Annotated in this window: 66 protein-coding genes, 2 tRNA genes and 1 pseudogene (1 of these 69 only partly in view); 32 read left to right on the top strand and 37 right to left on the bottom strand. The window is 46.7% G+C overall.

The annotated features are described in order from the left end of the window. Window positions 1-67: the 3' end of an SAM-dependent methyltransferase gene (locus H0Z19_RS03465; RefSeq protein ID WP_290723865.1), read on the top strand. 524 nt of this gene lie to the left of the window's left edge; only the last 67 of its 591 coding nucleotides appear in the window; the start codon falls outside the window, past its left edge; it ends in the stop codon at window positions 65-67. Here H0Z19_RS03465 and H0Z19_RS03460 read toward each other — a convergent pair. From H0Z19_RS03460 to tatA, 5 genes are read right to left on the bottom strand one after another with little or no spacing between them, the layout of a single operon-like run. Next, window positions 50-886, bottom strand: coding sequence for a thiamine pyrophosphate-dependent enzyme (locus tag H0Z19_RS03460; RefSeq protein WP_290723913.1), 837 nt, complete (start codon window positions 884-886; stop codon window positions 50-52). The two genes, H0Z19_RS03465 and H0Z19_RS03460, sit on opposite strands and share 18 nt — an antisense overlap. Beyond that, window positions 883-1,995: a pyruvate ferredoxin oxidoreductase gene (locus H0Z19_RS03455; RefSeq protein WP_290723862.1), complete on the bottom strand. Its 1,113-nt coding sequence runs from the start codon at window positions 1,993-1,995 to the stop codon at window positions 883-885. Before H0Z19_RS03455 ends, H0Z19_RS03460 begins: the two co-directional genes overlap by 4 nt. Beyond that, window positions 1,944-2,192, bottom strand: coding sequence for a 4Fe-4S dicluster domain-containing protein (locus tag H0Z19_RS03450; protein WP_290723859.1), 249 nt, complete (start codon window positions 2,190-2,192; stop codon window positions 1,944-1,946). The genes H0Z19_RS03455 and H0Z19_RS03450 overlap by 52 nt, the downstream gene beginning before the upstream one ends. Beyond that, complete coding sequence (locus tag H0Z19_RS03445) at window positions 2,183-2,707, bottom strand: 2-oxoacid:acceptor oxidoreductase family protein (protein WP_290723856.1); 525 nt, start codon at window positions 2,705-2,707, stop codon at window positions 2,183-2,185. The genes H0Z19_RS03450 and H0Z19_RS03445 overlap by 10 nt, the downstream gene beginning before the upstream one ends. 32 nt (window positions 2,708-2,739) lie before the next feature. Continuing rightward, window positions 2,740-3,078, bottom strand: coding sequence for a twin-arginine translocase TatA/TatE family subunit (gene tatA, locus H0Z19_RS03440; protein ID WP_290723853.1), 339 nt, complete (start codon window positions 3,076-3,078; stop codon window positions 2,740-2,742). A 125-nt stretch (window positions 3,079-3,203) separates the two neighbouring features. Here tatA and H0Z19_RS03435 point away from each other — a divergent pair, with 125 nt between their 5' ends. Beyond that, window positions 3,204-4,358: an acyl-CoA dehydrogenase family protein gene (locus H0Z19_RS03435; protein ID WP_290723850.1), complete on the top strand. Its 1,155-nt coding sequence runs from the start codon at window positions 3,204-3,206 to the stop codon at window positions 4,356-4,358. A gap of 31 nt (window positions 4,359-4,389) precedes the next feature. Continuing rightward, window positions 4,390-5,424: a DUF373 family protein gene (locus H0Z19_RS03430; RefSeq protein ID WP_290723847.1), complete on the top strand. Its 1,035-nt coding sequence runs from the start codon at window positions 4,390-4,392 to the stop codon at window positions 5,422-5,424. Here H0Z19_RS03430 and H0Z19_RS03425 read toward each other — a convergent pair. Genes H0Z19_RS03425 through argC form a run of 13 tightly spaced genes read right to left on the bottom strand, consistent with a single transcriptional unit; the run spans window position 5,383 to window position 12,369 of the window. Beyond that, window positions 5,383-5,970: a hypothetical protein gene (locus tag H0Z19_RS03425; protein ID WP_290723843.1), complete on the bottom strand. Its 588-nt coding sequence runs from the start codon at window positions 5,968-5,970 to the stop codon at window positions 5,383-5,385. The two genes, H0Z19_RS03430 and H0Z19_RS03425, sit on opposite strands and share 42 nt — an antisense overlap. Beyond that, window positions 5,970-6,929: a replication factor C small subunit gene (locus H0Z19_RS03420; RefSeq protein ID WP_290723840.1), complete on the bottom strand. Its 960-nt coding sequence runs from the start codon at window positions 6,927-6,929 to the stop codon at window positions 5,970-5,972. The genes H0Z19_RS03425 and H0Z19_RS03420 overlap by 1 nt, the downstream gene beginning before the upstream one ends. 13 nt (window positions 6,930-6,942) lie before the next feature. Continuing rightward, window positions 6,943-7,563, bottom strand: coding sequence for a 2-phospho-L-lactate guanylyltransferase (gene cofC, locus H0Z19_RS03415; RefSeq protein WP_290723837.1), 621 nt, complete (start codon window positions 7,561-7,563; stop codon window positions 6,943-6,945). Next, window positions 7,560-8,615 (bottom strand): signal recognition particle-docking protein FtsY, encoded by a 1,056-nt coding sequence (ftsY, locus tag H0Z19_RS03410; RefSeq protein ID WP_290723834.1) that lies wholly within the window; start codon window positions 8,613-8,615, stop codon window positions 7,560-7,562. Before ftsY ends, cofC begins: the two co-directional genes overlap by 4 nt. Before the next feature lie 6 nt (window positions 8,616-8,621). Beyond that, on the bottom strand, window positions 8,622-9,032 hold the full coding sequence (gene pfdA, locus H0Z19_RS03405) for a prefoldin subunit alpha (protein ID WP_290723831.1): 411 nt from the start codon (window positions 9,030-9,032) through the stop codon (window positions 8,622-8,624). Next, entirely contained in the window at window positions 9,029-9,202 is a 174-nt protein-coding gene (gene rpl18a / locus H0Z19_RS03400; RefSeq protein ID WP_290723829.1) for a 50S ribosomal protein L18Ae, read from the bottom strand. The genes pfdA and rpl18a overlap by 4 nt, the downstream gene beginning before the upstream one ends. A 9-nt stretch (window positions 9,203-9,211) precedes the next feature. Beyond that, complete coding sequence (locus H0Z19_RS03395) at window positions 9,212-9,859, bottom strand: translation initiation factor IF-6 (protein ID WP_290723827.1); 648 nt, start codon at window positions 9,857-9,859, stop codon at window positions 9,212-9,214. After that, a complete protein-coding gene (locus H0Z19_RS03390; RefSeq protein WP_290723826.1) occupies window positions 9,860-10,126 on the bottom strand; it encodes a 50S ribosomal protein L31e in 267 nt (88 codons plus the stop codon). It lies immediately after the preceding gene. 10 nt (window positions 10,127-10,136) lie between these two features. Next, window positions 10,137-10,289, bottom strand: a complete 153-nt coding sequence (locus H0Z19_RS03385; RefSeq protein WP_290723824.1) for a 50S ribosomal protein L39e — start codon at window positions 10,287-10,289, stop codon at window positions 10,137-10,139. Window positions 10,290-10,293: 4 nt separating this feature from the next. Further along, window positions 10,294-10,620 (bottom strand): DNA-binding protein, encoded by a 327-nt coding sequence (locus tag H0Z19_RS03380; protein WP_290723822.1) that lies wholly within the window; start codon window positions 10,618-10,620, stop codon window positions 10,294-10,296. A gap of 11 nt (window positions 10,621-10,631) precedes the next feature. Beyond that, window positions 10,632-11,075, bottom strand: a complete 444-nt coding sequence (locus H0Z19_RS03375) for a 30S ribosomal protein S19e (RefSeq protein ID WP_290723820.1) — start codon at window positions 11,073-11,075, stop codon at window positions 10,632-10,634. 4 nt (window positions 11,076-11,079) lie between these two features. After that, entirely contained in the window at window positions 11,080-11,310 is a 231-nt protein-coding gene (locus tag H0Z19_RS03370; protein ID WP_290723818.1) for a YhbY family RNA-binding protein, read from the bottom strand. A gap of 60 nt (window positions 11,311-11,370) precedes the next feature. Next, window positions 11,371-12,369, bottom strand: a complete 999-nt coding sequence (gene argC / locus H0Z19_RS03365; RefSeq protein WP_290723815.1) for an N-acetyl-gamma-glutamyl-phosphate reductase — start codon at window positions 12,367-12,369, stop codon at window positions 11,371-11,373. 39 nt (window positions 12,370-12,408) lie between these two features. Between argC and H0Z19_RS03360 the strand changes: the two genes are divergently transcribed. From H0Z19_RS03360 to H0Z19_RS03350, 3 genes are all read left to right on the top strand, one after another. Continuing rightward, window positions 12,409-12,705, top strand: a complete 297-nt coding sequence (locus tag H0Z19_RS03360; RefSeq protein WP_290723813.1) for a DUF167 family protein — start codon at window positions 12,409-12,411, stop codon at window positions 12,703-12,705. A gap of 230 nt (window positions 12,706-12,935) precedes the next feature. Further along, complete coding sequence (locus H0Z19_RS03355; RefSeq protein ID WP_290723811.1) at window positions 12,936-13,910, top strand: hypothetical protein; 975 nt, start codon at window positions 12,936-12,938, stop codon at window positions 13,908-13,910. Further along, on the top strand, window positions 13,907-14,098 hold the full coding sequence (locus H0Z19_RS03350; protein ID WP_290723809.1) for a hypothetical protein: 192 nt from the start codon (window positions 13,907-13,909) through the stop codon (window positions 14,096-14,098). Before H0Z19_RS03355 ends, H0Z19_RS03350 begins: the two co-directional genes overlap by 4 nt. A gap of 222 nt (window positions 14,099-14,320) precedes the next feature. On the opposite strand, the gene H0Z19_RS03345 is transcribed toward H0Z19_RS03350, so the two are convergent. Further along, window positions 14,321-14,393, bottom strand: a tRNA-Pro gene (locus H0Z19_RS03345). A 128-nt stretch (window positions 14,394-14,521) separates the two neighbouring features. Here H0Z19_RS03345 and H0Z19_RS03340 point away from each other — a divergent pair. Further along, window positions 14,522-14,869 (top strand): TusE/DsrC/DsvC family sulfur relay protein, encoded by a 348-nt coding sequence (locus H0Z19_RS03340; RefSeq protein ID WP_290723806.1) that lies wholly within the window; start codon window positions 14,522-14,524, stop codon window positions 14,867-14,869. Between the two features lie 2 nt (window positions 14,870-14,871). Here H0Z19_RS03340 and H0Z19_RS03335 read toward each other — a convergent pair whose 3' ends face one another. After that, window positions 14,872-16,227 (bottom strand): cobyrinate a,c-diamide synthase, encoded by a 1,356-nt coding sequence (locus H0Z19_RS03335; RefSeq protein WP_290723804.1) that lies wholly within the window; start codon window positions 16,225-16,227, stop codon window positions 14,872-14,874. Between the two features lie 74 nt (window positions 16,228-16,301). On the opposite strand from H0Z19_RS03335, the gene H0Z19_RS03330 reads away from it, so the two are divergent. Then, window positions 16,302-16,568 (top strand): hypothetical protein, encoded by a 267-nt coding sequence (locus H0Z19_RS03330; protein WP_290723802.1) that lies wholly within the window; start codon window positions 16,302-16,304, stop codon window positions 16,566-16,568. Here the strand turns inward: H0Z19_RS03330 and H0Z19_RS03325 are convergent. Beyond that, window positions 16,556-17,566, bottom strand: a complete 1,011-nt coding sequence (locus H0Z19_RS03325) for a UPF0104 family protein (RefSeq protein WP_290723799.1) — start codon at window positions 17,564-17,566, stop codon at window positions 16,556-16,558. The two genes, H0Z19_RS03330 and H0Z19_RS03325, sit on opposite strands and share 13 nt — an antisense overlap. 102 nt (window positions 17,567-17,668) lie before the next feature. Here H0Z19_RS03325 and H0Z19_RS03320 point away from each other — a divergent pair, with 102 nt between their 5' ends. Together H0Z19_RS03320 and H0Z19_RS03315 are read left to right on the top strand one after the other, a co-directional pair. Next, window positions 17,669-18,739, top strand: coding sequence for a glycosyltransferase family 4 protein (locus H0Z19_RS03320; RefSeq protein WP_290723798.1), 1,071 nt, complete (start codon window positions 17,669-17,671; stop codon window positions 18,737-18,739). A 54-nt stretch (window positions 18,740-18,793) separates the two neighbouring features. Then, window positions 18,794-19,726 carry a cell division protein gene (locus tag H0Z19_RS03315; protein ID WP_290723796.1) on the top strand — a complete coding sequence of 311 codons (933 nt, stop codon included), beginning with the start codon at window positions 18,794-18,796 and terminating at the stop codon, window positions 19,724-19,726. On the opposite strand, the gene truA is transcribed toward H0Z19_RS03315, so the two are convergent. From truA to H0Z19_RS03295, 4 genes are read right to left on the bottom strand one after another with little or no spacing between them, the layout of a single operon-like run. Further along, on the bottom strand, window positions 19,704-20,498 hold the full coding sequence (gene truA, locus H0Z19_RS03310; protein WP_290723795.1) for a tRNA pseudouridine(38-40) synthase TruA: 795 nt from the start codon (window positions 20,496-20,498) through the stop codon (window positions 19,704-19,706). The genes H0Z19_RS03315 and truA overlap by 23 nt on opposite strands. Next, window positions 20,498-20,809, bottom strand: a complete 312-nt coding sequence (locus H0Z19_RS03305) for a hypothetical protein (protein ID WP_290723793.1) — start codon at window positions 20,807-20,809, stop codon at window positions 20,498-20,500. The genes truA and H0Z19_RS03305 overlap by 1 nt, the downstream gene beginning before the upstream one ends. Window positions 20,810-20,830: 21 nt before the next feature. Then, the gene (locus H0Z19_RS03300) at window positions 20,831-21,850 is read right to left on the bottom strand and encodes a type II glyceraldehyde-3-phosphate dehydrogenase (protein WP_290723791.1); all 1,020 of its coding nucleotides are present in this window, start codon (window positions 21,848-21,850) and stop codon (window positions 20,831-20,833) included. Continuing rightward, on the bottom strand, window positions 21,847-22,032 hold the full coding sequence (locus H0Z19_RS03295) for a CooT family nickel-binding protein (RefSeq protein ID WP_290723789.1): 186 nt from the start codon (window positions 22,030-22,032) through the stop codon (window positions 21,847-21,849). Before H0Z19_RS03295 ends, H0Z19_RS03300 begins: the two co-directional genes overlap by 4 nt. Window positions 22,033-22,104: 72 nt before the next feature. Here H0Z19_RS03295 and H0Z19_RS03290 point away from each other — a divergent pair, with 72 nt between their 5' ends. Together H0Z19_RS03290 and H0Z19_RS03285 are read left to right on the top strand one after the other, a co-directional pair. Then, window positions 22,105-23,739 (top strand): hypothetical protein, encoded by a 1,635-nt coding sequence (locus H0Z19_RS03290; RefSeq protein ID WP_290723787.1) that lies wholly within the window; start codon window positions 22,105-22,107, stop codon window positions 23,737-23,739. Beyond that, complete coding sequence (locus H0Z19_RS03285; RefSeq protein WP_290723785.1) at window positions 23,732-24,736, top strand: ABC transporter permease; 1,005 nt, start codon at window positions 23,732-23,734, stop codon at window positions 24,734-24,736. The genes H0Z19_RS03290 and H0Z19_RS03285 overlap by 8 nt, the downstream gene beginning before the upstream one ends. Here H0Z19_RS03285 and H0Z19_RS03280 read toward each other — a convergent pair. Next, window positions 24,733-26,028, bottom strand: a pseudogene (locus tag H0Z19_RS03280) (hydroxymethylglutaryl-CoA reductase, degradative); the annotation flags it as partial. The gene H0Z19_RS03285 and the pseudogene H0Z19_RS03280 sit on opposite strands and share 4 nt — an antisense overlap. Before the next feature lie 47 nt (window positions 26,029-26,075). Here H0Z19_RS03280 and H0Z19_RS03275 point away from each other — a divergent pair. Then, the gene (locus H0Z19_RS03275) at window positions 26,076-27,284 is read left to right on the top strand and encodes an NAD(P)/FAD-dependent oxidoreductase (RefSeq protein WP_290723783.1); all 1,209 of its coding nucleotides are present in this window, start codon (window positions 26,076-26,078) and stop codon (window positions 27,282-27,284) included. Here H0Z19_RS03275 and H0Z19_RS03270 read toward each other — a convergent pair. Further along, entirely contained in the window at window positions 27,265-28,371 is a 1,107-nt protein-coding gene (locus H0Z19_RS03270) for a hypothetical protein (RefSeq protein WP_290723782.1), read from the bottom strand. The genes H0Z19_RS03275 and H0Z19_RS03270 overlap by 20 nt on opposite strands. A gap of 114 nt (window positions 28,372-28,485) precedes the next feature. Between H0Z19_RS03270 and H0Z19_RS03265 the strand changes: the two genes are divergently transcribed. Genes H0Z19_RS03265 through larB form a run of 6 tightly spaced genes read left to right on the top strand, consistent with a single transcriptional unit; the run spans window position 28,486 to window position 35,216 of the window. After that, window positions 28,486-28,764: a helix-turn-helix domain-containing protein gene (locus H0Z19_RS03265; RefSeq protein WP_290723780.1), complete on the top strand. Its 279-nt coding sequence runs from the start codon at window positions 28,486-28,488 to the stop codon at window positions 28,762-28,764. A gap of 4 nt (window positions 28,765-28,768) precedes the next feature. Further along, window positions 28,769-29,233, top strand: coding sequence for a 5-(carboxyamino)imidazole ribonucleotide mutase (purE, locus tag H0Z19_RS03260; protein WP_290723779.1), 465 nt, complete (start codon window positions 28,769-28,771; stop codon window positions 29,231-29,233). 4 nt (window positions 29,234-29,237) lie between these two features. Beyond that, on the top strand, window positions 29,238-30,230 hold the full coding sequence (gene purC, locus H0Z19_RS03255) for a phosphoribosylaminoimidazolesuccinocarboxamide synthase (protein WP_290723778.1): 993 nt from the start codon (window positions 29,238-29,240) through the stop codon (window positions 30,228-30,230). Beyond that, on the top strand, window positions 30,227-31,303 hold the full coding sequence (gene carA / locus H0Z19_RS03250; RefSeq protein WP_290723776.1) for a glutamine-hydrolyzing carbamoyl-phosphate synthase small subunit: 1,077 nt from the start codon (window positions 30,227-30,229) through the stop codon (window positions 31,301-31,303). Before purC ends, carA begins: the two co-directional genes overlap by 4 nt. Before the next feature lie 6 nt (window positions 31,304-31,309). Further along, complete coding sequence (gene carB / locus H0Z19_RS03245; RefSeq protein ID WP_290723775.1) at window positions 31,310-34,540, top strand: carbamoyl-phosphate synthase large subunit; 3,231 nt, start codon at window positions 31,310-31,312, stop codon at window positions 34,538-34,540. Continuing rightward, the gene (gene larB, locus H0Z19_RS03240; RefSeq protein WP_290723774.1) at window positions 34,527-35,216 is read left to right on the top strand and encodes a nickel pincer cofactor biosynthesis protein LarB; all 690 of its coding nucleotides are present in this window, start codon (window positions 34,527-34,529) and stop codon (window positions 35,214-35,216) included. The genes carB and larB overlap by 14 nt, the downstream gene beginning before the upstream one ends. On the opposite strand, the gene H0Z19_RS03235 is transcribed toward larB, so the two are convergent. Further along, window positions 35,181-35,474 carry a hypothetical protein gene (locus H0Z19_RS03235; protein ID WP_290723772.1) on the bottom strand — a complete coding sequence of 98 codons (294 nt, stop codon included), beginning with the start codon at window positions 35,472-35,474 and terminating at the stop codon, window positions 35,181-35,183. The two genes, larB and H0Z19_RS03235, sit on opposite strands and share 36 nt — an antisense overlap. A gap of 61 nt (window positions 35,475-35,535) precedes the next feature. Here H0Z19_RS03235 and H0Z19_RS03230 point away from each other — a divergent pair, with 61 nt between their 5' ends. Beyond that, a complete protein-coding gene (locus tag H0Z19_RS03230; protein WP_290723770.1) occupies window positions 35,536-36,177 on the top strand; it encodes a gamma-glutamyl-gamma-aminobutyrate hydrolase family protein in 642 nt (213 codons plus the stop codon). On the opposite strand, the gene H0Z19_RS03225 is transcribed toward H0Z19_RS03230, so the two are convergent. From H0Z19_RS03225 to H0Z19_RS03205, 5 genes are all read right to left on the bottom strand, one after another. Further along, on the bottom strand, window positions 36,167-37,390 hold the full coding sequence (locus tag H0Z19_RS03225; RefSeq protein WP_290723768.1) for a TIGR00300 family protein: 1,224 nt from the start codon (window positions 37,388-37,390) through the stop codon (window positions 36,167-36,169). The two genes, H0Z19_RS03230 and H0Z19_RS03225, sit on opposite strands and share 11 nt — an antisense overlap. After that, on the bottom strand, window positions 37,387-38,157 hold the full coding sequence (locus H0Z19_RS03220) for a sugar phosphate isomerase/epimerase (protein WP_290723766.1): 771 nt from the start codon (window positions 38,155-38,157) through the stop codon (window positions 37,387-37,389). Before H0Z19_RS03220 ends, H0Z19_RS03225 begins: the two co-directional genes overlap by 4 nt. Beyond that, window positions 38,154-39,026, bottom strand: a complete 873-nt coding sequence (gene argB, locus H0Z19_RS03215) for an acetylglutamate kinase (RefSeq protein WP_290723764.1) — start codon at window positions 39,024-39,026, stop codon at window positions 38,154-38,156. Before argB ends, H0Z19_RS03220 begins: the two co-directional genes overlap by 4 nt. 96 nt (window positions 39,027-39,122) lie before the next feature. Next, window positions 39,123-39,197: transfer RNA gene (locus H0Z19_RS03210), tRNA-Arg, on the bottom strand. A gap of 29 nt (window positions 39,198-39,226) precedes the next feature. Beyond that, window positions 39,227-39,733, bottom strand: coding sequence for a type 1 glutamine amidotransferase domain-containing protein (locus tag H0Z19_RS03205; protein ID WP_290723762.1), 507 nt, complete (start codon window positions 39,731-39,733; stop codon window positions 39,227-39,229). 46 nt (window positions 39,734-39,779) lie between these two features. Between H0Z19_RS03205 and H0Z19_RS03200 the strand changes: the two genes are divergently transcribed. From H0Z19_RS03200 to trxA, 3 genes are all read left to right on the top strand, one after another. Further along, complete coding sequence (locus H0Z19_RS03200) at window positions 39,780-40,352, top strand: hypothetical protein (protein WP_290723760.1); 573 nt, start codon at window positions 39,780-39,782, stop codon at window positions 40,350-40,352. Window positions 40,353-40,373: 21 nt separating this feature from the next. After that, window positions 40,374-40,676, top strand: a complete 303-nt coding sequence (locus H0Z19_RS03195; protein ID WP_290723758.1) for a hypothetical protein — start codon at window positions 40,374-40,376, stop codon at window positions 40,674-40,676. A gap of 61 nt (window positions 40,677-40,737) precedes the next feature. Beyond that, window positions 40,738-41,142, top strand: coding sequence for a thioredoxin (trxA, locus tag H0Z19_RS03190; RefSeq protein WP_290723756.1), 405 nt, complete (start codon window positions 40,738-40,740; stop codon window positions 41,140-41,142). Here trxA and H0Z19_RS03185 read toward each other — a convergent pair whose 3' ends face one another. The 3 genes from H0Z19_RS03185 to H0Z19_RS03175 are packed head-to-tail and all read right to left on the bottom strand — an operon-like array spanning window position 41,143 to window position 44,832. Further along, window positions 41,143-42,201, bottom strand: coding sequence for an AAA family ATPase (locus H0Z19_RS03185; RefSeq protein WP_290723755.1), 1,059 nt, complete (start codon window positions 42,199-42,201; stop codon window positions 41,143-41,145). It abuts the gene before it with no gap. Between the two features lie 42 nt (window positions 42,202-42,243). Beyond that, a complete protein-coding gene (locus H0Z19_RS03180; RefSeq protein ID WP_290723752.1) occupies window positions 42,244-43,065 on the bottom strand; it encodes a histone deacetylase in 822 nt (273 codons plus the stop codon). 9 nt (window positions 43,066-43,074) lie between these two features. Further along, the gene (locus H0Z19_RS03175) at window positions 43,075-44,832 is read right to left on the bottom strand and encodes an AMP-binding protein (protein WP_290723751.1); all 1,758 of its coding nucleotides are present in this window, start codon (window positions 44,830-44,832) and stop codon (window positions 43,075-43,077) included. A gap of 108 nt (window positions 44,833-44,940) precedes the next feature. On the opposite strand from H0Z19_RS03175, the gene H0Z19_RS03170 reads away from it, so the two are divergent. The 9 genes from H0Z19_RS03170 (at window position 44,941) to pyrE (ending at window position 52,513) form a co-directional block, all read left to right on the top strand. Beyond that, window positions 44,941-46,629 (top strand): methylmalonyl-CoA mutase family protein, encoded by a 1,689-nt coding sequence (locus tag H0Z19_RS03170; RefSeq protein WP_365892279.1) that lies wholly within the window; start codon window positions 44,941-44,943, stop codon window positions 46,627-46,629. Window positions 46,630-46,638: 9 nt separating this feature from the next. Next, window positions 46,639-47,055 carry a cobalamin B12-binding domain-containing protein gene (locus H0Z19_RS03165; RefSeq protein ID WP_290723747.1) on the top strand — a complete coding sequence of 139 codons (417 nt, stop codon included), beginning with the start codon at window positions 46,639-46,641 and terminating at the stop codon, window positions 47,053-47,055. After that, window positions 47,052-48,092: a methylmalonyl Co-A mutase-associated GTPase MeaB gene (meaB, locus tag H0Z19_RS03160; RefSeq protein WP_290723745.1), complete on the top strand. Its 1,041-nt coding sequence runs from the start codon at window positions 47,052-47,054 to the stop codon at window positions 48,090-48,092. The genes H0Z19_RS03165 and meaB overlap by 4 nt, the downstream gene beginning before the upstream one ends. Next, entirely contained in the window at window positions 48,076-48,564 is a 489-nt protein-coding gene (locus H0Z19_RS03155; RefSeq protein WP_290723743.1) for an ATP:cob(I)alamin adenosyltransferase, read from the top strand. The genes meaB and H0Z19_RS03155 overlap by 17 nt, the downstream gene beginning before the upstream one ends. Before the next feature lie 15 nt (window positions 48,565-48,579). Further along, a complete protein-coding gene (locus H0Z19_RS03150; protein ID WP_290723740.1) occupies window positions 48,580-49,776 on the top strand; it encodes a beta-ketoacyl synthase N-terminal-like domain-containing protein in 1,197 nt (398 codons plus the stop codon). Window positions 49,777-49,780: 4 nt separating this feature from the next. Beyond that, window positions 49,781-50,197 carry a Zn-ribbon domain-containing OB-fold protein gene (locus tag H0Z19_RS03145; protein WP_290723736.1) on the top strand — a complete coding sequence of 139 codons (417 nt, stop codon included), beginning with the start codon at window positions 49,781-49,783 and terminating at the stop codon, window positions 50,195-50,197. Then, window positions 50,194-51,342 carry an acyl-CoA dehydrogenase family protein gene (locus H0Z19_RS03140; protein WP_290723734.1) on the top strand — a complete coding sequence of 383 codons (1,149 nt, stop codon included), beginning with the start codon at window positions 50,194-50,196 and terminating at the stop codon, window positions 51,340-51,342. The genes H0Z19_RS03145 and H0Z19_RS03140 overlap by 4 nt, the downstream gene beginning before the upstream one ends. 101 nt (window positions 51,343-51,443) lie before the next feature. Next, window positions 51,444-51,983, top strand: coding sequence for a CDP-2,3-bis-(O-geranylgeranyl)-sn-glycerol synthase (locus tag H0Z19_RS03135; RefSeq protein WP_290723732.1), 540 nt, complete (start codon window positions 51,444-51,446; stop codon window positions 51,981-51,983). Then, window positions 51,983-52,513: an orotate phosphoribosyltransferase gene (pyrE, locus tag H0Z19_RS03130; protein ID WP_290723911.1), complete on the top strand. Its 531-nt coding sequence runs from the start codon at window positions 51,983-51,985 to the stop codon at window positions 52,511-52,513. The genes H0Z19_RS03135 and pyrE overlap by 1 nt, the downstream gene beginning before the upstream one ends. Here pyrE and H0Z19_RS03125 read toward each other — a convergent pair. Further along, window positions 52,472-53,410 carry a hypothetical protein gene (locus H0Z19_RS03125; protein WP_290723730.1) on the bottom strand — a complete coding sequence of 313 codons (939 nt, stop codon included), beginning with the start codon at window positions 53,408-53,410 and terminating at the stop codon, window positions 52,472-52,474. The two genes, pyrE and H0Z19_RS03125, sit on opposite strands and share 42 nt — an antisense overlap. Window positions 53,411-53,526 lie beyond the last annotated feature (116 nt).

Genomic DNA, 53,526 nt, shown 5'->3' with positions numbered 1-53,526 from the left:
AAAGAGGAGTGCTGAAGTTTATTTCATTGGAAAAAGGTTCAGGAAAAATTTAGGAAAATTTGAGTAGCAAATCCCACTCCTTGTCTATCTTCCTCTCGATTTCCTGTATGTCTTCTTCGCTGAGATGTGCGAATCTTCCCTGGTTGAGGTAATCCTTCAGCGGGATTCTCTTTGACTTGTCAGCGTACTTCTCGCTCGGTGGTGAAATTCTAAGCTTTCCGTCGTATTCCCAGAGTATCCATGCCCCGCTCATCACTGCTTTTCTGGCAACTTCAATCGTTTTCTCGCTCGGAAATCTCCATCCCGGAGGACATGGGGTGTGGACGTGGATAAACCTGAAACCGTCTTTTTTACCTGCTGTCCTGAACTTCCTCCTCAAATCGCGAATGTATCCAACTGAAGCCGTTGCCACGTAATCTACCTTGTGTGCCAGCATCACGAGCGCGAGATTCCTCTTTTCTTCAGTCTTCCCTCTTGGTGAGGTTGTTGTCTTTGCTTTCCAGAAGGTGCTTAGACTCGCCTGGGTGCCGGTGTTCATGTAAGCTTCGTTGTCAACAACAACCGTCAGAATGTCATCTCTCCTCGTTGCCGATGCGCTGAGAGTCGCAAAGCCAATATCTGCAGCACCATCACCCATCCACGCCACGACTGTGGTATCAACACCAAGCTTTCTGTAAGCCTCACTCAGTCCGCATGCAACTGAGTGGGTTGAGGCGAAAGGGACGTGCACAACTGGACATTTCATCGCAGACTTCGGATGAAGTCCTGCGATCACTGTAGAGCAGCCTGCAGGAATTACTAGGACTGGATTCTCAATTTCATCAAGGCATCTCATCGCCATCGCTATCGGGCATCCCTGACAGCTTGTGTTTCCCGGCAGAATCATATCAACCACTCCACATCTGAAAGCTTACCATCAACAAACCTTTTCAGGCATGAGTAAAGCTCGTCAACCGTCGGATATTTTCCTCCAATCCCCGCAACAACATTTTTGTTCTCTACTCCACATGCAGCCACCTCTACCGACAGGACTCCCCTCAAATCCGTATTTGCTCTATCTACAACCAGAACCTGAGATGGGAGTTCCTTAACAGCTTTCCTGGGGAAGGGTCTGATGAACCTGAGCCTCATAACACCTATCTTAACACCCTCTTTTCTCAGCATGTCAACCGCATCTTTCACATCTCCGCTCAATCCACCTGTCACAACAACAGCGTACTCCGCATCTTCAAGCCTGTATCTCTCAACCAGACCACCATATTTCTCCTCTATCGAACTCGCTGACTCTTCCAGATCTTTGGCGAGATCGTAACGCGCCAACATTCTTGCATCGCCAAATGCTACCGCGTTCAAAGCAACCTCCATCTCCGGCAGTATTCTGTAAGCCTGTTTTCTCAGCGGGATATCAACCTGCCTTACGTTAACGACCTCAGCGGTATGACTCATTGTGAAGCCGTCTATGGCAACGGCAACGGGGATATTGACTTCTTCGCTCAGCAGAAATGCGTTCAGGGTCATGTCAAATGCTTCCTGAGCGTTCTCAGCAACGCTGATTATCCATCCCAGATCGCGCAGGGTAATTAGATCAAGGTGATCACCGTGGATGTTCCATGGCGCACCTATTGAACGCGCTGCCAAGGCCATCACTATTGGCAATCTTGATCCAGCAGCCCACCAGCACATCTCGTACATGTACGCAAGACCGTGGCTTGAAGTTGCGGTAAAAACTCTCGCTCCTGCTGTTGCCGCACCGATAACAACACCCATTGCAGAGTGCTCCGACTCAACCCTCACAAATCTTGAATCAAGCTCCCCATTCTCAACCATCTCCGAAAGCTTCTCGACGATGGGTGATTGGGGGGTTATTGGATAAGCTGCTATGACGTCAGGTTTCGCCAGCTTCACAGCTTCTGCTACAGCTTCATTGCTTGTCAGAAGCTTTCTCATTCCTCTTGTACCATCACAATCGCTTTCTGCATGCATACTTCCCGACAAACTCCACACCCCTTGCAAAACCTGTAATCAATTCTGGCAACACCTTTTACCTCAATCACTCCCTCCGGGCAGTAATAAAAGCACTCCTTACACCCCGAACACTTTTTTAAATCAACAACAGGTCTGAAGTTTCGCCAGCTTCCTGTTTCGCCCGCAGATCCAGCAGTTGCTTTGGAGAATAAAGGGTCTAAACGCATTTAACCACCTTGTAAGCCTCCTCTGCAGCTTTCATACTCTTTTCAGCCTTATCACCGAGTTCCATCTTTATTGCCTCCATAAGACATCTGTAATCGATATCCAAAATCTTCGCTGCAGCGCCTCCCATTGCAGGGCCGAGTATTGGCCAGCCCGCACTTACGAGGCCATGCCTCACAGCAATCTCTGTAGCGTCAACCTGGCAAACCTTGGTCTGTCCAATCTGGTTAAATGGTTTTGAATTGCAGTTAACCACAACGGTTTCAGGATCCCCATCATAACCAAGCCTCTGGTCAAAAAGAATCACAACATCTGGGTCTGTAACAGCACATTTTCTCCTAATCTCATTATCTGAAATTCTTAAAAATGCCCTCACCTCAGCCCCTCTCCTCTCAGGGCCAAACTGTGGCATGGACTGGCTGAAATAACCCTGAAGCATTGCTGCAGCAGCTAAAATCCTGGCTGTTGTCACTCCTCCCTGGCCTCCCCTGCAGTATATTGAAATCTCCAAAAACATACTGCATTCAGAACGGTAACAGATATAAAAATTTACGGTTCTGCCTTTTCCCTCTTGGGAAGAGCTTTGTTTATTTCCTCGAGCAATTCGTCGTCACTTTTTCCTTCCGGATCTATTCCCAAGTCTCTCGCTATTTTTTCAAGCCTTGCCCTTTTCTCATCTCTGGTATATTTCCCCTCTCTTAACTCCCTTTCGAACTGCCTTAGCTCCATTTCTGCCTCTCTCTGGGCTTTCTTGAACTCACCCATGCTCCTCCCAAGACTTCTTGCAACTTCTGGCAGCTTGCTTGCTCCAAATAGCAGAAATATTACCAGCAGTATCAGCAACCATTCCTGCCCACCCGGCAATATCTGCATGTACACCAGATTCATCACTCCACCTAACCTTAAGAAAATATAAGATTTTGGTGTTTTGGACTTCGTAGGCAACAGCAAATATAAAGTGAAAATAAAGTTGAAAAGGCAAAATATTAAATGTTTTTTGTTGGAGAAGCGTTATGGACTTCGAGCTTACTCAAGACCAAAAGGATATTAAAAACGCTGCCAGAGAGTTCGCCGTAAACGAGTTCACAAAGGAGAGGGCTGAGGAGTACGACAGAAATGAAGAGTTCCCCTTTGATTTATGGAAAAAGGCGTGTGAGCTTGGTTTCATCGGCGTGCATTTTCCTGAGGAGTACGGCGGAGCGGGAATGGGTGTGCTTGAGAACATACTCATCGTCGAGGAGTTTTGTAGAGCTGACAGCACAATTGGAAGTGCCTTACTCCTTTCAGACTTCTCCTCTGAAGTGGTGATGAGGTTCGGCAGCGAGGAGCAGAAAAAAGAGGTTCTGCCAAAGGTGGCTGGCGGTGAGGCAATCACTGCAGGCTGCTACACAGAGCCCGAAGCTGGCAGCGATTTGACGGCGATAAAAACGAAAGCCGAGAAGGATGGAGATGAGTGGGTCATCAATGGATCAAAGACATTCATCACAAATGGAACAATCGCAGACTACTACGTAGTCCTTGCTGTCACCAACCCCGATGCACAGCCACGCTACAGGGGGTTCTCCACTTTCCTCGTGAAGAAAGGCACTCCTGGACTGAAGACAACCAAGATCGGGGGTAAGCTCGGCATAAGGGCCTCTCCAACTGCCGAAGTCGTTTTCAAAGATGTGAGGGTTGACGAGTCTGCAGTTATTGGAGAGCTTAACAGAGGCTTTTATCAGGTTCTGGAGTTCTTTGACGAGAGCAGAATTGAGATCGCTGCTCAGGCTTTGGGAATTGCTCAGGGTGCTTTTGATAGGCTTGTTAACTATGTAAAGCAGAGGAAGCAGTTCGGACAGCCGATAGGAGCTTTTCAGGCTTTACAGCACAGAATTGCTGACCTAAAAACACAGCTTGAAGCGGCAAGATTGCTGATATACAAGGCAGCTTGGAACTACGATCAGGGCAGGATTGATCCCGGGCTGACTTCGATGGCCAAATATTACGCAGGAAAGCTTGCTGTCAAAATATGTGATGAAGCTGTGCAGATGCACGGAGGTTACGGCTACATAGCTGAGTATGAGGTGGAGAGATTCTTCAGAGATGCAAAGATTACCGAAATTTACGAGGGGACGAAGGAGGTTCAGCTCAACACCATAGCGAGGGACATTCTCGGCAAGTTCAGATAGTTTTTTATATATTTCCTCCCACATTTTTTTAATGGCAAAAAAGCTTGTGCTTGTGATTGACAGGGATGATGACTTAGGGCAGAAGGCAGGTATTTCATCACCTGTTATCGGAAGAGATAACGTCGTTTCCGCTGCGGTAAGGCTCGGTACAGCAGATCCAGAAGATTCAGACGTCAATGCAATGTTCGCAGCGATAAAAATCTACGATGACCTTAAAGAGAAGGGAGAAGACGTTGAAGTTGTCGTAATTTGTGGGGACAAGAGCGTTGGTGTTGTTTCTGACTCAAAAATTGCGGAGCAGCTTGACAGGGCGGTCTTGAACTTAAGACCATCAAGTGCAATACTCGTTACTGACGGATCAGAGGATGAGTTCGTTCTTCCGATTATCTCCTCAAGAGTTAAGATAGACTCGGTTCAAAGAGTCGTTGTGAGGCAAAGCAGAACGATTGAAAGCACCTATTTTCTTATAAGAAGAATGCTGAACGACCCGAAGATCGCAAGAATCACTCTTGCTCCTCTTGGAATGATATTCCTCGTTTATTCAATCTTTCTCGTTATGCAGCATCCCGAATGGGGGCTTGGTGGAATAATATTTTTCCTCGGTGTTTATTTCATGGTAAAAGCGTACGGCTGGGAGCAGAACATAGCAAACCTTCTGGATGCCGTTCGCGTATCGCTGGTGGAGGGAAGACTCTCGTTTATCTTCTACGTAACCTCAGCCATATTGCTCATAATCAGCATTGTGAATGGATTCAACGCTTCTGTTAACGTTCCAGAAGCAACGGAAGCAATTTCAAGCTTCGTTTTCTACAGTACCTGGTGGTTCGTGCTTTCCGGAATATTCGCAATGCTGGCAAGAGCCGCTGATGCTTACGCAGAAAACAGAAGAGTTTCAAAGTACTTCACAATAATCTTTCTGCTGATAGCCTTTGGTCTGATTGTCTGGGCCTCGGCTGCTTACGTACTCAACCCTGAATCCCCGAACGCCCTTCAGAGCCTCGCAGGATCAATTGTGGGGGCAATACTAATCGCCGCAATAGGTGTTTTCACGCTGAAGAGACTCTAAAACAGCATACAGCCTCCTCAATTTTTCCTTTCCCTTGAAGAGTTTCTCGTTCGCACATTTAACAGCATACTCAAGGTACTCATCGTCGATGAGCATTTTGTAGCCTTCAGCAATAGGAAGTTCGACTCTCTCAAGAGAGGCTATTTCAACCACATAATGGTTTAAGGATATAATACCGCTTCTCCTGAAACCGGCCTGGTTTGCAATGTTCATCAAAATTTTTGCAGCGTCAATATCCCTGCATGCAACATGAATGATGGGTGGATACTGGATAAGCCAAGCGGTGTTTCTGCACCTCATTGCTGCCATCTTGATATCTTTTGCCTCTGCACCTCCATGCCACTTGCCCAAAAACTCTGAGTTAACCTTATCCCCCGGCTTTTTAAGATCGACAACTGCTATCCTTCCACTGCAGCTTGAAAGGGTGACAAAGCAGTCAAATTTGTTGATGAGGTCAAGCAAATAGACTATATCTTCATCGACTTTCCCCTTAGCTTTTGCTTCAAGATAGCCTCTATACCTCTTCTCTCTGAAACGCTCCCACATCACTTCTTGGCAAGAGTGGAAAGGTATGCCAGATAAGCATCAAGCTGAATTCTCTCATTCGCACCCTCAGTCAGCCTGAAGTCAATCTCTCCAAGCTTGTCGATTAGCTGAACTTTCAAACTGTCCTCCACTGGCATCGAGATAATTTCCCTGAATAGCTGTGATACTATATCCTCCCCGCTCATCCCGTATTCCACCATCAACCTGTCCAGTATTTCTCTCGCCTCCATGAAGTTGCCCTTTAACGCGGTTTGAATCAACTCTGACATCTCCTCAGGTCTTGCTGTTGCGGTTATCTGGTAAATTGTTTCAGCATCCACGACCTCTCCAAGTGCAGCAGCACCCTGAAGGGCATTGATGGCTTTTCTGAAGTCTCCTCCAGAAATGTATATCAAAGCCTCAAGACCGTCTTCTGTTATCTTCACACCCTCTTTTTCGCATATTTCCATCAGTCTCCTCTTCATTGCCTCCTTGGGTACGGGCCTAAACTTGAAAACGGCACACCTGCTCTGAATGGGCTCGATTATCCTGCTCACGTAGTTGCAGCTCAGTATGAACCTGCATGACTTCGAGTACATCTCCATCGTTCTCCTCAAAGCAGCCTGAGCATCAGCAGTGAGGGCATCAGCCTCATCGAGAAAGATTATCTTGAAGGGAGCATCCCCAATAGGAGCAGTTCTCGCGAAATCCTTGATCTTGTGCCTGACAACATCAATTCCCCTCTCATCACTCGCATTCATCTCGATAAAGTTGTCCCTCCAGTTCTCTCCGAACAAATCCCTCGCAAGAGCTATTGCCGTTGCTGTCTTCCCTGTTCCGGGTGGGCCTGAAAAGAGGAGATGAGGTATGTTCTTCCTTTCAACGTATCCCTTAAGCCTCTGAATTACCTCGTCCTGTCCCACAACCTCGTCAAGAGTGCGGGGGCGGTATTTTTCAACCCAGATTTCGAAGTTCTCCATCAAAGTTTTTTAATTATGGTTGCATAAAAACTCTACGTTCAAGTCTGGGTGTTTTCTCAAAACTCACAGAGAAACCGATATCCTTCAAAAACTTTTGAGACCTCTTCCCCTCCCCGTGCATCATGAGCTCAAGAAGGTCGTTCTCGTCATCGATGTCGACAGATGAGAAGAAGGAATCGAAAATTTCCGCTTTCATTCCCGATTTCAGAGCTATTTCGAGGTGTTTGAAGAAACTTCCGTAGTGATAAGAAACTCTGAACCCTCTTTTTCTCACGAGAAGCATGTTGGTTCCCCCTTTCCTTCCGGGAGCAATGACCACATCACCTTCCGTTTCAAAGAACCCCCTCAAAACCTCTTCATTGAGGAGAGGAAGATCTGACATTATCACCGCCACTGGAACCTGATCAATTAGCTTGTTAATAGCTGTGTTCAAATCAGAGGTGTCAACAACAACCTCAACACCTTCCAGTTCGACTTCTGCAGGGCACAAAACTAAAACATCCCCGAAGGGTTTTGCAGCATCAATAACATCGAGGAGCATTAACCTTGCAAGCTCCCTCCTCTCCTCCTCGCTGAGAAGTGAGGAAAGCCTCGATTTGGGATTGTTTGCCTTAAAAGGGATGATAATCTTCATGAAAAGATTCTTTCAATCAACCATTTCGAGTCAAACTTCACGAGGTCGTCGTACTCCTGTCCAACTCCAAAGAACAACACCGGTTTCTTAGTAACATAGCTGATGGAAATCGCAGAACCTCCCTTGGGGTCAGCGTCGAGCTTCGTCAAAATGCTTCCGTCGATCCCCACAGTTTCTGCGAACATTCTCGCCCTCTCCACCGCATCGTTTCCGGCAATGCTCTCGTCCACGAATATTATCAGGTCTGGCTTTGTCACCCTCTTTATCTTTTCAAGCTGGTCGAGAAGGTTCTTTTTGGTGTGCATTCTTCCAGCGGTGTCTGCAAGCACGACATCAATTCCCTTGCTCTCCGCATGCTTTATCGCATCGTAAATAACCGCTGCCGGGTCAGAACCATGCTTGTGCTTTATCAGCTTAACTCCAAGCTTTTTCGCGTGTTCTTCAAGCTGCTCTATAGCTCCCGCTCTGAAAGTATCTCCAGCAGCCAGCACTACTGAATAGCCCTGCTTCATCAGCCTGTTTGCCACCTTGGCGATAGTGGTTGTCTTTCCCGTGCCGTTAACGCCAACAAAGGCAATCACTAAAGGCTTCTTCTCCATCAGTTTCTCCTTTACAAATTCATCAAAATCGAACCTGTTTTCGTCAAGAATTTCAAGTATTATTGACTTGAGCTCTTCCATAATAATGTCAGAAAGTTTTTCAGTCAGCTTCTTCCTTCTTCCAACCAACCTGCTCTTTAGAGCTTCAGATATTGCATCAACAACCTCAAAAGCAACATCGCTCTCAAGGAGGATTATTTCCAGTTCTTCAAGGATGTCTTCTATCTTCTTTTCGTCGATGACAACTTCTCGGCTTACAACAAGAGCCGCAACCTTGTCTTTCAGCCCAACTTTCCGCTTTTCAGTTTTTGTTTCCTCCTTCGTTTGTACCTTCTCTGGGTGCTCTCTTTCAACCTCAGCCTTTTCTATTTCTATTTCCTCAATTTCCTTCTTCTCCTTTTCCTCTATCTTCTTTCTTAAACCACTTAATTTCTCCTTGAGAGCCTTGAACATTCTGATTCACTCCTGCTGTTTTGCCGCAATCTCCTGCTGGATTTTTTGAACCTGGGCTAAAATTTGCTGGAGCATCGAAGTCATTTTCTCCTGATTTTCCTCAATTCTTTTTATCCTCTTTTTGATAAATTCGATTGCCTCTCCTACTTCTCTCTCCACAACAACTCCGCTGCCGATGTCGACGAGCATTTTCTTGCTGTTCTTCACGTCAACGTAGGCAAAAACTCCCCCTCCAAGGTTCATCAGCGCCTCAACATCATTTTCTATGGATTCAAAAAACTCCAGTGTTTCAAGCGTTTTTCTGTACTCGTTTTCCAGAATTTCCATCTCCACAATTCTTCTCTGAAGTGCTTCCGCCTCCTCCTGAAGTATTTGCAGAGTTGCAATTTTCTCCTGAATTTCCTTCTCAGAACTCATGCCTGCTTCACTTCCTCAATTTTTATAAGATTTCTTTTAACTTTGTGGTTGCTTCCCACCAAAGAGTATACCTTTTCAACAGCATACTTCTCGTTGTTCGCTTCCACGACTTTCGTGAACCTCTGCCAGCCTTCCTGTGTTTTGAACGATCCTCTAACCTCAAACCTCATACCATCACCTCACGGAAAAAGGGCTTCCTCAACTATTCCCAGCTCAAATCCTGTGGTGTCTCTTCCCACCACATATCCTTTTGAGTTCGCAACAACTCCGGAACCTACCATGTCGGTTCCAAAATTAACGGTTCCGGTCAGAACCTCCACTCCCGCGACTTCTTCAAGCTTCTTCGCTTCCCACTCATTGATGTTGGGATTTGCCAGTCCCCCTTTATTTGTTATAACAGCGGCCATGCCGACTGTTTTTATACCGCCAACAGTCCCCTTGACGAGCTCTATGTCCATAAAATCAGCTACTTTTTCCAAAATGCTGCTGTCCATTTCGGGATTTGCAATTCCACCCCTGTCGTTTACAAGCAGGTTGTTTCCGAAGCACGTCATGGGAGTTTCGACAACCAATACGTCGAGTCTTCTTTCAAGTTCTTTAAGCTCGTTTGAAAGAATACGGTCGCTCACCACAGCCCCTCTGCTGTTCAAAGCCATCATCGCGCCGACAAGCTCTGAACCGGCTATTTTTGTTACAATAACCTCCACCTCAAGTTTGTTCTCAATTGCCTCAATGAGTGGTTTGTGGTTTACCCCAACCACCGCGTAGTCTTCGGAAACCTTTGCGTAGAGTCCAATCAGAGGATTGCCGTTAACAGCAACTTTCATTCACGCTAACTCGACTTCCACTATTCCATCGTCGAACTTCACAGCCCTCACTCTTATCTTTGTCGGTGGTTTTTCAGCCCCTCTTTCCCAGATTTTCTCGTTCACAGCAGTGTCGATTTTCACGTTCTCAGGTTCAACCTTCATGTGCCTGCTGAGAAACTTCCTGACATACTTTGCAGCCTTCTTTGCCCTAAGCCATCTCGGATACCTTTTCATCTTGTGCCTGAGCCTTATCGAGTAAACCCTCTCTAAGACGACCTTTGCCATCGCCTTCACCTCACACCTTTAACTTGCTCCTTCTCCAGTGTCTCCTCTTCGGGCTTCCGAACACACTCCTCTTTGTCTTCACGGTAATCCAGACAGGAGCCCTTCTGTTCTGCTTACAGGCTTTCGCCAGTCTCTTTTTAACACCAACCGTCTTTTTCCCCATAATATCACTTCCTTATGATTCTGGTTTCTCTCTTCTTGGGCTGAGCTCTTTTCAAAATCTCAACGAGCATTTTGTCGGTTATCCTGCTCTGAATCCTACCTGACTGTGCCAGATAGATAAGCTGGTTCTCAACCGCTTCAGCAATTTCGGGATGAGCCAATTTTAAACGTGAAAGCCTTTCCTTTGCCTCAGGTTCAAGAATTGCCCTCAGAATGGCCTTTTTCTGAGCTTCAACCTGTCTCCTCATCTCCTCCTTCTGCAACTCCTCAAGCTCCTTCTGCTTCTGCAACTCCATCAGCTTCCTTCGCCTGATCTCCTCAAGATCATCCATAAAAACCACCCTCAGTACTTTTCGAGGGCAGGAATCTCGGAAACAAGTTCAGATTTGAGTTCTGTTGCAACTTTGTCGAGGAAAGACCTCCCCATCGGAGTTACAACTCTGCCCTCCCTTGTCCTCTTCACGAAGCCGAGCTGTTCGAGCTGATGGAGCGCATTTCTCACTATCGCTCCGCTTCCCTTTCTGAACTTCGCTGGCTTCGACCCTCTCCTCTTTCTCCCGCCGTAGAACGTTCTCAACCTCTCGATACCAACAGGGCCGTCAATGTAAACTCTTCTGAATATCGAGGCGAGCCTTATATACCACCAGTCATCCTGCTCTGGGCTCCTCTCTTTGTGAACGCCTGTCTTCACGTACTTCGCCCAGTCAGGAGGAGCAACCATACCCTTCAGCTTCTCGGCAACCCTCTGAATTAGTAAATCCGCCGGAACATCATACACTGTCGCCATATCTTCACCTCTCGAAGGTTAGCACGAACCCTCTGAAATCAACGAGCCTGCCCTTAACTCTTGAGGCTATCTCCCGGGCAAGCTCCTTTTTATCCTTGCCAGATGACTCTCTGAAATTGCGGAGCATTCTAACCTTAACTGCCCCGCGCTTCTCAAGCAGGAAATTTATCTCGTTTATTAAGCTTTCCGTCACACCGTTTTTTCCAACATTTATAGTTACCACGTCCTTCACCATGCTCCTACCACCGATACCTGCCCTACCGAACTCTTATGATCGGGCTGTCTAAAAAATTTTTCATGGGAAGAGTGGTGGAGTTCTAAGTCCGAGAGTTTCGTCAAAGCCCATCATAAGGTTCATGTTCTGAACCGCCTGTCCCGATGCCCCTTTCACGAGGTTGTCTATGGCTGAAACAACCACAACTCTGTTTTCTCCGGGATGGATGGAGATGTCACAGAAGTTGCTTCCCCTAACCTCACTTAGAGAGACACTCTCCTGAATTCTGACAAAGAAGCAGTCCTTGTAGAAGTCCTCGTAAATCTGGTAAAGCTCATCCTTCGTAAGCTCTCCCCGTAAGAAGATGTGTGCATTTGTCAGGATCCCTCTCGAACCCGGGAAAACCTGAGGAGTGAAGGAGATTTTAATGTCCTGCTGGAACTTGCCAAGCTCCTGAACCATCTCGTAGTAGTGGCGATGCTCTGTGATCTTGTATGGCACTATCGACTCGTGCAAATTGGGGTAGTGTGTGAATGGAGACGGAGATTCTCCCGCTCCCGTAATACCGCTCTTGCTGTCGAAAACCACCCTTTCAATCAGCTCAAGACTTGCAAGCGGTGCTGCGGCGAGAATCGTGCTTGTAGGGTAACAGCCCGGATTGGCGACAAGGTTTGCCTTTTTTATTTCATCTCTGTGAAGCTCGGTCAGACCGTAAACAGCATCAACGTAACCTTCATGCTTTTTGCCGTAAACTCTCTCGTAGGTTTCCCTGTCCAGCCTGTAGTCGGCAGAGATGTCAACAACTTTCATCCCGCTGTTTAGAAGCTCTGGGACATACTTCATCGCCTGTCCATGAGGAACTGCTGTGAAAACGACATCGCAATCCATGAAGTTACTTAAGTCAGGGCTGCAGAACTCCAGGTCGTAAAATCCCTTCAAAAAACGGTGAATCTTCCAGATTTTCTGACCCTCGTATCTTCTTGATGATGCTGCGATTACCTCAGCTTCAGGGTGGTTAGCGAGGATTCTGAGCAGTTCTGAGCCAGTGTATCCGCTTGCCCCTATAATTCCGACCTTCATGAGGAAAGAGTTAAGAGGCAAAATAAAGAGTTTACTGAGATGTCAAAAATAGAGGATGCAATAAAAGAAGTTAAGGATGGCGTTCTCATATCACTGCACGTATCACCCGGCTCGAAGGATGTTTCTTTCGGCTACGATGAATGGAGGAAGGCAATTGAGGTCAAATTAAAGAGCCCTGCAAAGGAGGGTAAGGCTAACAGGGAGCTACTGAACATATTCAAGGAGATTTTCGGAGAAGCTGAAATAGTGAGCGGTGAGAAATCGAGGAGCAAAGTTTTGAAGGTTAAGGGGGATAAAGATAGCGTTGTTGAGAGGTTAAGGGAGTTAATCGGATGATATTTTTGGCGGAGTACAGATAATGCAGTATCAGAGGAGCAGAAACCCAACAGACCTAAAGTGCCAAACAATTAGCGATTTCCAACATAGACGGAAACGGATTGTTTACTCAAGAGAAAGCTCTTATAGTACATGTTCCGAACATTGGTTGATGTTAAAACCACTGGTAAAATGGGCAGGAGGAAAGAGGCAGCTTCTATCGGAACTTTTAAGTAAGTTTGGGGGTTGAAATGGGAAACGATAAAACACCAAACTACTTTTTAATTTCAGTATCAACACGCGAAAATCTTGAATTGTGTATAAAGTACGCATTAGCAGGATTCACAAACAGTATAAATGGACTCTGGACGTTTTTAGACATTGAAGAAGGAGATTTTGTATCTTTTCTCTACGGTGCGAGGGTCAGAAATCTCTACAGAGTTGTCAAAAAGGTGGCTTATAAAAATGCTGACAAAATTCCTCCGTGGCCACCAATAACATTCAAAACATCAGGCAAAACTTATCATTTTCCCTTTAGGTTTATTCTAAAACAAGAACGTAGTTTAAATGAACCAATGGTTAGGCCTGAATTTTCTTATGTAGCTGAGAATTTGCTTTTAAGAGGTGGATACAGAAAAACGCATTTTCAGGCAGACACTGTTACCTTCTATAACGTTTCCGGAATGGGCGAGCCGTATTACAGTAATAATGAAAGTCTGGATATTGATGCAGAAACGTTTGAACCAAAAATTGTATTTAAGAAAGAAAAACAAAAAATTCCGGAAAAATTCTATTTTAGGGAACTGATACTTCAATCGTTAGTTCGCAAAAAGCTTTCAAATACAGTGTTTGAGGAAATTCTTGAGCATTTCAAAGTAAATTATAACTCCTCAGATTTTGAAATACTAGGAGAAAAGGCGCTTCCTGAAGGTTATGTGGATATCTTCATAAAATTAAAACACCCAGTAGGATCTAACAAATACTTGCTTGTTGAGGTAAAAACGGGGAAAACACAGCGAAAAGACATAGACCAACTTCGTGATTACATGAGAGAATTGGGGAATGAAGTTGTTGGTGGAGTTTTAATAGCAAAGGAATTTCCAAAGAAAGTGCGTCAAGAGTCTCAAGTGTTGCATGTTAAGTACTCCTTTGATAATTTAGATGTAGAGAGTGAATACACCTACGAAAATCTCCTGAAATTGCTTCATTTGGAGGTGATGGTATGAAAAAGAGGCTTTTCATGTTTTTAACACCTGATGGGGTGACATACTCCTCATGTGGGAATATTTACCCGGATGTTGATAATTTCCAAGTTCTTGGATTGGCAGAAGGTTCCACAGAAGAGGAAGCTTTTGAAGAATTTTTAAATACCAATAAATGTGTGTTTAACACGAATTTTAAGAACGTCATCTGAATAGAGGTAAAATCCAGAATTCACGAAGGAAAAATGTTTTTGCTGGATGATTAAAATTATATCGCATAGATAAAAACATAAACTTTAGCCGTTTATGTGCCTCTCGAGGTGGGATTTAATATGATTGAAATACGAAGAGTGATAAATTCTATTTTCAAAATCAAGCCAAAGTTCCTGGAGTTCTTATCTTACGTCCAGCACCCTCTAGCGGCAGATTTAGAGTGGGGCCGCCGAGATTTGAACTCGGGTCACCGGCGCCCCAGGCCGAGAGGCTACCAGGCTACCCCACGGCCCCAGCAGTGATAAATTGGAGGATGGTTTTTAAAGGCTTTTGCTATTTCTAAAATTCTGAACCCTCATTGGGGCAATTCCGTAAATTATATATGCGTAGATGAAAAGGCACTCTAAGACGGAGGTGACTTCATGCCAGAGTTAGAGGTTAAAGGAAAGAAGCTCAGACTTGACGAGGACGGTTTTCTGCAGGATTGGGAAGAGTGGGATGAGGAGGTTGCAGAGGCTCTTGCGAAGGACACTCGCTTCAGCCCGCAGCCAATAGAACTGACGGAGGAGCACTGGAAGATTATAAAGTATCTGAGAGACTACTTTATCAAATACGGTGTTGCTCCACCTGTTAGAATGCTTGTGAAACACTGCAAGAAAGAGGTAAAGCCAGACTGCAACCTTCAGTACATCTACAAGCTCTTCCCGCAGGGACCTGCAAAGGATGCTTGTAGAATTGCCGGACTTCCAAAGCCAACTGGCTGTGTCTAATCTTATTTTTTCTTCGCTTTTTTGACAAATCTTCTTGCAATACTTCTGTCAGAGAGGAAGTGAACGTGAATGTAGCATCCAATCGTATTTTCCTTCATTATGCCATCTCTGCCGCCATCAATTCCAAACCCCCTCTCAACCCTAAATGCAAAATCAGCTTTTCCGGTAAGCGTGGGCTTGGAGTAGTGGAACTCGTGCCCCACTATCTTCTGGTTTCTCCTGGCAATTATGCAAGGCTTCGATGCCCTGTAAATTGAATATCCCTGCGCCTGAAACTTTTCATACATCTTTGTTTTGAGCGGAAGAAAGCCCACCATCTCAAACTCCCCTTCGGAGGTTTCAAGAGACTCTCCGAGGTACATTAGTCCACCACATTCAGCATAAACTGGTTTGCCGGACTGGCAGAATTCGTAAATTTCTCCCCTGAGCTTTTTGTTTTTCTCAAGCTCATTTGCATAAACCTCTGGAAAACCACCACCGATGTAGAGCGCATCCACATCAGGGAGCTTTTTATCCTCCAGAGAGTTCAAAAAGACGAGCTCCGCATATTTCGACAGCTCATCGAGGTTGTCCTGGTAGTAGAACGAAAAGACCTGATCTCTGAACACACCAATCCTCACATGCTTCTTTTTCTCCGGTTCGCTTTCATCCAATACAGCATCAAGCGGAGGCGCTTTTTCGGCTATTTCAAGAATTGCATCAACGTCGACATGCTTCTCCACAATCTCGGCAATGCTGTCAAGCAGCTCGTCCATATCTTCTCTTTCGTAGGCAGTTACAAGGCCGAGATGGCGATACGGCATTTTCACCTTTTTTCTCGGCACCACCCCGAGAACTCTGATGCCAGCAAGTTTCTCTACAGCTTTCTTAACTTTCCCTGCATGCCTCTCGCTACCAACTCTGTTCAAAATCGCCCCCTCAAGCCTTACATCTGGGTCAAAGAGCTTGTAGCCAAGCATTATTGCAGCAGCAGTCCTGTTGAGCCTCTCCACGTTGGCAACGAGCACAACTGGAGCCTTTAAAATCTTACTAACCTCGGCCACGCTTCCCTTCTCATTTATCGCATCCGATGAGTCGTAAAGGCCTGTCTTCCCCTCAATTATTGCTATATCCGCCCCCTTAAAGTTTCTGACGAAGGTTTCAAGGATTGCTTGTCTGCTCAGCATAAAGCTGTCGAGATTCCGCGAATACCTTCCAGTCGCAAGGTGGTGAAAGCCTGGGTCGATGAAATCTGGCCCTACCTTGTACGGCTGAACCTTGTAACCTCTGCTAACGAGCAGTCTCATCAGGCCAATGGAAATCATCGTTTTTCCAACCTTGCTGCTCGTCCCTGCTATTACAACTCTCGGAATGTCCATTAGCGAAAGTTTCACTACTGTAATTTAGGCTTTTACAGAAAACCTTAAATTAAGCTTTGAGGTTAAGCATTAGCATGGATGAATTTGAGTATGCGATATTTGAGGATGAAGAGGAAGAGATTGAGGGTGAGGATGACGTAAAACTTGCTGAAATTTACAAGCTGGCATCCAAGCTCCTCAAGCTGCTGGATGAAATCAAAAGCTTTGAACTGAAGGAGTCTGCTTCACTAATGCTAATAAAAGAAATTGTTGGTGAGGATAAGGTTCTTGTTGGTCTGGCAACGAAAATGCTTCAGGACATGAGCTACGGTTTTGAGGATGATGAGAGTTACGTGAGCTGATTCTTCACAAATTTTGATTTTATCAGGCTGTAGTTGACGAATATTGCCCCGAAAAAGATGTTTGTGTGGTAGGTTATTAATCTCCACAGCCCTACGAGAACTCCGAGTATGTTTGTAGGGACGAAGTTTGAGTAGAGGTAGGCCATGCTCACCTCTGCAATTCCGCTGCTTCCGGGAGTGAGCGGGACAAGAGAGACAATCACTATTATTAGCTGTGCTGCGTAAGAGTATAGGAAATAGGCATCGTAACCGAGGGCAACGAGGATTATTGAAGGAATTGTAAAGCTTGCACTCCACATGACGAGTGTGACGATGTAGAGCATGAGTATACCGGAAAGGGAGTCGGAAAGCATTTTTATCGTTGCTTCTCTAAAACTCCTGAGCTCTCTTGAGAATGCTGAAGAGTATTTCTCAGCTTTTTTTTCGTTGAATTTCCGGACAGCTTTGTATAGAAGCTCTGCAAATTTGTCGATGCTGGACTCGTTTCTGAATATCCTGTAAAGAACGTACAGAAAAACGATGAGGAGTGAAATGAAAATTATGGCTATTTTGAATCCAAAACTTGTCGAAAAACCTGTGGCAATCAGAAAGACGGGCAGGGCTGTTGAAAAGTACATTGAGTCGAGGATTCTCTCAGCAAGGACGATGAAGGCAGATGTACCAACTTCTACACCTCTGTCTGACAGCATCTTAACTCTGACAGGCTCTCCACCAGCGGAGGAGGGTGTTATAGAGGCTGTAAACATGCTGGCCATGGTTATCTCAAGAGAGTGGGGGAAAGAAATGCGATAGCCCAGATAATTGGACAGGAGTTTCATGCGGAACGCCCACAGAAGCCAGAAAGACACCTGCATAAGGAAGGCTGCAAACAGCAAGAGCCAGTTAGCCCTCTTAATGACACTCCAGGTTAACTCAGACTCGGTGTACTTGAATATTATTGCTGTTACAATGATGCTTACAAGAATCCCCATCACTGCTGCCCTTAGCGTCGAACTCAATTTTCCCCCCGGTGCTCCATACAATTAACGTATATAAACCATTTTCGTATTTCTTTCCTTTGATGGTTAAATTTATTTGTATCCAACCTCACCGAATCGCACATGAGGGTAGTGCTTTTAACCTCGTACTTTCCACCCCACGTCGGAGGAGTTGAGGTTCATGTTGAAAGACTTGCCCACCACCTTCACAAAAGGGGTTTTGAAGTTGTTGTCGTGACATCCAGCGCATCCGGCAGTGCTGAATTTCCATTTGAGGTTAAATACATCCCCAGCATTCCTATTCCTTACTCCCCAATTACACCTTTCCTTGGAAGGTTTTTGGAAAACTTAGATGGTGATGTATTCCACTCGCACACACCACCGCCCTTCTTCTCCTGTTCCCTCAAAAGATCACCTCACGTCATAACCTATCACTGCGACATTGAGATCCCTGAGAGGTACGGGAAGGTTCCGATACCCAGAGCTATTTCAAGGTTGATAATTAAGAAGAGCGATGATATGCTCTCAGAAGCTCTTGACAGGGCTGATGCGATTATCGCAACAACAAAAAGCTACGCCGAAACTTCAAGACTTTTGAAAGGGAGAAACTACCATGTAATTCCCAATGGCATAGAGCTGAGCGAGTTTGAGGGAGTCGAAGCGGAAAAAGAGCCTATGGTGCTATTTCTCGGCAGGCTTGCCGCAACCAAGGGAGTTGACGTTTTGCTTAGGGCCATGAAGCACGTTGATGTCGAGGCAAGGTGTGTGATTATAGGTGATGGAGAGGAGAGAAACTCGCTTGAGAGACTCGCAAGGAAGCTTAATGTCAACGCCGAGTTTACAGGGTTCCTTCCAAGAAGAAAGGTTATTGAGTATCTTGCAAGAGCATCTCTCCTCGCTCTTCCCTCTTTATCGAGGCTGGAGGCTTTTGGAATAGTTCTTCTCGAGGCTATGGCGTGCGGAACCCCCGTTGCCGCCTCCGACATTCCCGGGGTTAGGGATGTTGCAAGAGAGGCTGGCTTCGTTTTTCCACCTGGGGACTACATAAGGCTGAGTGAAATAATAAACGAGCTTCTAAGCGATGAAGGTGAGGTAAGGTTGATTGGAGAAAAGGGAAAAAGGGTTGTAAGAGAAAAGTACAGCTGGGAGGTTGTGGCGAACTCGCTCGTGGAGTTGTATGAGAGTCTTGTTTGACCTTTAAGTTGGCTTTAAAGAAAATATTTTAAACGCCATTTCGATTTTAATTAAATGAGATTACTAACAATAGGATCAGGGCTGCGAGGTGCCAAGATTGCGGAAATTATGCACAAAAAAGGTGTGAAAGTCAATCGAGTTCCTCTGTTTAAATGTTTTGCAGTTTTGAACAATGAAGAGCACTTGAGAAATGTTTCGTTGGGAGACGACAGGAAGTACTACGTCCATGGTCTGAAAGGAGACGTCAGCGGTTTTGTAAACCAGATTACGTCTCTCTACGAAATATTTGAAGGAAGCCTCGTCTTAACTTCTTTGGAAGATGACTTTGGCTACATAACGTCTCTTGAACTCTGTAAAAAGCTCAGAAAGGTTACTGAAGATGTTGTAATCTCACTTGCGTTAGTTCCACAGCTTGACACTTCAAGCATTGGAGAGATAAAGAAACGAATTCGAAGTTTAAGAGAAGTGTCGGATGTTCTTATCCTTTTTGAGGGCGAGGTTGGTGTAGAGAGAAAGATTCTGGAAGTTATGAACCTCGTTGCTCTTGCCGGTGAAATTGACCTTAAAAAGAGGGTGGCTGGAGAAGTTGTTGTTGACACATCTGATGTGTTCAATGCCTTAAAGTCTGACGGATTTGCCATCGCTGGTATAGCGGAAAGGAAAATACCATTTAACATAAAGAACATCCTTTTCAGAAGGAACAGTGAACTGAAGGCGATAAGAACGAAAAGAATGCTTGAGCTGACGGAGGAGGCATTGCAGAATGTAAGCATAAACGGAGACATTGAGGATGCCAAGTCGGCTTTGCTCCTTTTCGCCGGTAAGCCGGATGAGCTCACGATGGAGGGCCTGTTCTCCTCCATAGCGATGGTAGAGAACATAAATAGAGATATTGTTGTAAGGTACGGCGACTATCCAATTCCCGGTTCAAGAAAGGTTTCCGCTGTTCTGATATTCTCAGGAATCAGGAAATTCCGCTTTGCCTGAAAAGTGAGAAAAGCTTGAAAATCGTTCCGTGATGTGCTATCCTGCTTTCTATTCTTGACTGAAGTGTTTTCAAAGCGTAGTCGTCAACTTCAAACTCCAAATCATCGTACTTAACGTCCTTCAGAATCAATCCATATGAGGGAGCGGGCTCAACCCTCTCCTTGTGCTTTTCCGGGTTCAAAAGCTCTCTAAACCATTCTATGCTTCTGTGCTGCTTGCCGATTTCCATTATCGCTGTCACTATGCATCTGACCATGTTCCATGTGAAGGCATTTCCCTCTATCTCAAAAATTATGAACTCTCTGTCCGCCCTTATGTCCGCCCTTATGATCTCCCTTACGCAGCTTTCCCCTTCTCCAAACTTCTTCGTAAAATTGGAGAAGTCGTGAACGCCGATAAGCTCCTTAACTGCCTTCCTCATCGCTGAGATGTCGTAGTCGGAGCCATACATAACATAGGTGTAAACTCTGCTCTTTGCCTTTCTGGGGTCAAAGTCCTCTGGAACTTTTGCCCATGCCCATGCAGTGATATCTTCTGGAAGCTCGGCGTTTAGCATTCTTGGAAAGATTGTTTCGTCGGAATAAAAGGAGATTACCTGCCCATAGGCATGAACGCCGGCATCAGTCCTTCCAGCACTCCTCAGCCTTGGATTTTCAACTCCAAGCCTTCTGAGTGCGTTGATTATCTCCCCCTCTACTGTCCTCTGGTCGGGCTGAAACTGGCTTCCGTGGAAGTTCTCGCCGAAGTATGCTATCTTGAACGCAAACTTCATTACAGTTCTCTCCCGATGAGGGATGAGACGAACTCGTTAAGGGCGCTCATTCTCCTCAGCAGGATTTCCTTCACCTGCTTCTGCCCCTGATAGAGGCCTACAGCCGTTCCAACGATGAAAAGAAACTCAAGCTCGTCGAGCTGATACTTCTCCCTCAAATCCAGCAAGTCCTTGACTTTGCTTTCTGGCAGACCGTCCACTGTAAGCTCCTCCTCATCAGCTTTCTCAAGAAACTTCTCGTCTGCCCCCCATCTCGTTTTCAGCTCTTCAAAAGCATCCCAGAGTATGGACTTTCTGGTCTGTATATCCATGGCAAAAATGAGTTAAAATTTTTAAAAAACTTTCTGAATTCCGAGGGTTTCGTTCGTCTTCCTAATGCTCTCGTCCCTCTCTGCAAGCTCAAGCATAGCTCTTATGGCGTCGATGTTCTCAGGAACGACGATTGCCTCCTGGTGGATTGCTTGGGTGACGAAGAGATCGTTTCCGTCAACGCCAATCGATTCCTTCCATACTACGTTCTCATATAGGTCGTATCTGAGTCTCAGCTCTCTGGCAAACTCTATGACCTTTGCGGTTGAGGTAAAGCCATCCTCTGCAGAAACAAGCATTATCCTCGGCTCCTGATCAAGAACGCTGATGACGTTTTCAGGTTTAACCGCTTCCTTCATCTCTACATTGAGTGCGTGGACGTGCATGAGCGTTGTGGGGAGTTTGAAGGCGGTTGTTACAATATCAACGTCCGGCAGAACGGTTTTGACGTCAGGCCCGTGGTGTGATGGAATGGAGACAGGATCGGGCATAATTCCGTTGACGAGTCCTTTCTTGTCCTCTTTCGGGTCAACAACTCTCCTGAGCATCGTTGCCCTCACTCTACCGATCTTGAAGTTCGTTTTAAGCATGTATATGAGCCTTGTTAAACCTGTGGTGTTGCAGCTCACCACTCTGACATAGTTTTTCCCCTTGGCCTCGTCATAGTTGGCGAGGGCATTGAATGAAACTTCAGCAACGTCCTTCTTTTCCCCACCCTGAAATATCGCCTTTATACCAGCTTTTTCGTAATATTTGGCCTTATTCTCAGCTCCAACCTTGTTAGGGCTGCAGTCAACCACAATGTCAGCTTTTGGTAGCAAATCTTCGATTGTGCCCTGAATTTCAATTCCCGCCTTCTCGAACAGTTCGACGTTTTCAGGCTTGGCAACGTAAAGTGGGTATCTCTTGGCAGCAAGTTTCGCCTCGAAGTCGGGGCGAGTTTTTGTGACTCCTACAACCTCCATGTCATCCTGAAGGCTTACGGCATCAGCCACTCTCTTTCCGATGGTTCCATAACCATTTATCGCCACCTTTACCTTCATAACTCTCCCTCCAGTATTATTTTGTGCCCAATCAAATCCATCTCCGCAACCCTACCCTTAATTTCCTTGTACTCACCAAGAATGTCCCACATTTTTACTTTTTCTCCTTCCACAACAATTCTCACTACATCCTCCATAAGTGGTTCATCTTTGCCTGCTAAGTAAACCTTTGATTCACACATAGCTGAATGTTGGTGCGAAGCTTTATCTAATTTCCCCAAACGTTAAATTCCAGATATTTAAAAATGAATTCTGTGCTTAAAGTGGCTAAGTTCGAGATTAAAAAGTCAAGAAAGAGGTACGGGGGTGGCAGCTTACTCCTTATCATCCTCGCTGTTGCGGTTTCAGCTTCACTGGGTTATGCTTCCATCATAACCGGAATTGACTCGGACAGAGGCATCTACACGACCAATGTCAAAGTTAACCTGAAAACTCTCACAACTTCCAGCAGTCCAGACGTTGTTTTATTTGATGGCAAGCTGTTTGTAGAGCGGAGTGACAAAAGTCTTGCGGCAGCGGATGAGCTTTTGAAATACCTCAAAGAAGAGCACAGGAAGAGGATAGAGAAGGAGTTTGGGGAGATGGCACATCCTGTGAGGGTGAGCGTTGTTTACCTTGAACCTTCTGGAATCACGCCGCCAGAGAGAGTGGTTGAGGAAAAAGAAAAGCCGCCGGAGACAGGCGGAAAGGTGTCCGAATCAGTTGGTAATAAGTCGTCCAGCGGTTCTGCCTTAAAAACAACAACCGCGGTTACCACAACCACAGCAGTCAAAACCACTACAACTACAACAGCTGTTGAAGAAACTACGCCCGCAACTCCCGAATCAAACGCTACTTACGTCCCTCCTGAGGACATCAAAACTCCGGGTCTTGTTGACAGAATGGTTTTAGCGTTTCTTTTCGTCATCCCGTCCTACTTCACCGTTCAGGTATTCTCGTCTTCCCTTCTCGAGGATAAGCTCCTTAGAAGGCTTGAAGTGCTACTATCAGCAATAAGCAGACCAGAGCTCATTTTCGGAAAGATGCTTCCCTACTTCCTGTTATCCTTGCTTTCAGCCCTTGCCGTCTCAATTTATCTGAACAGTTTTCTGGCGTTCTTGTTCGCCATCCCTGTCGTTCTCCTGCTGTTCTCAGCTCAGACGTTTGTTGTAATGATTTCGAGAAGCTACAGAGAAGCAACTTTTCTCCTGCTTGTTGTTTCACTTCTGATAACCATTTACGCCTTCATTCCGGCAGTTTTCTCAACCGCTATTCCCCTATCCAAAATTTCACCCATTACACTCCTCCTTGCTTACATTCAGGGAGAAGAGCTTGCTGTTAGCGATCTGGCTCTTTCATTCGCCCACTACCTCATAATGGCTTTTATGCTGTTTTACTTCGGCATGAAAGCTCTGAATCCCGATATTTCCCACGGCAAAGAAATTTTTCAGAAACTTATTGAGATTTCAAGGCTAAGTGTAACCAGCGATTGCGCAGCTTTCATTTTCGCCTTCCTTTCTATATCGTTTGCCTTCATGGCCGAACTCTTCGCAATACTCGCGGTTTTCATCCTTCCCCAGCATCTGATGGTTCCGGCCTTGCTGATCTGCGTTGCTGTGGTTGAGGAGTTTATCAAAGGAATCATCATATTCTCCTCTCCAACGCTAAGCAGAGGAATTTTTACCGCTATCGGATTCTTCTTGGGAGAAAAGATTCTCATCCTATTTAATGTCCTGCATGAATACAGCATAGCCTTTCTCAGTCAGTTTCTCGTCCTTCCGTTAATTCTGCATACTGCAACGGCCATAACCATAGCCCTTATGGCAAAAAAGGGATACGGAAAGGCGTTGGGATTAGCAATCGCCTTGCATGCTGTATATGACTATACGGTGGTGATGCTCCTTGTTTGAAATAGTAAAGAAGGACATGAAGCTTATGTTTAGGGAAAGAACCTTTGTCAGCATAGTCTTTCTGATAGTGTTCGTTGCAGGAATATCCTCAGTTGTGACTTTCGGACTGATCATGCTGTATAACCCGGACTATCTCGGCTTTTATGGTAGCTCGAAAGTTGCCGTCGTTGGAGAGTGCTTTATAGAAAGCTGTTACGATGAGGAAACTGCTATGGAGCTTTTCAAAAGCGGAAAAGTTGATGCCGTGCTGATTGTATCCGATGTGGACGGGATTAAGTATGTTGACGTCATCGTGCCAGATGATGAAATAAAAGCGGCTCAGATTCTGAGTTACGTCAAAAAACTGCTCACTGAGTATGAAGAGAAGCTCAGAAACGTTTATGGTGTGCCGAATCTTGAGCTGAAGGTTTACTCAGGAGGCAGAGAGATAGAAATTCCCTCAGGCTCCTCAACGGTTTTCAAGTTCATATATCTGATCCTTATCCCCCTCCTAAGCATCACCACAGCAGTTGTTGCTGCAGGAATGACAATTGACTCTGTATGTGAGGAGATACAGAGCAGGTCGATAGAGGTGCTGCTCTCCACGCCCCTTACACCTTTTAAGATTTCCGTCAGCAAGGTTGCAACCCCCATGATATTCTCGTCCCTCTTAACCGCACTGTGGCTTCTCCTCCTAGCTCTCAACAAAGTGGATGTGGCAAATCCATTGCTGGCCTTTGCAGTATCAGTCTCAATTACTGCCTTTTTCGTTTCGCTCGGCTACCTCATGGCCGCGAAATTCAGGGACAGAGAGAGTGCTCAGCTCCTTTTCTCAATCCTCGCAGCCGGCTCTTTGCCACTGATGGTCACAAAATACGCAAGCCCCGCATTGATGGTTGGTAGAGCTGCTGCAGGTGCTGAAATAGACTTTACCATCGCCGCAGTTTTCTCTGCTGCCTCCTTTGCGCTCCTCGCATTTTCTCCTTTTATTGTAAAAATAGATAAAAATTTAATCTAGCCCCTTATTTTTTCCAGAATCTCCTTTGCGTAGTCGAGCCTTATTTTTCTGTCTCTAACCATAATTTCAACCACTCTGTCAACCTCGTCTCCAACAGCACCGGCCATTATTGCCAGATTTCTCGCATGCAGCTCCATATGCCCCCTCTGTATGCCCTCCGTAGCAAGTGCCCTCAGTGCAGCGAAGTTCTGAGCTAAACCTAGAGCTGCGGCAACTCTTGCCAGCTCCTCTGCAGTATCAACTCCGAGAATCTTCAGCGAAATTTTTGCCAGCGGGTTTACCTTCGTCGCCCCTCCTATCACTCCTGCAGCCATCGGAACCTCTATTGTTCCAACCAAGTTCCCCTTCTTGTCCACCTCGTAGGTTGTGAGGGGTTTGTAACCACCAATTGAAGCATAGCTGTGCGCTCCAGCCTCAATAGCCCTGAAGTCGTTGCCAGTAGCCACCATCAGTGCAGAGATGCCGTTCATAATCCCCTTGTTGTGCGTGGCACACCTGAATGGATCCACAGCAGCAAAGGCGTAGGCAAGCATTATCCCCTCAACAACCTCCTCACCGCCAATAACATCTTTGTCAAACACCGCTTTCGCCCTTGCAAGCCTGTATTTTGCAAGATTGGAGATTATTCTGAGATAAACCTTCCCGCCCGTAATTCTCTCAATGAAGGGCGCGACACTCTCACACATCGTGTTTACAGCATTGGCCCCCATCGCATCCAAAACGTCAACTATCAGATGAACGATGAGCATTTTGCCCATTATCGTGTCGATTACTCTCGCCTCAACATCCCTGCAACCCCCACCGAGCTTGACCAGCATGGGGTCGCACTCGTTTGCCTTCTCAATAATCTCCTCTTTGTTGCTCAGAACCTCAAACCTAGCTGCTTGAGGGTTGGGAAGCTTCGTAACCTGAATCTGTCCTATCATCAGGGAGCCGGTGTAGTCAGTCCTGAACCCCCCACTCTCCCTCGCCATCCTCGCTGCATTGCTCGCAGCAGCCACAACGCTTGGCTCTTCAATCGCCATCGGAATGAGGTAATCCTTGCCATCAATCAGGAAGTTTGTGGCTATACCAAGAGGCAGCTCGAAAGTGCCGATGACATTTTCAATCATCCTGTCAGCAACATCAAGAGGCAAACCCTGAGATAAAACTGCTTTAACCTCTTCATCGCTTAATCCTGCGAGCTCGGCAACCTTCTTTATTCTCTCCTCGACGCTGAGCTTGTAAAATCCAGGAATGCGAGAGCTCATGGCTCTCCTAATCTTCCCTGATTTATAATGTCTTCGGTTGAGGAGCTTTCAAGGAAGTTTTAATATAATCTGAAAAACATCGCAAAGCAATGAAAATTGCTGTAGTCGGAGCAGGACTCACAGGGCTCAAGGCGGCGAAGGAGCTGTCGGAGTATGCCAGTGTTGTGGTGTTTGAGCCTGAAGACATCGGAGGGCTTGTTGCAAGCTACGAAGGCGTTGAAAAATTCTACCATCACTGCTTCAGAGATGATGATTTTTTGCTGGAAGAGATAAAGAGGAGTGGGCTTAATTCAAAGCTTGTCTGGAGAATTGCCAAGACGGGCTTTGCTGCAAACGGAAAAATATATCCTCTTAACACACCATTTGAAATTCTTCGCTATCCTCTTCTCACCTTTGGTGAAAAAATCAGGCTTGCAAGGTTTACGCTTAAAAGCAGGAAGCTTAACTACGAGAATTTCGACGATATTGGTGTTATCGAAGGGATAAGGAGGGAGCTTGGAGAGGGTTTGCTTGAGCGCTTTTTCATGCCACTGCTGAGGTCGAAGTTTGGTGAGAATGCAGAAGAGGTTAGCTATGCGTGGTTGCTAGGCAGGGTGGCTATAAGGAGCAACAGAAAGTATTCTGGTGAGGAGATTGGATACATAAGGCATGGATTCCAGCAGCTTGTTGATAAGATGGCTGAAGGTCTGGAGATAAGAAAAGAGAGGGCTAGGATAAGGAAGAATGCAAAGTGGGAGGTTAACGGAGAGCAGTTTGACGCTGTAATCTACACAGCACCCCTTCCAGAGCTTGGTGAGCTAGGCGAGAAGCTCGGAATTTCGGAAATCAGGTATCAGAGCTCTGTATGTGCTTTGGTTGGAGCAGAGGAGACTTTAACGGAGAACATCTACTGGACAAACATAGTTGACAGAATGAGCTTTGGTGCTGTCATCGAGCACACGAACTTCATGCTTTACGAGGATTACGGCATCCACCTCATTTACCTCGCAAGCTACTCCACTCCAGACGGTTATCTCTTCAATTTGAGTGATAAGGAGATAGAGAGGCTATTCCTCTCCGACCTCAAAAAGCTGGGGTTCAACACAGATAGCATAAAATGGATGAAGATTTTCAAGGCGAAATACAGCGGTCCGATATACGAGAGGGGATACAGAAGGAAAATTACACCTTACAGGGTGGCGGATGGGTTCTACATAGCAGGAATGACGTCAAGACCAAATTATCCTGAGAGGAGTATGAACGGAAGTGTCAGGGCGGGTTATGAGGTTGCCGAGCAGGTTAAGAAAGACTTCCTATAACTTTCTCAACCAGCATCGCAAGTCTAACCTTTGCGTAATCGATGAACTTGTCGGTTAAGACAATTTTTGAACCATCAAGCCAGCATACTCTGCTTTTTTCAGCGTTTCTGAGAAATTCTCCTGAGTAACTCATGATTGAGTAAATGTCAGAATGGCTGAGAGGATAGGTTAGGGCAATAAATTCTTTCAGGCAGTTTTCCGGAATTTCTGCATAGCTGAACTTTAACAGAGCCTCAACAGCTTCTCTTGCGATTCTATACTCCTCACCCAGGTAATGACCAAAAGGGGAGTAATTCCTTACCTTGAAGGCTAAACCGAGCCTGTTCAGAGTCTTTGCGAGCTTTACCGCTTTTCCGTTCAGGGCTGTGTCAATAAGAAATCTGCAAAAAGCAACTTTTGGGTGTAAAGAGGTGTCAATTTTGATTTTTTCTTCGTTCAATACTCTCATGAAGCTCAGGAGGGATTTGAGGTCGTAGTCATTTAGCTCGGCTGCTTTAGAGACTTTCAGACCCGCTGACATTCCGAGAGCGATTATGTAGCTTTCTGGACCTGAAAGCTTTCTAATTCTTTTTTCAAACATCTCCACTCTCCGCAATACCACCTTTTTTGCGGCTGCGTATCCCTCATGAGTCAGGCAGACAAACATTTCCGGGTTCAGCTTCGGCTTTGAATGAGAAATGGCATACCCGAACCTTTTCAGGTCTGGCAGCGTTGTGTTTAAAGGCCTGTAATCAATCTCCTTCTCGTAAACCTCACCAGTGATGTATAGGTAAGCGAGAGCATCCTCGATTGCTTTTACGTAGGCTGTTGGGGAATCCAGCCTCTCCTCATCCACTTTTATGGAAACACCAAACTCCCTGCAGAATTCATCCAGTGAGTTTTCGTCAATAATCCTTACATCTCTGAATGGATGGGATGTAAGCCTTTCCACGCATGATTCGTAGCTACCATCGAGGATATCTACACCAACTCTTTTCCTTGGAATAGCCAGATCAACCCACCCAATGCCAACCTTGTAGGGGGAGACTACTCTAATCCCCGAACTTTTGAGGCTTTTTGCAATCTCCTCTCTCAGTCTAAGGAACATTAAACGACTTTTGTGGGGATGTTTAATTTGGTTTTTTGTTTGAATGGCTTGAGAATACTTTCTCTAAAAGGCATTCCAAAAGCCTTAAATGTTGCCCTATTGCGCAACCGAACAATGCCGGATGAGAAGCTTGCGAGAGCGTTGAGAGCGAGGATAAGGAGGAGAATTTTGAAGACGATAATTGATTCAGGCGAGTTGAGCGTTACTGAGATTTCCAAAAAGCTAGGAATTGGAAAGTACAGTGCTTCCAAGCATCTCAAACTGCTTTACGATTTGGGTCTTGTTGATGTTAAGGAAGACCCACCGAGAAAGTTATATCGTGTTACAGTTCCTGAGATTAGGGAATTGCTTGAAGCCTATGACAAAGTTGTTGAGGCCATATCGAAGAGGTGAGAATATGAAGGCCGTAATAATTATGGGCTCAAAGTCTGATCTGGATTACTGCAAGAAGATAGCCGAGAAGATAACGCAGTTTGGAATAGAATGTGTTTTGAGAGTTGCCTCGGCACACAAAACACCTGAAAAAGTCCTTGAAATCATAAGAGAGCACGAGAAGGATGATGTTGTTTTTGTAACCGTTGCAGGGAGGAGTAACGCTCTAAGCGGTTTTGTGGATGCAAACACTCACAAGCCCGTCATAGCCTCCCCGCCTTACAGCGATAAGTTTGGTGGGGCTGATATTTTCTCAAGCATCAGGATGCCTTCAGGAGTGGCTCCAATGCTCGTTCTCGAAGCTGAGAACACCGCACTGGCAGTTGCCAAGATTTTCGCGATGAAGAATGAGATGATGAGGGAGAAAGTAATCCAGTTCCAAGAGGAGAAGAGGGAGGAAATTTATAAAGCGGATGATGAGATGAGGTGATTTGATGGGAAGTGTTAAGGACTTAATAGTTCTCAGGGAGCCCACTGATAAGCCTGGACTCGGAAGATTCATCTTTTCTGACCGATATTCTGTTTTCGACTACGGGGAGATGCCTGATAAAATCGAGGGTAAGGGAAAGGCCCTGTGCATGGTCTCAGCCTTCTTCTTTGAGAAGCTTGAGGAAGAGGGGATAAAGACGCACTACGTCGGTCTGGTTGAGGATGGAAAGGTTAAGAGTTTTGATGAGGTGGGTAGTGCGGTTAACGAGATGGAGATAAAGCTTGTCAGGGTTGTAAAGCCTGAAAGCGGTTACTCCATTTTCAAAAAGTTAAAGGGAAACTTCCTCATCCCCCTCGAAATTATCTACCGCAACAGCATTCCTGAAGGCTCATCTCTGCTGAGAAGAATTGAAAGGGGAGAAGTAAAGCCTGAAGATTTTGGTTTAAGCAAGATTGAAGCCGGAATGAGGCTTGAAAAGCCCATCATCGACTTCAGCACAAAGCTTGAGGATGTTGACCGCTACCTCAGCCATGCAGAGGCGAAGGAGATTTCTGGACTGACTGATGATGAGTTTGAAGCTCTCAAGGAGCTTGTAGTTAGGGTTAATGAGATTATAACAAGGGAAGTTGGGAAAGCTGGCCTAACAAACGAGGATGGAAAGATAGAGGTCGCGTTAGATGAGGAAAGGAATTTGATGGTCGTTGATGCCGTTGGAACACCTGACGAGTGCAGGTTCAGCATGGATGGGTTCGAGGTCAGCAAGGAGCTTTTAAGGAAGTACTACCGTAAAACTGAGTGGTATGAGAAGGTCAAGCAGCTTAAGGGAAAGGAAGGATGGAGAGAAGCCGTTGGAAAACCCCCATCTCTGCCTGAAGAGGTTAAAGAGGGAATTTCCAACCTGTACAAGGCCTTTTGCAACGAGATTGTGGGTAAAAGACTTTTCGACGCTCCCAGGCTTAAAGAGGTTATTTCTCATCTCAAAGAGGTGCTGGAATGAAGGCAGCGTTAGCTCTTGAAGACGGAACCTACCTTGAGGGGAAAGCATTCGGTGCAGAGAGAGACGGTTTGGGAGAGATAGTCTTCTGCACCTCCATGACCGGATATGTTGAAGCCTTGACAGATCCAAGCTACAAGGGGCAGATTTTGATGATGACATATCCACTCATCGGAAATTATGGAGTGAATAGAGAGGACTTCGAGAGCGATGGTGTTAAGGTGGAAGGATTCGTTGTCAAAGAGCTTTGCAAAAAGCCGAGCAACTGGAGAAGTGAGATGAGTGTTGACGAACTGCTGAAAGAATACGACGTTCCCGGCATTGAAGGTGTTGACACGAGAATGCTGACGAGGAAGATAAGGATTTACGGCTCGATGAAGGCGGCGATAGGCATCGGAGATGTTGAGAAGGAGAAGCTGGTGAAAAAGGCTGTAGAGCAGCCATTCATAAGCGACATCGACCTTGTGGACAAGGTCTGCGTGAAAGAGCCAAAGAGGTTTGAATCTGAGGGTAATCTTGAGGTCGTTCTGGTTGACTGTGGGGTCAAGATGAGCATAATAAGGCAGCTTCTGAAGAGGGGCCTAAATCTCACAGTCGTACCCTACGATTTCCCGGCTGAGAAAATTAAGGAAATGAATCCTGACGGTGTGTTCATATCCAACGGCCCTGGAGACCCGGCAAGAGTAAAGCCGACGATTGAGACGATAAGAAAGCTCGCAGGACAGATACCGATGGCGGGCATCTGCCTTGGTCATCAGCTCACGGCTTTAGCTCTCGGAGCAAAAACTTTCAAGCTTAAATTCGGGCATCACGGCAGCAATCAGCCGGTAAAGGATTTCGAGACGGGAAGGGTGTTCATATCCAGCCAGAACCACAACTTCGCTGTTGACACCAAAACCCTGCCAAAGGAGTTTGAAGTCACTCAGATCAACCTGAACGACAATACAGTTGAAGGAATGGTTCACAGGGACTTTCCACTCATAACCGTCCAGTATCACCCCGAAGCGGGGCCGGGGCCTCACGACACATACTTCTTCTTCGACAGGTATGTGGAAATGCTCAGGCAGTACAGGTGATGGTTAATGCCGAAAAGAGAGGATATTAAGAAAATCATGGTCATAGGAAGCGGCCCGATTGTGATAGGCCAGGCTGCCGAGTTTGACTACTCAGGAAGTCAGGCCTGCAAGGCCTTGAGGGAGGAGGGTTATGAGGTTGTGCTTGTCAACTCCAATCCCGCGACCATCATGACCGACCCGGAGATGGCGGACAGAGTTTACATCGAACCGCTTGATGCAGAAATTTTGGCGAAAATAATTGAAAGAGAAACTCCCGACGCCCTCCTCCCAACTCTCGGTGGGCAGACAGCACTCAACCTTGCCGTCCAGCTCACCGAAATGGGAGTTCTGGAAAAGTATGGTGTCGAACTGATCGGAGCCAAGTTTGAGGCGATAAAGAAGGCAGAAGACAGAGAGCTCTTCAAAGAGTCGATGAGAAAGATTGGCTTAGAAGTGCCGAAGAGCGATGTGGCCAGCGATGTTGCTGAAGCACTCTCCATTGCGGACAAGATTGGCTATCCAGTGGTTGTCAGGCCGGCGTTCACTCTCGGAGGTACTGGCGGTGGGATAGCCTACAACAGGGAGGAGCTTAAGGAGATTGCGTCAAAGGGGCTTAAGCTGTCAATGATAAACCAGGTACTGATTGAAGAAGGGGTTCTGGGCTGGAAGGAGTTCGAGCTTGAGGTTATGAGAGACCTTGCGGACAACGTCGTCATAATCTGTTCAATCGAGAACTTCGACCCGATGGGTGTTCATACGGGGGATAGCATCACAGTCGCCCCAGCCCAAACCCTGACGGATGTTGAATATCAGTATCTAAGAGATGCGGCCATCAAGATAATCAGGGAGATTGGAGTCGAGACGGGGGGTAGCAACATCCAGTTTGCCGTCCATCCCGAAAACGGCAGGGTTGTTGCGATCGAGATGAATCCGAGAGTCAGTAGGTCTTCAGCTTTAGCCTCGAAAGCTACTGGATTCCCAATAGCCAAGATAGCGGCAAAGCTGGCTATTGGTTATACACTCGATGAAATACCAAATGATATAACGAAGGAAACGCCTGCAAGCTTTGAACCCACAATCGATTACGTTGTGGTTAAGATTCCGCGGTTCGCGTTCGATAAATTCCCGACTGCCGACCCCGTTCTGGGCAGCCAGATGAAGAGCGTGGGAGAGGTTATGGCCATTGGCAGAACCTTCGAAGAGGCGCTGCAGAAGGCAATAAGGAGCCTCGAAATCGGAAGATACGGGCTGGGTTGTGATGGAAAAGACAGGGAAGTTACAATGGAAGAGATAAGAAATGGGTTGAGGTATCCAAATGCTAACAGAGTCTTTTACATCCGCTACGCTCTGCAGAGGGGGATGAGTGTTGAGGAGATTTACGAGCTGACGAAGATTGACCCGTGGTTCATAGAGAAGATAAAGAACCTCGTGGAGTTTGAGGAAAAGCTGAAGCAGATTGCAGAGAGAATGAAAATAAACGAGGTTCCGAAAGAAATTCTGAAGAAAGCCAAGGAGCTCGGCTACTCAGACAGACAGCTTGCCACAATTTTCAACACAACAGAAAAAGAAGTCAGAAAGGTGAGGAAAGAGAAGGGGCTGAGGGCGGTTTACAAGATGGTCGATACTTGTGCGGCGGAATTTGAGGCAAAGACACCCTATTACTACTCCACTTACGAAGACGAGAACGAAGCTTTAAGGAGCGACAGGAAAAAGGTGATGATTCTCGGTGCCGGGCCGAACAGAATTGGGCAGGGCATAGAGTTTGACTACTGCTGTGTTCATGCAGTATTCAGCCTGAAGGATGACGGATACGAGACGATTATGGTAAACTGCAATCCTGAGACAGTTTCAACAGACTACGACACTTCTGACAGGCTGTACTTTGAGCCGATTACACACGAGGACGTGATGAATATCTACGAAAACGAGCGGCCTGAAGGAGTCATAGTGCAGTTTGGCGGTCAGACCCCTCTCAATATCGCGAGGGAGCTTGAAGGGAGTGGGGCGAGAATCCTGGGCACTTCAGTTGATTCCATCGACATCGCAGAGGACAGGGAGAGGTTTGCTGCGCTGCTTGAGAAGCTCAACATTCCACAGCCCGAAAACGGCATAGCCCACAGTCTTGAGGAGGCAAAGGAGATAGCCAGAAAGATTGGTTTCCCCGTATTGGTGAGGCCGAGCTACGTTCTTGGCGGGAGGGCGATGGAAATTGTATATGATGAGGAAACGCTTGAGAGGTACATTACAGAGGCTCTGGAGGTCAGCCCTGAAAAGCCCATTCTCATCGACAAGTTCCTTGAGGATGCAATTGAGGTTGAGGTGGACGCGCTTTGCGATGGTGAGGATGTTGTGATTGGGGGTATAATGGAGCACATAGAGGAGGCTGGAGTGCACAGCGGCGATTCGGCATGTGTTCTTCCACCCGTGTCGCTGGATGAGGAAACACTCAGCACCATAGTTGACTACACGAGGAAAATGGCCCTCGAACTGAACGTTGTTGGGCTAATAAACATTCAGTATGCCGTGAAGGACGGAAAGGTTTACGTTCTCGAAGCTAATCCGAGGGCAAGCAGGACCGTTCCGTTCGTAAGCAAGGCTACCGGTATCCCGCTGGCAAAGATTGCGGCAAAGCTTATGATGGGCAAGAAGCTCAGGGAGCTTGGAGTTAAGGAAAAGCTTAAACTCAAGCATGTGGCGGTGAAGGAGGCAGTGTTTCCATTCATAAAGCTTCCCGGAGTTGACCCGGTTCTTGGTCCGGAGATGAAGTCTACCGGAGAGGTTATGGGCATAGACTACGACTTTGGGCTTGCGTTCTACAAAGCCGAGCTTGCTGCGGGAATGAAGCTACCCTTGGAGGGGACCGTGTTTATAAGCGTGAGGAGAAAGGACAAGAACGAAAAGCTAATATACCTTGCAAAGAAGTTCAAGGAGCTTGGATTCAGAATAATCGCAACTGACGGCACAAGAGACTATCTGGTGGCGAATGGTATTGAAGCAGAACTCGTCCTCAAAATCAGCCAGGGCAGACCAAACATTCTGGATACGATAGTCAACAGGCAGGTTGATCTCATCATCAACACACCTTCCGGCAAGAGGGGCAGGACTGAGGGCTACATGATAAGGAGGGCGGCGGTGGATTACGGCATAGCCCATATCACGACGATGGCAGGTGCTTTGGCGGCAGTGAGGGCAATTGAGGCTGTAAAGTCGAAAAAGATGGTTGTAAAGTCGATACAGGAGTACCATGAGGAGAGCTGACGATTTGGAGAATCTGGCAAATCTGGACTTTGACAGACTGAGCAGGGCTGGAAAGCCGGAGGCAGTTTTCGCAGAGAGAAAGAGTGTCGACGATCTGGTGAAGATAGTAAGGCGCTTCATTGAGGAGGGAAAGTCGACTCTTGTTACCAGATTAACAGAGGAACAGATTGATGCCTTAAAAAGCTTCAAGGAGGTAAAGATAAACGAAAGAGGAAGAATAGCCATAGTCGGTGAGCCAATTGCTGCTGAAACGGGAAAGGTTGCAATTCTAACCGCGGGAACTTCTGACATTCCGGTGGCTGAAGAAGCAGCAGTAACGGCTGAGTTTTTAGGCCTTGAGGTTCTGAGATTTTACGACGTAGGCGTTGCAGGGCTGCACAGAATCCTTGAGCCTGTCAAGGCAATCAGGGAGGAGAATGTGGACAGCACAATCGTTGTTGCGGGAATGGAAGGTGCTCTGCCGTCAGTTATAGCAGGCCTCGTTGATGTGCCGGTAATAGCGGTTCCAACATCAGTGGGGTATGGAGTCAACTTGGGTGGGATAACAACACTTTTTGCGATGCTTCAGAGCTGCTCTTCAGGTGTTGCAGTGGTGAACATAGACAACGGATTTGGTGCGGCGGTTTTTGCCTCGCTGATTTCAAGGGTTAAGAGAAAAGGTGCCGGTGAAGGCTAGCTTACCGTTCGAATAAACTTCAATACTCACGTTGCTGCAATTTAAAGGAATCTCAACAAAGCTTCCTTTTATTACAACTTCCTCACCGCATCCTCCAATCCTTACCGTTGGATTGTCGAATCCTTTCAGTGTGAGCTTTTTATCCACGAGGTTCACCGATTTAACCTGATTGTCCTGAATATTTACCTGGCTCATAACCGTGTGGTAGGATGCGAGTCCTATTAGTGCTAAGAGCAGTATCGCAATGGCTGAACGCATGCAACATCTAATTGCTAAAGCAAAACAAAAACTTTACTTTCAATTTTGCATTTACTGCTTCATGATAATTGCCGCCATTAAGAACCATCCGGCAGAAGGTCTCGGATACCTTGAAGAAATTTTCAGCAAGGAAGGAGTTGAGTTCTATTACGTCGAAGCCTATTCAAATCCAAAAATTGCGGATTTTGATGCGCTTGTAATTCTTGGGGGTCCTATGGGGGTTTACGAGGCGGAGAAGTATCCGTTTTTGAAGTGGGAGATGGAGTTAGTCAGAAAGATGTACAGAGATAAACCCGTTTTTGGCATATGCCTTGGTGCACAGCTAATCGCCGCAGCCTTGGGAGCGAGAGTTTATCCTTACATCAGGGAAGTAGGGTGGAGGAAAGTAAGGAGAATAGCTGATGTACCTCTGCCAGAAGAGATTGAGGTTTTTCAGTGGCATGGAGACACCTTCGACCTGCCGGAGAATGCGAGGTTGATTTATGAGGGAGAAGAGGTGAGAAACCAGTGTTTCATCGTAGATAAGGCTTTTGCGATGCAGTTCCACATCGAGATGACCTTTGAACTCATCGAAAAATGGGTTTCGAGAGAGAAAACGTTGAGTGAGGACGAGAAAAGGAAGATTATAGAAGAAAGCAGGGAAAAGATAAAAGCTCATAACGAGCTTTGCAAAAAATTCGTCGAGTTCTTCTTCACTCTTTAGTTTCAAGCTCCTTTATCTTCTGGTAGAGCAGTGGCAGGAAGAGGCCGACGTCTGTAACAACTCCGATGGCCTGATGCGTCCCCCTGTCCATAAGCTTCGTGACGGTGGCAGGGTTCATGTCGACGCAGATGGTTTTGACGTAAGATGGGAGGAGATTGCCGACGGCAATGCTGTGGAGCATCGTTGCCAGCATGATAACCATGTCTATTCCCCTGAGAGCTTCCTTCATCTTCTTCTTTGCCTCCATCACATCTGTGATGACCTCAGGCAAGGGTCCATCATCTCTGATTGAGCCGGCAAGGATGAAGGGAATGTTGTTCTTAACACACTCGTACATGATTCCATCTTTTATTATGCCATTCTCTATCGCCTTTGCAATTCCTCCGGCAGCTATAACTTTGCTGATGGTGTAGAGGTGGTGCCTGTTCCCTCCAGGCACGGGTCTGCCTTTGCAGATGTCCATTCCGAGAGAAGTGCCGAAGATTGATATTTCTATGTCGTGCACAGCCAGAGCGTTCCCTGACAGGAGTAAATCGACATAACCATCCCTTATCAGGGCTGCAAGGGCATTTCTGGCGGAGGTGTGGTCGACTGCCGGACCGGCTACGACTGCGATCTTTCCTCCCTTTAGTTTCAGTTCGTGTATCTCCCTCGCAATCGCTTCTATCATTCTCTCAGTCGGTCTTTCGGAGGAAATTCTCCCTCCCATGAACTCGAAGACGGTGGATTTCCTCGGTCTCTCTGGTGGGACAACCCTTACACCCTTCTCGCCAACAACCACCTTGTCTCCCTTGACCACCTCATCAATCGCAATGCAGTAAGCTTTTCCATCCCTTATGACTATAACCCTGTCCATGCTGATGTCCTGTACTTCAAGCCACTCTCCATGGTATCTGACAAAGGTGGGATGGTTGGTTGTAACGTAAAAGCCTTCAGGAAGAACTTTGTCAGAAGGAGCTTCAGCAAGCTCAACCTCCTCAACGTCGGGGATTCTGGCACCGATTTTGTGAAGCTCCTTCAGAATCTGCTCAAGATGGTCATCATCCCTCCCAAAGACTATCATTCTCGCATAGCTTGGATCATCCTTCTTTTTACCAACTCTGAACTCCAGAATTTCGAACTCGCCCTCAAGGTCGAGTATTATGTCAAGTGCCTTGGTAAATATCATTGAATCGATCAAATGGCCTTCAAACTCAACTTCCCGCGCCTTCATAGAATCACCTTCAGCAGGTAGTCCCTGCTTTCAAGTATGGACTTTTCCTCTCTCGTCTCGATGGTTAAAAAACCTGTGTATTTGTTAAGGTTAAACCTCTTTAGGTCAACACTGCCCCTGCCCAAAGCGAGGTGTAAGTCTGATTTTCCGTCATTGTCGTGGAGGTGCATGTTAACCACTCTGTCAAAGTTTTTGAGGAAAAATGGGTTTTCACGAATGTTATAGTGGCCAACATCTATGGTCAAACCAAGAGTTGTTGTTCTAATTATTTCATTCAAAGCCCTCTCCAGTCCGTCCTCTATCATAATCGTGTTTTCCAGAGCGAGCTGTACCGGGCAGGCTTTAATGAAGGAAAGAAATTCGTTCAACAAAACACTCTCATTGTGCCTGTCAAACAGCTCCTTGTTAAAGTAAAACTCTCCGTTGTTGATGAAAGCCGGATTCCAGCCGATGTGGAAGGTCACAACCTCTGCCCCGCACTTATCTGCGAAGTAGCAAACCTTGCTCATTTCCTTGTAACTCGCCTTTCTCATCTCCTCGCTTATCGAAATGAAGTTCGTGCTCGTTGCAGGGGCATGAATTAGAAGATCGAGGTCGTAGCTCCATTTAAGCTCAATCACCTCAGCGAAGCTCAGGTTCTCGACAGAGTAGAAGGGGTGATCCATGAGAATTTCTACATGGCTAAACCCATTGTTTGCGGCAAACTCAAAAGCATCTTTTGGTGAATGCCTTACGTCTGGTTGCATTCCGAGCTTCGCCGATATCACGGTTCCACCATCGTCCCTACTCCTTCTTTGGTGAAAAGCTCGAGAAGTATAGAGTGGGGGCGGGAACCATCGATGATGTGGGCTTTTTCAACACCGCTTTTAAGGGCTTTGATGATGGCATCAATCTTGGGTATCATTCCACCTTTAAGAACACCTTTAATTCTCATCTCCTCAAGCTCTGAAAGGCTGATTCTCGAGATTAGCGTTGACTTGTCCTCTGGATTTTTGAGAAGTCCAGGAACGTCAGTTAGCATGATGAGCTTCTTGGCCTTCAGAGCAGCGGCAATATCTCCGGCAACAACATCTGCGTTGAGGTTGTAAGTGTTACCGCTGAGATCAGTCGCTACGGGAGATACGACTGGGATGAATCCGTTATCCAGCAGAATTCTTATTATTTCAGGATTTACTAACTCAGTTTCACCGACAAAGCCGAGATCAACAATTACCTCCTCCTCACCCTTCTTCATCCTCATTTCTTTTTTCCTGGCCACTATCAGCAATCCATCCTTTCCGCTCAACCCAACAGCTTTACCGCCATTTCTTATGAAGGTTGTTACGATCTTGGAGTTTACCTTTCCATCAAGAACCATCTCAACGACTTCCATTGTCTCTTTATCCGTCACTCTCAGCCCCTCAACAAATTTGGGTTTCAGACCAAATTTTTCCATTTTTTCGGAAATCTCAGGCCCCCCGCCGTGAACGACAACGGGCTTTATACCAACGAAGTAAAGGAGAACTATATCTTTGATCGTATCTTCAAGAATTGTGTCGTTAACCATCGCATGACCGCCAATCTTGATTACCATCGTCGTAGAGTGAAAATCCTTTATGTATGGAAGAGCTTCTATCAGCAGTTCCACGTTCTCCATGTCCTCAGAATTCAGGTTGGGGTACTTAAGGATTATCAGATTGTATGGCTAAGCATTGAGGTGCGGGCCCCCCATTCAAAAAATCAAACCAAAAAGCGGACCCGGCGGGATTTGAACCCGCGATCTACGGCTTAGAAGGCCGTCGCTCTATCCATGCTGAGCCACGGGCCCTTGGATTTAATGGTGTATTTGTGTTTATATCAGTATCGCTTCAGCATTTTAATGAGTTCCCTGCAGAAAGCTGGCAGGTCATCGGGCATGCGGGAGGTTATTATGTTGCCATCAACAACAACCTCGGCATCAACATACTCCGCCCCTGCAGCTATCAAGTCATCTCTTATACCAATCCAGGACGTCATCCTTCTACCTTTGACAGCTCCGGCAGATATCAAAAGCTGTGGGCCGTGGCAGATTGCAGCTACAGGCTCTCCGAGATCCAGAAATCTCCTGACTATTTCCACAGCCTTCTCATTTATCCTGATCCTTTCAGGCGCCTTTCCACCGGGAATAACCAGTGCAGCGTACTCCTCCACTCTGACATCCTCGTAGCTCAAATCTGGCTTAATCTGGTAGCCCTTCTTTCCCACCCTGACATCGAGCGAAGATGAGGCAACATCTACTCCATAACCCTCTTCCCTGAGCCTGTAGAGCGGATAGAAAAGTTCAAGATCCTCAAAATCGTTTTCCACGAGTATAAGCACCTTCATAACAATAGCTCAAAAACCTAATATTTACCTTTTTCCAACCGTACATGTGGAGAGGAAACTCAGGGATTTGCAGCTCGCCGAGAAGGTGGAGAAAATAGCAGAAAAGGATGTTGAGCTTGCAGAGAAAGTAGTTAGAAGTCTTGAGGATAGAGAAGCAAGAATTTTCGGATTTGTTGTCCTTCACAACATCACGGAGAGTCTGGAGTACCTGAAAAGTGCAGTAGAAACTGCTGAGAGTGATGAGGAGCTTCTGCTAATAGTTGAACGCAGCAAAACCCCCCTTCCGGAGGTGGCAGAGATGATCAATAGCCCCTACAGGAGAGACATAGCCTACTGTATAATTCTTGAAAAAACGGGAGACATGAATTTTGCTGCCAAAATCTCGGATGCAAGGTTGCTCTCTGCATCACTAAAAAGACTAGCTCTCAAAAAGCTCTATCCTGAGAGCCTCAGAATTGCAAGGATGATTCCAGACCCCTACTACAGGGCTCTGGCTCTCATGGAGCTTGCTGAGAGGGAGAAGGTTGACCTCAAGGAGGAGATAGTTTCGGCAGTAGGACAGGTGAAGAATTCTGCAATGAGGAGGAGACTTGAGGAGATGTTGGAGAAAAAATATTAATTCTTGAAAGCAACTCCTTCCATGGGTGAGACAAGCGTAACTCTGATTGGCCTTGTTGTGGGGTTGTTGTTCGGTCTCAGTGGTATAGCGACACTTCTCAGCCTTATGAGTGATGTTGTCAGCGACGCTCAGACTCAGCTTTCGCAGCTTGGCATGGCCTCAACACTCGTAATGCTGGTCATAGCGCTGATTTTGATAATAAAGGTGAGAGTGCTTTCAGCTCTGATTGTTGGGGCAATAATCGGTGCCGTGCTGAATCTGTTTCTGCAGGCAAGTGGGATCAACATTCTGGAGATATTGAGGGCTGCTGTGTTCGGAACGTGAGTTTTACAGATTTGGTCAAAACCGCAAAAGTCATTTAACAAGAAATCAAAAAGTCTAAATCATGGACGAGTTAGAGTTAATCAGGCAGAAAAAAATCAGGGAGATGGTGCAGAAAATGAGTGGGGAGGAGAAGGCTAAAAAGGTTGTGAGCTCTCCTGTAAACCTGAACTCGTCGAACTTCGACGAAACGCTCAAAAGCAACGAGAACGTGGTTGTAGACTTCTGGGCTGAGTGGTGCATGCCGTGCAGGATGATTGCACCCGTTGTAGAAGAGCTGGCAAAGGAGTATGCGGGAAAGGTCGTCTTCGGGAAGCTGAACACAGATGAGAATCCAACCATCGCGACAAGATATGGAATTTCAGCAATACCAACGATGATCTTCTTCAAGAGGGGGAAGCCAGTAGACCAGATAGTCGGAGCGATGCCGAAAAGCGAGCTGAAGAGATGGATACAGAGAAATCTTTAGTTAGATGAACATCTGCCTTGGCGGCTGCCTTGATGGCATCTTAACCTTCTCAGCAGCATTCAGCAAGTCTTCGGTTTCAATTTTATCCTTTCCATCCGCAATCGCCTTGTGTAAGGACGATTTTATTACCTTTTCAACCAAATCTCTTCCACTGAATCCTTCTGATGCTGCTGCTACCAGTTCAAGCCTTGCCTTAACGGGAATGGGAAATTCTTCAAGGTTCTTCCTGAGAATCTCTAACCTTTCCTCGTAGCTTGGCAGCCTGAACTCTATCTCTTCCTCAAACCTGCTCCTTATTGAGGCATCAAGCAGCTCAACTCTGTTTGTTGCAGCAATTGTGCATATTCCTTCGTTGCTATTAGTGCCGTCAAGTTCTGTCAGCAGGGCGTTCACGATTTCCGATACATCCCCTCTTATCTCCTGATAACCCCTGTCAAGAGCGATGGCGTCGAACTCATCCAAGAAGACCACACATGGGGCAAGCTGCTTCGCCCTCTCATACAACTCGTGAACTCTCCTTGCTCCATCACCAACATGTTCGCCGATAAGCTTCGTCGATTTTACCGACAAAAAAGGGGTTTTTGCCTCATTAGAGAGGGCTTTTGCCATCATGGTCTTTCCTGTTCCGGGTGGGCCGTAGAAAAGAACATTCTTTGGAGCCCACTTTCCGAACTTTTCGGGGTTCTTCAGGTACTCCAGAATGACCTTGGCCTTTCTCTTCGCCTCTTCCTGACCAACAACATCTTCTAGCGTGACATCTCTCACGATTTCGGTCTCAATAACTCTTGGATCACTTTCTACGAGAATTATCGTAGAATCTGAAATGTAGCCTGAGGGTGGATCGCAATCGACAACTTCGAAGGCAAAGTCGGGAAACATCCTCATGTCGAAAATTAGCTTGTCCTTGTGGACAAATTCCCCCTTCCACTGGTCTTTGGCGTAAATGTCAAAGACCTTTGGATTGTCAACCTGAGGGTATTCATGATAGCTCGCCTTCAGCGGATAACCTAAGGGGCGAACTATCAGGTACCTCAATTCTGCCGTTTCCCTTTTTGCCATTCAAACAATATTTGCCCCTCTGCTTAATATGTCTTTTTATCGTCAATTCAGCAGAACTCTAATAACTGCCAATGTCGAGGTTCTGGCTATCTCAGGGTCACTCCCACCCCCAAGAACCACAACAAGCTTTCCATCAGACACCTCTTCGGAAAGCTGTTTTATTTTGACCGCCATTTCCACGTAATCCTCCACCGTAAGGCCAGCATCCCCATAATCCCCGACATGCGTGTCATGTCCGAAATACCAGAAAATGAGCTCAGGCTGGAAGTTTACGCATTTCTCGCAGAAGAGTTCAACGGCATCATTGTAAGAGTAATCAAAATAACTCACGTCGATTTTTAGCCCATCTTCCGAGACGTAATTCCTGCTGCAGATACAGAAATGCAGCACCTTAAAGTCGAGCAGCTCAAGAAGCTCCCTCGTTCCATCTCCATGATGTGCATCAGTGTCTATTATGGCCACCTTTACCTCCCCATACTTATCGTAGAGGTTCTGAATCGCCAATATAACGTCATTGAAACAGCAGTATCCCCAGAAGTAGTCTCTACCAGCATGGTGCCCTCCAGCTCCAATGTAGCAGAATGCATTTCTCAGCTCTCCGGCATAAACCATTTCTGCCGCCTTTACGACTCCACCAGCAGAATGCCAGGCTGTCGAGCAGAGGGGGTCTTTTTTAACGCCCTCGATATGCTCTTCAGTATGAACTTTCAGTATCAACTCTTCATCAACCGGCGGTGATTCAAAAATTCTCAATTTTGGACTTTCAATCTCAGCAAAAGTATCGGGAAAATCCTTCAACCTTGTTCCTTGAGTCAGATAGCTTCTTCTGCTGAAAGAAGGGTGATAAAAAACACCACTAACCATAATAAAAATTTAAGAGGATTTTAGCTCCGGGAAGTCGTCGTAGAAGTACTCGTGCTCTCCCTTCTCCCCCTTCTTCCTCTTCTCCTCCTCAATTTGTCTCAGCTCGATTCTCCTTATCTTTCCGCTGATTGTTTTCGGCAGCTCCGGTACAAACTCGATTATTCTCGGAATCTTGTACCTTGCGAGGATCTTCTTGCAGTGCATGAATAGCTCCAGAGCCAGTTCTCTCGATGGCTCGTAACCTGGGGCGAGAATCACGAAGGCTTTGACAAGCTGGTATCTTATGGGGTGCGGACTTCCAACGACTGCAGCTTCAGCAACTGCAGGATGTTCAATCAAAGCACTCTCTACTTCAAACGGCCCGACACGATAGTCGGAGGTCTTTATGACGTCATCTGCTCTTCCAACGAACCACCAGTATCCCTTTTCGTCGAAGAATGCCTTATCTCCGGTGTAGTAGTAGTTACCAACGAAGACCTTCGCAGTTTTCTCAGGATCTCCCATATATTCCTTGAACAGACCGATTGGTCTCCAGCGATCAAGTCTGACCACAATATGTCCCACTTCGTTGGGCTTTGTAATCTCATTGCCCTCGTCATCAACCAGAGTAACATCGTACATGAAAGTCGGTCTGCCGAAAGATCCAGGAATTATCTTTCCTCCCTTGTACCATGGTGGGTTGCCGATCATAGCTGTGCTCTCCGTCTGGCCGTAGAAGTCTCTGATTTCTGTTTCGGTGTACTTCAACCACTGCTCGTAAAGCTCAGGGTTAAGAGGCTCACCAGCACTGACAACATCTCTTAAAGAGTAGTCGTATTTTCCGATATCTGAGAACATGAAGAGCCTCCACGCTGTAGGAGGGGCGCAGAAGGTGTTGACCTTGAACTCAGAAACAGCTTGGAGGTAGAGGTCTCCATTTAGCCTGGTGTAGTAAAATCCGGTTGCTGTCGCTCCAACGTTCAGAGGAGCGAAGAATGTGCTCCATGCGTATTTCGCCCATCCCGGAGCACTAAGGTTGTTGTGAACATCTCCCGGCTGCACGTTTATGATGCAGGCCGTCATGAGGTGACCAACTGGATATGAGGTGGCTGTATGAGCCACTCTCTTTGGCAACCCCGTTGTGCCTGAGGTGAAGAAGCTGAATACTATGTCATCCCACTTTGTCTTTGCAGCATCTGCCTCCGAAGCTTCTTTGCTCAAAGAGTCGTAGCTCTCCCATCCACTCCTGTCTCCGAGGACTATTTTGACCTTTGGCTCTACACCAACGTTGTTTAAAGCTTCGTCAATCGTTTTAGCAGAGTTCTCATCAGCCATAATCGCAACTGGTGGATAAACCTTGAACCTGTACTCTAAGTCCCTGACAGTCATCGTTGTTGCTGTGGGAACACCTATGAACCCTCCCTTAACTGTCGCAAAGGTTGCAAACCAGATTTGAGGCAAGAGGGGGATCATCATGTAGAAGCTGTCTCCCTTCTCCACTCCGTGCCCTCTCAAAAAGTTCACAATCTTGTTCCCTTCAGCAGCAAACTGCTCGTATGTGTACTCTTTTTTCTCTCCCGTCTCAATGTTCGACCAGATCAAAGCCTTCTGGTCTCCTCTGTCTTTGACATGAACTCCCTCAAATATTTCCTCAGCCCAGTTGAAGTACTCTGGCATCTGCATCGTGTTCAGCTTCTTAAAGAATTCCTCCATGCCCTTTTCTTTCGTTTCGTTGTCCGGAAGCTTCGTTAATTCCATAAACTCTCTATACACTTCCTCCATCTTCATAACAACCTCCCTTACCTACATTTTTAATCACCATTCTTTTACATAGTATTTAAGAATTTTGATTCGAATTGGATTAAATGAAAAGTTTTAAGTTTTCAGAACAGATACATGTGGACAATGACGAATATTAATGAGAAGAGAAAAGAATGGGAAGAGAAATGTCTGAAACCTTGGCTGCAAAAGGCTGGGCAGAGGGAGGAAAAGTTCGAAACTCTTTCTGGGATAGAAGTCAAGACTGTTTATGATCCTGTGGACATAGAGCATATTGACTTTATAAAGGACATAGGCTATCCTGGGGAGTTCCCATACACAAGAGGAGTTTATCCGAACATGTACCGCGGAAGGCTTTGGACGATGAGACAGTTCTCAGGCTATGGCACTGCAGAGGATACAAACAGAAGGTGGAAGATGCTGCTTGAGGAAGGAGAGACAGGATTGAGCACCGCCTTCGACTTTCCTACCTTGATGGGTGTGGACAGCGATGACCCCCTTGCAGACGGGGAAGTGGGGAAGGTTGGTGTTGCCGTTGATACCTTAAAGGACTTCGAAATCCTTTTTGATGGCATCCCTCTCGACCAGGTTTCAACTTCCTTCACAATAAATCCACCGGCCGGGATAATACTGGCCATGTACGTTGCCATTGCCGAAAAGCAGGGTGTGCCAAAGGAAAAGATAAGGGGAACAATTCAGAACGACATGCTGAAGGAGTTTCATGCCCAGAACACCTTGGTGTTGCCTCCCGAGCCATCTCTTAAGATAATCGTTGACATCTTTGAGTGGGGTATTGAGCACGTTCCCAAGTTCAACCTGATAAGCATCTCTGGCTATCACATAAGAGAGGCCGGTTCAACAGCGGTTCAGGAGCTTGCCTTCACCATCGCTGACGGAATGGCATATGTGGAGGCTGCAATGGAGAGGGGAATAGATATTGATCGCCTTGCTCCCCAGCTGAGCTTCTTCTTCAACTCCCATAATGACTTCTTCGAGGAGATTGCAAAGTTCAGAGCTGCGAGAAGAATGTGGGCCAAGATAATGAGGGATGAGTATGGGGCAAAGAACCCGCGCTCATGGTGGCTGAAGTTTCACACCCAAACCGCCGGTTGCTCTCTCACCGCCCAGCAACCTCTGAACAACGTGGTGAGGACCACAATTCAGGCTATGGCTGCTGTACTTGGTGGAACGCAGTCTCTGCACACAAACAGCTTTGATGAAGCCTGGGCACTGCCAAGCGAGGAGGCTGTGAGAGTAGCTCTGAGAACGCAGCAGATTATAGCCTACGAGAGTGGTATTCCAAACGTTGTTGACCCGCTCGCTGGAAGCTACTACGTTGAATGGCTTACGGACAAGATGGAAAAGCTCGCATGGAAGTACATCGAGGACATCAGAAAGATGGGTGACGGGAGCATGCTCAGAGGCGTGCTGAGAGGAATAGAAAACGGCTTCTTCGTCAGAGAGATTTCGGATGCTGCGGCAAGATACCAGAGGGAGATTGAGGAGGGCAAGAGAATAGTCGTTGGCGTGAACAAGTTCACGATTGAGGAGGAGCTGAAGATCCCCATACTGAAGGTCGACCCCGAAGTGCAGAGAAGGCAGATTGAAAGACTGAGAAAGGTTAAGGCTGAGAGAGACAACGAGGCAGTAAAGGTGGCCCTTGACTGGCTGAGAAGTGCTGCTGAAAACGATGAGAACGTCATGCCTCCGATAATGGAGGCTGTGAAGTGCTACGCATCGATTGGAGAGATAATGGGTGTGCTTAAGGAAGTTTACGGCACATACAAAAAGCCAATAATCATCTGAGGTGGTGAAATGGAGAAGAAGATCAGAGTCCTTGTGGCGAAGGTAGGGCTTGATGGGCACGACCGAGGGGCAAAAGTTCTGGCGAGATTTCTGAGGGATTCAGGTTTTGAAGTCATTTACACCGGCCTTCACCGCACACCTCAAGAGGTTGCGATGGCTGCTGTGGATGAGGATGTTGATGTAGTCGGAATAAGCCTGCACAGCGGTGCTCATCTTGCCTTGGTGCCAAAGGTAATCAACTACATCAGGGAATATGGAGGGAATCCGGACGAGATGCTCATTCTTGTTGGAGGCGTCATTCCGACGGACGATATTGTTGAGCTTAAGAAGATGGGTGTGGACGAGGTTTTCATCCCCGGAACCCCTATTTCCGAAATTGTGGAGTTTATAAAGAAAAAACTGCCTGAAAAGAGGAAGAAGAAATGAACGCTGAAGAAGTTGTGGAAGGTTTGCTTTCCGGCAACAGAAGAGCATTGGCGAGGGCAATAACCTACGTCGAAAACGAGTATCCAGAGTCAAAGGAAATAATGAAGCATATTTTTCCAAAGACAGGAAAGGCTCACGTCGTCGGCTTGACAGGCTTTCCGGGAGTGGGTAAGAGCACTCTTGTAAGCAAGCTAACCGAGGAGTTCAGAAGAAGAGGGAAGAAGGTGGGGATCATAGCAATAGACCCCGGATCTCCCTTCACAGGGGGTGCTCTGCTCGGAGACAGGCTCAGGCTGGACGGGATGGATTCGAGAAAGGCACTTTGGACCGATCCGGGAATTTTCTTCAGGAGCATGAGCTCAAGGGGGAGAGCAGGAGGTCTGGCTGCAAAGACGGGAGACGTCGTAAGGCTGCTCGACGCGTTCGGCTTTGATGTCATTCTTGTCGAAACAGTCGGAGCTGGCCAGAGTGAGGTTGACATCATAGAGGTTGCAGACACTTCAGTTGTTGTGATGATGCCGGAGACGGGAGACGAAATTCAGGTGAACAAGGCCGGAATTCTGGAGATAGGAGACATTTACGTAGTAAATAAGGCTGATCTCGGTGGAGCGGAGAAGGTGGAGAGATGGCTGAAGTACATGCTCTCCCTAGACGAGGAAAGCGTGCAGATGCTCTCTCAGATGACTCACGCCGATGAAGCAAAAGTGGCGAGTGGCGAATTCTTTGAAAGGAGGAAGGGGTGGAGTCCGCCAGTTATAAAAACCGTCGCTGACAGAGGAGAGGGGATAAAGGAGCTTGCAGACGCAATTGAAGAACACTTCGAATACATGAAAAAATCCGGGCTGATTGAGAAGAGGAGAAGGGAGAGAGTTAAGAGGGAACTCTTTGAAATCGTGATGAACGACGTGATAAAACTCGTGAAGGAGAAAACCAACTACAGAGACCTGATTATGAAGCTTCTTAAAGGTGAGACGGACCCCTACACCGCTGCAGAGCAGATAGTTGAGGAGGTCATTCACAATGCTGGCAAAGGATAGCTCCTTAACGAGGACGGGGAAAGGAGAGGTTGTTGACAAGGACTCCAGCTTTACTTGGTACGTTGGGACAGTTGATGAGGCAAACTCTTTCATAGGGCTTGCGAGAGTTTTTTCAAATGATGAAAAAGTTAAAGAAACGCTCCTAGAGGTGCAAAAAAGGCTTTTTGCAGTTGGAGCTGAGCCCTCTCACCAAAAGCTGGAAGAAGAGGACTTAGAGTGGCTTCTGAAAAAGGTTGAGGAGTTTGAAAATGCTGTGAAAAAGCCAAATCGCTTCATAATCCTTGAAAAAGATGAAGCTACAGCTTTTCTAAGCGTTGCAAGGGCTGTTGTGAGGAGAGCTGAGAGGGAGGCTGTGAGGCTTTACAGAGAGGGAAAGGTGAGGCTTCTCACAGTTGAGTGGCTGAACAAACTCAGCTACCTGCTTTACCTCATGATCCTGAAGGAAGGTGAAGGGGAATTTGAGGAGGTTTGATTAAAAATTCAGGAGGTGCTAACCTTGAGAGATGTAGCTGTTTTAGGAGTAGGAATGACGAAATTCGGGAAGCATCCCGATAAATCTCTTGTTGATTTGTTTGCCGAGGCCTTTTTTGAGGCCTTTGAAGAGTCAAACATCGAGCTTAAGGACATTCAGGCCCTATACTACGGCAACTTTGTTGGTGAGATGACGGATGGCTCTGGGAACCTCTCTGGCTTCATGGCCGATGAGATAGGTTTGAGGGGGATTCCCGCGATTAGGTATGAGGGGGCATGTGCATCATCAAGCGTGGCCTTCAGGGAGGCAGTGAAGGCTGTTTCCGCGGACTACTACGACATTGTTGCTGTTGGAGGGAGCGAAAGGCTCTACACGGCTGGAACAGAGATAGGAACGAGGGCTCTGGCAACAGCCGTTGATGGGGTTTACGAGATTGCCGCTGGCCTGACATTCCCCGGAGTTTTCGCCCTTGCTGCGAGACTCTACGCCAAGACCTACGAAATACCTCTGGAAGAGCTGAGAGAAATGATGGCGATGGTTTCAGTCAAGAACCATAAATATGGCGCGATAAATCCAAAGGCTCAGTTTTACGGGAAGCTTGGTGATCTGAAGGTTGAGGACGTGCTCAATTCCAGAATGATCAGCTCTCCTCTAACACTGCTCGACTGCTGTCCGATGACCGACGGAGGGAGTGCTGCTATAATCGCTGCGGCTGATATAGCTGAGGATCTGGTTGATACGCCCGTTTACGTCAGAGGGACAGGTCAGTCTTCTGCTGGAGGGCTTTTCAGGCAGAAAGAGGATATAATCAGGGCCATACCGAGAAAAAAGGCTGCGGAGATGGCGTTCAAGGAAGCGAAGATGACTCCCGAAGATATAGACTTTGTTGAGATTCACGACTGCTTCACCATCGCAGAAATCATAGCGACCGAGGCCATGGGGTTCTTTGAATACGGTCAGGGATGCTACGCTGTAAGGGATGGGGTTACGAGCATTGATGGCGACCTGCCAGTCAATCCTGACGGCGGGTTGATCGGAAAGGGACATCCAGTCGGAGCTACCGGAGTTTCTCAGGTTTATTCTGTGGTTAAGCAGCTGAGAGGCGAGTTCAGGGAGAATCCCGTTAAGAACGCTGAGACAGGGATGACCGACACGCTCGGAGGGGATTTCGGAACGCTGGTGAACATGATTTTGAGCATTCACAGGAGGTGAGAGAGTGAGGTTCGCTGACTTCTTCAACGCCCTGCTGGAGGGGAAGGTTATAGGCCAGAAATGCTTGGATTGTGGCAGTTACACCTGTCCACCAAAAGCCACGTGTGACAACTGCGCGAGCAGAAATCTCGAAGCTGTAGAGCTGAGCGGGAAGGGAGTGGTAAGAACATTCACCACAACCTACGTAGCTCCATCAGGCTACACTGAAGAGGCTCCCTACACGGTCGCAATGGTGGAGCTCGATGAGGGGCCATGGATTGTCGGAAGGATTGATTTGCCAAACGAGGAGATTGAGAAGCTAGGGCAGGACTTAATAGGGGCAAGGGTCAGTATTTACGGCAAAGAATTCCCCACTGAACCGTTCTATCCGGACAAGAAGAGAAGAGTTGTTCCGATGTTCAAGGTGGAGGGGTTGAAATGAACTTCGAGCTTGATGAAGAACACAGAATGCTCCAGAGTGCAGTTAGGGAGTTTGCTGAGAAGGAAATAATGCCATACGGCAAGGAGTATGACGAAAAAAAGGAGTATCCGATGGAGATTTTCAGGAAGGCTGCAAAGCTCGGCTACGTTGGGGCGAGTGTGCCTGAGGAGTATGGGGGAGCGGGGATGGATTATCTCGGAGAGGCTATTATCAGCGAGGAGCTGACAAGGGCGGACAGCAGCATCGGCACTGCTGTAGATTTGGCAATTCTCGGAGTTCCAATGATACTGCGGTACGGAAGCGAGGAGCAGAAGGAGAAGTACATTCCACCTGTCGTAAAGGGAAAAGCTCCTTCGGCAATAGCTATAACAGAGCCAGACTGCGGAACGGATGTTGCTGCTATGAGAACAAAGGCTGTCAGAGAGGGAGAGGAGTGGATGATAAACGGCTCCAAGACCTTCATCACCAACGGGAGTGTTGCAGGCCATACGATTATCCTCGCAAAGACTGCTGAAGTTGATCCACCCCACAGAGGGATATCCGCCTTCATCGTTGAGCCGTCAACTGATGGATATGAGGCGAGGAGAATAGAAAAGATGGGGCTGAACTGCCACGATACCGCCGAGATAACTCTGAAAAACGTTAGAGTTCCTTCTGAAAATTTGCTGGGGGAGGAGAACAGGGGATTTTACCAGCTTATGGAGTTCTTCAACGAGAGCAGGGTTAAGATTGCCGCCTTGCACCTTGGAATGGCCGTGGGGGCTTACGAGAGGGCTTTAGAGTACGCGAAGCAGAGGACGGCGTTTGGGAAGCCGTTAATAGAGCACCAAGCGATTCAGTTCAAGCTTGCAGACATGTGGAAGGACATAGAGGCTGCGAGGCTTCTCGTTTACAAAGCAGCTTGGCTCATTGACCAAGGTAAGGCAAATCCAGCTTTAAGTTCTGCTGCTAAGCTCTTTGCCAGCGAGGCTGCGGTAAGGGTTACCTACGATGCATTGCAGATATTTGGCGGCTACGGGTACAGCAAGGAGTACGACATCGAGCGCTACTACAGGGATGCGAGAGTTGGGACGATATACGAAGGTACAAGCGAGGCTCAGAGGATCGTAATAGCGAGAAGCCTGATGGGGAAGGTTAAGAAGTGAATTTTTCTGGTATTTTTATTTTGCCATTTTTGGTGGGAATTCACAGCCATCAATCTGCTCCAATTGTGAAAAAATTTTAAAATCTGACTCCAACAGCAGGCATGCTCGATTTAATTCTGAAAACAATCTGGCTCCTCCTCCCCTGCTACACACCCAACAACTTCGCTGTTCTTGTTGGTGGTGGAACACCAATAGATTTTGGAAGAACATTCTATGATGGAAAAAGGATACTTGGGGATGGTAAAACCTGGAGGGGGTTTGTAGGAGGTGTTGCAGGAGGTGTTTTCACCGCCAACATTCAGTTTGCTATTGAAAAGCTTTCAGGTGTTGCCCTCTACTCGTCTCTCCCATTTAACGAATTCTTCACCCTTACGTTTTTGCTGGCCTTTGGAGCGATGTTTGGAGACCTCTGCGGAAGTTTCATAAAGAGAAGACTCGGTTACGAAAGGGGTGCGAGACTTCTAATCCTCGACCAGCTCACGTTTCTCATAATAGCCCTGCTCATAGCTTCCCTTTACCCTCCCTTCTGGAAGCTCTTTACAATTGAAATCATCGCTCTGGCCATAGTCATAACCCCTGCTCTCCACCTCGGAATAAACTATATTGCCTACAGGCTAAATCTTAAGGAGGTGCCGTGGTGATGTCGGTTGATGCTCTGGTCAGGAGAATGATTGAAACAGGTGCACTAAAATTCGGCGACTTCGTGCTGTCTTCAGGCAAGAGAAGCAAGGTTTATGTTGACGTGAAGCTTGCCTCCACATTCCCCGACATTCTTGAGATGATTGCAGAAAGCATGGCGGCCAGGCTTAGGGATTTGGAGTTCAACAGAATAGCATGCGTTGAGCTCGGAGGAGTGCCAATTGCAGTTGCGCTCTCGCTGAAGATGAAGAAACCACTCGTAATCTTCAGAAAGGAGAAAAAAGACTATGGCGTCAAAGGGGACAGAATAGGAGAGGTGAGGGAGGGCGAAAAAGTGGTGGTTGTTGAAGACGTCATAACCACTGGTGGTTCTGCACTCTCAGCAGCAAGGAGGGTGGAGGAAAGTGGAGCAGTCGTTGTTGGAATAATTGCAGTGGTTGACAGAGAGGAGTCGGGAAAAGAGTTCATGAGCATATTGAAGCTCAGTGACTTAATCAAGGCGTATGACTCCCTCCAGTCCACCGAATCTTAGCTCTTCAAGCTCTTCTCTTTTAAACTCCTGCTCAGGATAGAAATCGTAATTCTGGAATGATTTTGTAATGATTTCTTCAGAAAATCCAATCATCTCTGCAAGAACTTCTCCGTCTTTCTTCCCCACCTTTGCCCTGTCAAACTCTTCGAGGAAGCTCTCCAGCAAATCCGGGTTTTGCTCGACAAAGCTGTTGTTCACTGCAAGGGTGCAGCAGAGGTAATCACCTATTTGCTCGCTGAATAACTCCTTTCTTCCCTCAAGCATGGTGAAATAAGGCTCCCATATAGCTATTGCCTTTAGCTCTGCAAGAGACTTAATCATACTCTCGGGACTTCTGAAGTACCTAATCTTTCCCTTCAGCCCTTTCAGCTCGAAATACTTTCTCAGGTTTCTTTCCATCGTCGAAAATTCAGAACACCCCCAGTAATCTGACTCGACACCAGAAAAAACAAGTCCTCCACCATTCAGGGCAACCTTTCTTACAATCGTGATGTTTTTCATGAGTATGCCAAAGAAAGCCTGTGTTATGAACGGAGAAGCAGCTATATCCACAATACTGTGAACGAGGTCTTTGGTGAGCTCAATGCTGCTCCCGTAAACTCTTATGTAGGCGTTCAGCTTTCTTGAAGCTCTTACCACTCTCGGATACTCACTAGCCCTCAAAATTCCGACTCTTGCCACACCTTTTACAGGTTCAGGGGAGTATTTGATCAGCCAAACTCTGTAGGACTTTCCTGAAACTTTCTTTCTCACAATCTCCTTCTCCTCCTCAAGCACCGAAAGAATTTCTGAAACTGTTGATTTGGACAGACCAGTAAGACCGGGAATTTCGCTCTGTAAAGTCCCCTCTTCTCCGGCTTTTTCCAGAACCCGCTTTATCTTTTCACTCGCATGCATTTTAGTTAGGTGTGGCAGATGATATTTTAGAATTATCTTTGATTTTTCGAGTCGAATTTTGATTATGGTTCTGAGCAAAACTATTTATACCAAAAATAACAGACCAGCTGCATGGG

The sequence above is a fragment of the Archaeoglobus sp. genome, assembly GCF_017656475.1.
Classification (GTDB): Archaea; Halobacteriota; Archaeoglobi; order Archaeoglobales; family Archaeoglobaceae; genus Archaeoglobus.
Note: the sequence above shows the minus strand (reverse complement) of the source record. Positions and strands in the feature narration are given on the sequence as shown.

Coding starts and splice junctions, on each gene's coding strand:
- trxA (WP_290723756.1), top strand. CDS start 40,738: ATGGACGAGTTAGAGTTAATCAGGCAGAAAAAAATCAGGGAGATGGTG.
- H0Z19_RS03275 (WP_290723783.1), top strand. CDS start 26,076: ATGAAAATTGCTGTAGTCGGAGCAGGACTCACAGGGCTCAAGGCGGCG.
- H0Z19_RS03315 (WP_290723796.1), top strand. CDS start 18,794: ATGAGATTACTAACAATAGGATCAGGGCTGCGAGGTGCCAAGATTGCG.
- H0Z19_RS03270 (WP_290723782.1), bottom strand. CDS start 28,371: ATGTTCCTTAGACTGAGAGAGGAGATTGCAAAAAGCCTCAAAAGTTCG.
- purE (WP_290723779.1), top strand. CDS start 28,769: ATGAAGGCCGTAATAATTATGGGCTCAAAGTCTGATCTGGATTACTGC.
- H0Z19_RS03395 (WP_290723827.1), bottom strand. CDS start 9,859: ATGAAAGTTGCTGTTAACGGCAATCCTCTGATTGGACTCTACGCAAAG.
- H0Z19_RS03140 (WP_290723734.1), top strand. CDS start 50,194: ATGAACTTCGAGCTTGATGAAGAACACAGAATGCTCCAGAGTGCAGTT.
- H0Z19_RS03300 (WP_290723791.1), bottom strand. CDS start 21,850: ATGAAGGTAAAGGTGGCGATAAATGGTTATGGAACCATCGGAAAGAGA.
- H0Z19_RS03230 (WP_290723770.1), top strand. CDS start 35,536: ATGATAATTGCCGCCATTAAGAACCATCCGGCAGAAGGTCTCGGATAC.
- truA (WP_290723795.1), bottom strand. CDS start 20,498: ATGAAGTTTGCGTTCAAGATAGCATACTTCGGCGAGAACTTCCACGGA.
- purC (WP_290723778.1), top strand. CDS start 29,238: ATGGGAAGTGTTAAGGACTTAATAGTTCTCAGGGAGCCCACTGATAAG.
- pfdA (WP_290723831.1), bottom strand. CDS start 9,032: ATGAGTTCTGAGAAGGAAATTCAGGAGAAAATTGCAACTCTGCAAATA.
- H0Z19_RS03330 (WP_290723802.1), top strand. CDS start 16,302: ATGGATGAATTTGAGTATGCGATATTTGAGGATGAAGAGGAAGAGATT.
- H0Z19_RS03205 (WP_290723762.1), bottom strand. CDS start 39,733: ATGAAGGTGCTTATACTCGTGGAAAACGATTTTGAGGATCTTGAACTT.
- H0Z19_RS03125 (WP_290723730.1), bottom strand. CDS start 53,410: ATGCATGCGAGTGAAAAGATAAAGCGGGTTCTGGAAAAAGCCGGAGAA.
- H0Z19_RS03385 (WP_290723824.1), bottom strand. CDS start 10,289: ATGGGGAAAAAGACGGTTGGTGTTAAAAAGAGACTGGCGAAAGCCTGT.
- ftsY (WP_290723834.1), bottom strand. CDS start 8,615: ATGTTCAAGGCTCTCAAGGAGAAATTAAGTGGTTTAAGAAAGAAGATA.
- H0Z19_RS03420 (WP_290723840.1), bottom strand. CDS start 6,929: ATGGAGAACTTCGAAATCTGGGTTGAAAAATACCGCCCCCGCACTCTT.
- H0Z19_RS03460 (WP_290723913.1), bottom strand. CDS start 886: ATGATTCTGCCGGGAAACACAAGCTGTCAGGGATGCCCGATAGCGATG.
- H0Z19_RS03235 (WP_290723772.1), bottom strand. CDS start 35,474: ATGCGTTCAGCCATTGCGATACTGCTCTTAGCACTAATAGGACTCGCA.
- H0Z19_RS03265 (WP_290723780.1), top strand. CDS start 28,486: ATGCCGGATGAGAAGCTTGCGAGAGCGTTGAGAGCGAGGATAAGGAGG.
- pyrE (WP_290723911.1), top strand. CDS start 51,983: ATGTCGGTTGATGCTCTGGTCAGGAGAATGATTGAAACAGGTGCACTA.
- H0Z19_RS03155 (WP_290723743.1), top strand. CDS start 48,076: ATGCTGGCAAAGGATAGCTCCTTAACGAGGACGGGGAAAGGAGAGGTT.
- H0Z19_RS03430 (WP_290723847.1), top strand. CDS start 4,390: ATGGCAAAAAAGCTTGTGCTTGTGATTGACAGGGATGATGACTTAGGG.
- H0Z19_RS03380 (WP_290723822.1), bottom strand. CDS start 10,620: ATGGATGATCTTGAGGAGATCAGGCGAAGGAAGCTGATGGAGTTGCAG.
- H0Z19_RS03165 (WP_290723747.1), top strand. CDS start 46,639: ATGGAGAAGAAGATCAGAGTCCTTGTGGCGAAGGTAGGGCTTGATGGG.
- H0Z19_RS03340 (WP_290723806.1), top strand. CDS start 14,522: ATGCCAGAGTTAGAGGTTAAAGGAAAGAAGCTCAGACTTGACGAGGAC.
- H0Z19_RS03195 (WP_290723758.1), top strand. CDS start 40,374: ATGGGTGAGACAAGCGTAACTCTGATTGGCCTTGTTGTGGGGTTGTTG.
- tatA (WP_290723853.1), bottom strand. CDS start 3,078: ATGAATCTGGTGTACATGCAGATATTGCCGGGTGGGCAGGAATGGTTG.
- larB (WP_290723774.1), top strand. CDS start 34,527: ATGAGGAGAGCTGACGATTTGGAGAATCTGGCAAATCTGGACTTTGAC.
- H0Z19_RS03435 (WP_290723850.1), top strand. CDS start 3,204: ATGGACTTCGAGCTTACTCAAGACCAAAAGGATATTAAAAACGCTGCC.
- H0Z19_RS03175 (WP_290723751.1), bottom strand. CDS start 44,832: ATGAAGATGGAGGAAGTGTATAGAGAGTTTATGGAATTAACGAAGCTT.
- H0Z19_RS03370 (WP_290723818.1), bottom strand. CDS start 11,310: ATGGTGAAGGACGTGGTAACTATAAATGTTGGAAAAAACGGTGTGACG.
- cofC (WP_290723837.1), bottom strand. CDS start 7,563: ATGAAGATTATCATCCCTTTTAAGGCAAACAATCCCAAATCGAGGCTT.
- H0Z19_RS03170 (WP_365892279.1), top strand. CDS start 44,941: ATGTGGACAATGACGAATATTAATGAGAAGAGAAAAGAATGGGAAGAG.
- H0Z19_RS03390 (WP_290723826.1), bottom strand. CDS start 10,126: ATGGCAAAGGTCGTCTTAGAGAGGGTTTACTCGATAAGGCTCAGGCAC.
- H0Z19_RS03225 (WP_290723768.1), bottom strand. CDS start 37,390: ATGAAGGCGCGGGAAGTTGAGTTTGAAGGCCATTTGATCGATTCAATG.
- H0Z19_RS03450 (WP_290723859.1), bottom strand. CDS start 2,192: ATGCGTTTAGACCCTTTATTCTCCAAAGCAACTGCTGGATCTGCGGGC.
- H0Z19_RS03185 (WP_290723755.1), bottom strand. CDS start 42,201: ATGGCAAAAAGGGAAACGGCAGAATTGAGGTACCTGATAGTTCGCCCC.
- H0Z19_RS03305 (WP_290723793.1), bottom strand. CDS start 20,809: ATGGATATACAGACCAGAAAGTCCATACTCTGGGATGCTTTTGAAGAG.
- H0Z19_RS03355 (WP_290723811.1), top strand. CDS start 12,936: ATGGGAAACGATAAAACACCAAACTACTTTTTAATTTCAGTATCAACA.
- meaB (WP_290723745.1), top strand. CDS start 47,052: ATGAACGCTGAAGAAGTTGTGGAAGGTTTGCTTTCCGGCAACAGAAGA.
- H0Z19_RS03180 (WP_290723752.1), bottom strand. CDS start 43,065: ATGGTTAGTGGTGTTTTTTATCACCCTTCTTTCAGCAGAAGAAGCTAT.
- rpl18a (WP_290723829.1), bottom strand. CDS start 9,202: ATGAGGTTTGAGGTTAGAGGATCGTTCAAAACACAGGAAGGCTGGCAG.
- carB (WP_290723775.1), top strand. CDS start 31,310: ATGCCGAAAAGAGAGGATATTAAGAAAATCATGGTCATAGGAAGCGGC.
- argB (WP_290723764.1), bottom strand. CDS start 39,026: ATGGAGAACGTGGAACTGCTGATAGAAGCTCTTCCATACATAAAGGAT.
- carA (WP_290723776.1), top strand. CDS start 30,227: ATGAAGGCAGCGTTAGCTCTTGAAGACGGAACCTACCTTGAGGGGAAA.
- H0Z19_RS03320 (WP_290723798.1), top strand. CDS start 17,669: ATGAGGGTAGTGCTTTTAACCTCGTACTTTCCACCCCACGTCGGAGGA.
- H0Z19_RS03360 (WP_290723813.1), top strand. CDS start 12,409: ATGTCAAAAATAGAGGATGCAATAAAAGAAGTTAAGGATGGCGTTCTC.
- H0Z19_RS03335 (WP_290723804.1), bottom strand. CDS start 16,227: ATGGACATTCCGAGAGTTGTAATAGCAGGGACGAGCAGCAAGGTTGGA.
- H0Z19_RS03350 (WP_290723809.1), top strand. CDS start 13,907: ATGAAAAAGAGGCTTTTCATGTTTTTAACACCTGATGGGGTGACATAC.
- H0Z19_RS03425 (WP_290723843.1), bottom strand. CDS start 5,970: ATGTGGGAGCGTTTCAGAGAGAAGAGGTATAGAGGCTATCTTGAAGCA.
- argC (WP_290723815.1), bottom strand. CDS start 12,369: ATGAAGGTCGGAATTATAGGGGCAAGCGGATACACTGGCTCAGAACTG.
- H0Z19_RS03135 (WP_290723732.1), top strand. CDS start 51,444: ATGCTCGATTTAATTCTGAAAACAATCTGGCTCCTCCTCCCCTGCTAC.
- H0Z19_RS03375 (WP_290723820.1), bottom strand. CDS start 11,075: ATGGCGACAGTGTATGATGTTCCGGCGGATTTACTAATTCAGAGGGTT.
- H0Z19_RS03445 (WP_290723856.1), bottom strand. CDS start 2,707: ATGTTTTTGGAGATTTCAATATACTGCAGGGGAGGCCAGGGAGGAGTG.
- H0Z19_RS03295 (WP_290723789.1), bottom strand. CDS start 22,032: ATGTGTGAATCAAAGGTTTACTTAGCAGGCAAAGATGAACCACTTATG.